The organism is Actinocorallia longicatena (assembly GCF_039534125.1).
Taxonomy (GTDB): Bacteria; Actinomycetota; Actinomycetes; order Streptosporangiales; family Streptosporangiaceae; genus Actinocorallia; species Actinocorallia longicatena.
In genome coordinates this window covers 1-43,370 of record NZ_BAAAUV010000041.1, presented here as the reverse complement: position 1 = coordinate 43,370, position 43,370 = coordinate 1, and the positions used below count along the sequence as shown (strand labels likewise).

Sequence of the window (43,370 nt, the reverse complement as noted above, 5' to 3'; positions counted from 1 at the left end):
CCGAGGAGGCCGAGGCGCTGGCCGCCCGGCTGGCGGCCCACCAGGGCGTCGACCCGGTGGTGCTGTTCGCGCTGGCCGCCCAGGCCCTCGCCGAGCACCTGCCCGAGGTCGGCCAGCTCACCATCACGCCCGACCTGGTCAGCCAGGCGCTCGCCCGGCTGGGCAGCTGATGGCGCTCACACCGCGCGTGGTGATCGTGCACCGGCGCACCGAGTACGACGAGCTGGTGGCCAGGCACGGCACCCGCCAGCAGGCCGCCTACTACCTCAGGAGCCGCGGCCGCGACCTCGGGGAGGTGCTCGCCCCGCACGAGGCCGTGGGACGGGCGCTGCGCGAGGTCGGGACGGCCGTCCCGGTGGAGTGGCGGCGGGGGAACGTCGAGCGCGGCGACCTCGACCGCTTCCTTTTCGCCCCCGACGACCTGGTCGTCGCGGTCGGCCAGGACGGCCTGGTCGCCAACGTCGCCAAGTACCTGGACGGCCAGCCCGTGATCGGGATCAACCCCGATCCGGCCCGCAACCCCGGTGTCCTGGTCCCGCACGCCGCCGGAGGGGCCGCCGCGCTCCTCCAGGCGGCGGCGCGCGGCGGCGTGGACTGCGAGGAGCGGGTCATGGTGACGGCCACCGCCGACGACGGCCGCTCCCTGACCGCGCTCAACGAGATCTACTTCGGCAGCCCCACCCACCAGTCGGCCCGCTACCGGCTGGAGTCCCCGGTCACCGAGCGCCAGTCGTCCTCGGGCGTCCTGGTCGGGACGGGCACCGGCGCGACCGGCTGGTGCCGCTCGGCCTGGCTGGAGCGCCGCAGCGGCCTCGACCTGCCCGGCCCCACCGAGCGGCGCCTCACCTGGTTCGTCCGCGAGGCCTGGCCCTCGCCGGCCACCGGCGCCACCAGCACCGAGGGCGTCCTGACCCCCGGCACCCCCCTGACGCTCACCTGCGAGACCGACGGCCTCGTCGCCTTCGGGGACGGCGTGGAGTCCGACCGCCTCACCCTGTCCTGGGGTCAGCGCCTGACCGTCGACCTCGCCGCCCGCTCCCTCCGCCTGGTCCGTCCCTAGGCGCGGAGCAGGAGGTGGGGCAGGATCAGGGTGTCGACGAGGTGCTCGGCGACGGCCGGATCGGGGGCGGGGTCGCGGATCATCGCCCGGTAGGTCATGAGAGCCGGGAGGACCGAGAAGACGAGCCGCGGATCGGCGTCCGGGCGCATCTCGCCGCGGAGCATCGCCCGGCCGAAGATCTTCCTGGCGATCTCGGTGCGCGGGAGCACGATCCGCTCGCGGAAGACCTGGTTCAGCTCCTCGTCCAGCGGCAGCCGCGACATGAGGGCGACGAGCAGATCGCCGTGCAGGGCGAACTCGGTCGCCATGTGGATCGTCACCTCGAGCAGCTCCAGCCGCAGCCCGCGATCGCCGGGATCCTCGGGATTGACCAGGATGCCGTGCGCCAGCGCGTCGACCAGCAGATCCGCCGGACGCGGCCAGCGGCAGCGCAGCTCGTCCTCGCGCGCCCCGCTCAGCTCCGCGACGTGCTCATGGGTGAAGCGGGGGAACGCCTGGTCCCTGAAGACGCGCAGCGCCGCCGCGTAGATCTCCCCGGCCCCCGGATCCGAGAGTGTGGTTTCCGTCAGCGACATTCCACCGCCTTCCGATCAGCCCCCGTACGACATGGTGATGTGACTCACACGCTCTGAACGCGATGCACAGTGTCGCAGGAGGTTGCCGGAAAGTCAGCTTTCTGTGGAGATTGTTAACTTTTCAACTTCTCATCCTGGACGTCCAGGGGCGGCGCGGCCCCGGGCCCGTCTCCGGTGGGCCGCCCTGACCAGCCGGAACGTGCAGTACATCAGGAACAGCATGAAGATCAGCCCGAGGACCGGGGCGATGATCGCGACCACACTGAGTCCCAGGGAGAAGAAGTCCTCGGCGGTCGACAGGACGGGGGCGGCCGTGCCGAGGGTCCCGGCGTTGGCGACGGGCCGGACGGTCACCTTGGTCGTGTGCACCGCCAGGGCCGTGCCGATGCCCAGCACCCAGCCGATCCACGGCTGCTCGGCCAGCAGCGTCGTCCCCGTCCCCACGGCGGCGTCCAGGTCCCCCGCCGCGGTGCTGGCGACCATGACCGCACCGCCCGCCGCGGGACGGATCAAAGTCATGACCAGGTCGTTGGCGCTGTCGATCACGGGGACCTTGTCGAGCACGAACTCGGCCGCGCACAGCACGGCGACGATCGTCAGGGCCCAGCCGCCCGACATCCACGCGAACTGTGAGGGCAGCTCGACCAGATCGCTGTAGCGGGCCAGCAGGCCGACCACGAGGATCGGGATGTAGGCGTTCAGGCCCGCCGCCGAGGCCAGGCCGAGTCCCGTCAGGAATGCGAACATCTCTCTCCCGTGCCGTCCTTCTTCTCGAGCCGGATGATTCCCGGCTTGGAGCCATGAGAAAGCCGGATGGTTCCCTCCTTGAGCCCATGAGAACCTGGGTAGGTCTTTCCGGGGGGCTGAGATGGGGATCTTGACGAGGATCGGGCCGCGGGGTGCTCTGGCGATCGGGATGATCGCCGCCATCGTGGTCGTGACGGTGCCGCTGCTGGCCTCCGGCGGTGTGCGCTGCAGGACCTTCGACGTCGACTGCCCGCGGACCGCCTCGGCCGTCCCGGAGCCGGGGCGGACCCGGATCCGGCTGACCGCGGAGGAGGCGGCCGTCCAGGGCTCCTACGCGGCCCTCGGCGACTCCTACTCCTCCGGCGAGGGCGCCTACGTGCTGGCCGCCGACCTTGATCCCCGCAACCGCTGTCACCGCACGTCCCAGTCCTACGTCCACACCGTCGAGCGGACCTTCGTCTTCCCCGGCGGCACCCGGTTCTGGGCCTGCTCCGGAGCGCGGGTCGAGCACCTGCTGAAGGGCAAGGCGGGCGAGCCGCCGCAGATCGACCGGGCCGACGCGGGCACGAGCCTGGTCACCCTCAGCATCGGCGGCAACGACCTGGGCTTCACCCGGGTGCTGGCCGGCTGCATCGTCCGGCTGCCGTGGTCGCCCTCCTGCGAGCACCAGGACGTCGAGCTGGCGGCCAGGAAGCCCGCGCTGCGCGTCGCGCTGACGGGAGTGGTCGCCCGGCTGGTGGAGAGGGCGCCGAAGGCCAGGATCATCCTGCTCGGCTACCCGCGCCTGTTCGCCGAGGAGCGCGGAGAGTCCCTCGACAACCTCAGCATCACCGACCAGCGCTGGCTCAACAGCAAGGGCAGCGAGCTGAACGAGCTGATCAGGGAGGTCGCCCAGCGCGCCGACGAGGGGATCGTCGCGGCCGGCGGCGCGGGCAGCGTCGAGTTCATCGACCTGTACAGCGCGTTCACCGGCCACGAGGTCGGCAGCGGGGTGCCGTTCGTCAACGGCCTCGACGTCGACCTCAAGGCCCTCAAGGTCGAGATCAGGAGCTACCACCCGACGGCCGTGGGCTACGCGGCTCTGGCGGAGAACGTCGTCCGCCAGATCCGCAGGGGCCCCGACCGCGACCTCAACCAGTGGAAGTAGCCGGGGTTCGAAACCGGTCCTAGCCGGCGCCGGTGATCGCGGTCAGCCGGTCGACGGCGTCGGCGAACTCCTCGACCATGTCGTAGACGACCTGCTTGGCGGGCTTCACGGTCCGCATGAGGCCGACGCACTGCCCGACGAAGTAGTTGACCAGCTCCGCCGCGCCGGGATTGCCGTTCTCCGCGGCCTTGGACAGGTGCCGCATCGCCCCCTCGGCGACGATCATCTGCAGCGGCATCGGGAGCGCGCCGGGGCTGCCGGGCCCCTCCCACTCCTCGGTCCACGCCGAGACGAGCTGCCGGGCGGGCTTGCCGGTCCGTGACCTGGACCGGATCGTGTCGGTCGCCGAGGCCTCCAGGAGCTTGCGCTTGACGGTCGGCAGCGTCTCGGCCTCCTCGGTGGTCAGCCACACCGACCCGCACCACACCCCGGACGCCCCGAGCGTCAGGGCGGCCGCGATCTGCCGTCCGGTGGCGATCCCGCCCGCCGCCAGCACGGGCACCGGCGCGACCGCGTCGACGACCTCGGGCACCAGCACCATCGTGGAGATCTCGCCGGTGTGCCCGCCGGCCTCGCCGCCCTGCGCGACGATGAGGTCGACGCCCGCGGCGACCTGGCGCCGCGCGTGCTCCACGGTCCCGACCAGCGCCGCCACCGGGACGCCCGCCGCCTTGGCCTTCTCGACCATCAGCGGCGGGGGAGTGCCCAGCGCGCTGGCGATCAGCCGGATCGGGTGGGACAGCGAGACGTCGATCAGCTCCACCGCCCCGGAGCCGGTCACCGACCGCGCCCCGCCGGCCGCGGCCTTCTCGGCGCCCGCGCCGCCGAAGTCCGGCACCGGGACCCCGTACTTCTCGAACAGGGCGAGCAGGAAGTCCCAGTGCTCCTTCGGGATCGCCGCGAGGGGGTTGCCGCCCCGCTCCGCCGATCCGTCGATCTTCGCGGGGACCAGGACGTCGACCCCGTAGGGCCGCCCGCCGACCTCCCGGTCGATCCACCGCAGCTCCTCCTCGAGCCGTTCCGGGGAGTAGGCCACCGCGCCGAGGACGCCGAAGCCGCCCGCGTTGGTGACGGCCGCGACGACGTCCCGGCAGTGGCTGAAGGCGAACAGGGGGAATTCGGCGCCGACCAGATCGCAGACCTCGGTTCTCATCCCCCGAAACTACCGAATGAGATTCGGTGTCAGCTAGAGGGGGCGGAAGACCAGATGGGGCTCGCCCGCCTCGGCGTGGACGAAGCCGGCACGGAGCGGCAGGTTCTCCCGCGGCCGGTCCACCTGGTCGAGCGCGGCGTGCAGCCAGGGTCCCTCGGCGAGCTCCACCAGGGCGATGTGGGCGGGCTCGCCGCCGTCCCTGCGGTGCACCTTCGACCAGGAGACGAGCAGCGCGCGGCCCTCGGCCTCGGCCCAGTCCAGGTCCTCGCCGCCGCACTCGGCGCACACCGTCGCGTCGGGAGCGTGCCAGTGCCGGCACTCCGCACAGCGCCGGATCATCAGGACGTCGCGCCGCGCCCCGTCGAAGAACGGGTCGGTGCGGCCGTCGCGCAGGATGGTCATGAGCCTTCCTTCCGGTGCGGGCTGAGGATCAGGGTGCTGTGGTGGTCGAGGAGCCCGCCGTTGCCGCTGACGAGCACGACGTCGTTGCGCGGCGCCTGCCGCTCCCCGCCCTGCCCGCGGGCCTGGATGACGGCCTCCGACAGGGGCGTCATGCCCCACATGTAGTAGCCGGACAGCTGGCCGCCGCCGGTGTTGGTCGGCAGCGACCCGCCCGGGCCGAGCGCCCCGGACGCCGCGAACGCCCCGCCCTCGCCCTTGGCGCAGAAGCCGTAGTCCTCGAGCGAGATGAGGGTCGTGAAGGTGTAGCAGTCGTACAGCTCGCAGACGTCCACGTCGGCGACGGTGACCCCGGCCATCTTCATCGCGGTCGGCCCGGAGACCGCGGCGCCGGTGCTCAGCCCGAACTCGCTGCCGCGCTCGCGCCGGTGCCCGGGGTGGCCCTGCCCCCAGCCGAGCACGTGGACGGCCGGCTGGGCGAGGTCGCCCGCGCGGTCGGAGCCGGTGACGATCACCGCGATCGCCCCGTTGGAGACCAGGCAGCAGTCGAGCAGGTGCAGCGGCTCGACGACCCAGCGCGAGGCCTGGTGGTCGTCGAGCGTGATCGGCTCGCGCATCTGGGCGAGGGGGTTCATGGTCGCCCACGCGCGCGTCGCCACAGCGATCGCGCCGAGCTGCTCGCTGGTCGTCCCGTAGCGGGCCATGTGCCGCTGGGTGGCGAGCGCGTAGTAGGCGTTGACGCTCCGGAACCCCAGGGAGGCGTTCATCCCGCCGTATCCGTAGTAGTCCCGCGACGACTTGTCGTAGGCCGATCCCGACGACTGCTTCGGCTTCAACGGGGCGTCGGCGAAGACGCAGGCCACGGTGGTGGCGGCGCCGCTCAGCACCGTCTGGGCCGCGTAGGCGACCATCGCCCCCGCGGTCGCCCCGTAGGAGTTCACCTGAGAAAGGAGACGAAGATCACGTAGTCCGAGGACGTCGGCGAGCTCGATGCCCGGAGAGCCCCCCATGCCATGGCTGACGAGCAGCCCGTCGAGATCTTCCAGGGCCAGTCCCGCGTCAGCGGCGGCCAGCCTGACGGCGTCAGCGGCCAGCCTGCGGGGACTCCGCCCGTAGACCTTTCCCAGCTCGGTCATGCCGAGCCCGGCGATGGCAGCACCCATCACTCACCTCCCGAATCGCGTTCTAATCTACCGAACCGAATTCGGAATGATCTCTTTGGGGGAGGGGTGGACACCTTCCGTAGAAGATGTGCTACCTTGTGCATTGGTCGTAGCTGTACTTTCGCCTGATCGAGTGTTCGATGCCCGCGGAGTCACTCAGCGGGCGTTTTTCTTTTGGGAGTAAAGAATGGCGTCGACCCGGGCTCGCACAGTGCGGGTCCGCAGGTATACACCAGGAGTGCAGTATGGCGCAGGGCACCGTCAAGTGGTTCAACGGTGAGAAGGGCTTCGGCTTCATCTCTCAGGATGAGGGCGGCCCCGACGTGTTCGTCCACTTCAGTGCCATCCAGGGTTCCGGCTACCGGAACCTGGAGGAGGCCCAGCGGGTGGAGTTCGACATCACCCAGGGTCCGAAGGGCCCGCAGGCTGAGAACGTCCGCGGTCTCTAAGACGATCGAGGCCTCGGCCTCCTCGGCTTAACCCAAAAGAACGTCGCGAAGCCCCCGCAGTGATCCGTCACTGCGGGGGCTTTGTCGTTCCCTGAGCGGTCGTTCGCTGAGCGGTCGTTCCCCGCGGTCGTGCCCGTCTCAGGTCCTGAACGGGCCCGTCACGCAGTAGGTGATCCCCCCGCTGGACGACCCCGACGTCCCGCGCTGCGAGGAGAAGTAGAGCCGGTTCCCCGCCGGGCTGAAGGCGGGCCCGGTGATCTCCGACGAGCTCTGCCCGGTGATCCGCAGGAACACCGAGATCTTGTCGTCCGGAGTGATCATGCAGATCTCCATGTTGCCCCCGTCCTCGGCGACGTAGAGGTCCCCGGAACTCGACCCGGTGATGTTGTCGACGCCCGTCAGGGGGGCGGGCCCGGGGCTGACCAGGCCGTCGTCGTAGGCCAGCTCGAACGTGCTCGTGAGCAGGTTGAACTGCCACACCCGGTTGTCGCCCTTGGTCGTGATCCAGACGGTGTCGTTCTGGTTGTGGCAGCCCTCGCCGCCGTTGAAGGACTTCGAGCCGGACACCTGGCTGCGGGTCGCGGTGGGGGAGCCGTCGGGGTCCGGGACGTTCGCCCAGCTGAAGGACCCCGACGTGCCCGACCCGGCGACCAGGACCTGGAGCGTCCCGGCCGACAGGTTCCCCCACGTGGTGGGGACGAAGCGGTAGAACCGGCCGTTCGTCTCGTCCTCGGTCAGGTAGACGACCTGGCGGACCGGATCGGCCGCGGCCGCCTCGTGCTTGAACCGCCCCATCGCCGGACGCGCGACGGCCGTCCCGCCGAACGGGTAGGTCTCCCACACGCGGCCCGTGCTCGTCTCCTCGCAGGACAGCCAGGTGTTCCACGGCGTCTTGCCGCCCGCGCAGTTCGAGCTGGTCCCCGACAGGATCCGGGACGCCGCGGTGACCGTCCCGGCGGAGTTGAACCTCAGCATCGACGCCCCGCCGCCGGACCCGGAGATCTCGGAGTTGGAGACGTAGATCCAGCCGGTGCCGTCGGCGTAGCAGGCCCCGCCGTCCGGGGCGCCGTGCCAGGTGTAGGACGTCCCGGGCACCACCTGGCTCGAGCGGGCGACGACCTGGCTGGTGAATCCGGACGGCAGCTGGAGGCCGTTGGCGTCGGCGCCCAGCAGCGCCCCGTAGGGGCTCACGGCGTTCTGGGCGGGCGCGGCGTGGGCACCCTGCCACCAGCTGGCGGAGAAGGCGGTGGTTCCCGCGGTGAGCGCGCTCATGCGCAGGAAGTTCCGGCGTTCCATCGGGAGGGGGTCTCCTTCGGTTCGGGGGCGGTACGCCTCCTACCTCTCCACCGATGGGACCCGGCAGGCCGACTCCGGGCCAACAGCGGGTGACGGGTGGGTTGCCGGGTGCTTCCACCCGGGACCCACCCGCCGGGGCCGCCTCAGGTCCGGTCGGCGAACCGGTCGGTGGCCGTGATCAGCCGGTGCAGGATGCCGGGCTCGTCGAAGGCGTGGCCGGCGTCGTCGACGATGTGGAACTCGGCCTCGGGCCAGGCGCGGTGCAGGTCCCAGGCCGTCGCGGCCGGGGTGCAGACGTCGTAGCGGCCCTGGACGATCACCGTCGGGATGTGCCGGATCCGGTCGATGTTGTCGAGGATCCACTCCTCGGAGGAGAAGAAGCCGCCGTGCAGGAAGTAGTGGTTCTCGATCCGCGCGAAGGCCACCGCGTAGTCGGGTTCGGCGAAGTGGTCCACCAGGCCCTTGTTCGGCAGCAGGGTGATCGTCGAGCCCTCCCAGGTCGCCCACGCCTGCGCGGCCGGCAGCCGGACGGCCGGATCGGGATCGTTGAGGCGCCCGGCGAAGGCGGCGATCAGCTCCTCCCGCTCGTCCTCGGGGATCGGCGCGACGTAGTTCTCCCACAGGTCGGGGAACATCAGCGAGGCGCCGCCCTCGTAGAACCAGGCCAGCTCGAACGGCCGGAGCATGAAGATGCCCCGGACGACCAGCTCCGAGGTCCGCTCCGGATGGGTGATCGCGTACGCGAGGGCCAGGCAGCTGCCCCAGGAGCCGCCGTAGACCTGCCACGCGCCGATCCCGAGGAGCTCCCGGAGCCGCTCCATGTCGGCGATCAGGTTCCAGGTGGTGTTCTCCTCGAGGGAGACGTCCGGATCGGAGGCGTGGGGCAGGCTCCGGCCGCAGTTACGCTGGTCGAACAGCACGATCCGGTAGGCGGAGGGATCGAACTGCCTGCGGTGATCCGGGCCACATCCGGCCCCCGGTCCGCCGTGTACCATCACGACGGGCTTTCCTTCCGGATTGCCGCAGACCTCCCAGTAGATCTGGTTGCCGTCACCCACCTCGAGCAGGCCGGATTCGTAGGGTTCGATCGGCGGATACAGACTGCGTAGCTCCATGTTCTGACATTCTGTCAGCACCGGAGAGCAGCGAGATACCGAGATCGCCTTGTGGGACGGGGGAGACATACCCCCATGTCGGCAATAGAGTTTTCCCATAACGACGTCGTGATTAACCCATCTGGAGTCCTTACCGTGAGTGACCTCAACGGATCAGGCGGCCAGCGCACCGCATCAACCGGTGGCTTGTCTTGGTCGCCTTCGCCCGCCCAGTCGCCCCGGGAGCTCCTCAACAACCACGCCCAGAACAACCACGCCCAGCAGCCCGTCCAGGGGGGCGGCGGCCAGACGCCGCCCGACGGGCGCACGCTGCCGGGCTGGGACCTGGTCGAGAAGCTCAAGCAGATGGCCGAGCTGCTCGGCGAGGCGCTGTCGGTGGGCGAGCGGCGCATCAGCGACGTCCAGAGCGAGGCCGCCCAGCAGCTCGCCAACGTCCAGGCCGACAAGGAGAAGTCCCAGCGGGACGCCGCCACCGCCTGGACCGAGGTCAACAGGTCCCGTTCCCGCGCGGAGACCGCCGAGCGCCGGGTCGCGGAGACCGAGCAGGCCATGCGCCAGCTCGTCACCCAGCACGACACGATGCAGAACGCCCGCGACGACGCCCTGCGCTCGGTCGAGGACGCCAACGGCCAGCGCCGCCAGGCCGAGGAGCGGATCGCCGAGCTGGCCCGCACCGTCGACGCCGTCCGCACCGAGCTGAACTCCGTCCGCGCGGCCCTCACCGACGCCGAGAACACCTCCCAGGCGCTCCAGGTCGCCGCCGGCAACGCCGCCAAGGAGGCCGAGGACGCCCGCCGTCAGGCAGACGACGCCTCCCGCCGCGCCTCCGACGCCTCCCGCCAGGCCGACGACTCCCGCCGCCGCGCCGACCAGGCCGACGGCGAGCGCCAGCAGGCCCTGGAAGCCGCTCAGGCGGCCATGGACCAGGCGAAGGTCGCCGAGCTGGCCCGCGAGAGCGCCGCCCAGGACAAGGCCCGTGCGGAGTCCGAGGCGACCCTGGCGCGCTCCCGCACCGAGCAGCTGACCCGGGAGCGCGACGGGGCGATGGCCGCCGTCCGCCAGATCGCCGGTGAGCGCGACGCCGCCCTGGAGAAGGTCAAGGAGCGCGACGCCTGGGTCGACCAGCTCGCCGAGGCCGTCACCGAGCAGCGCGCCCAGCTCGGCGCCCTCTCCCACGAGCGCGACGCCGCCCGCGACGCCGCGGAGCAGGCCCGCAACCTCATAGACGAACTCACCCGCCAGCTCCGTGTGATCATGCCGTCGTCCCCGCTGCACAACCACGCCGCCCTCTCCGAGGCGGGCATGAACGGCGTCACCCTCAACGACCGCAACGGCTTCCCGGGCTAGGAATTCCCCCGTGGCGGGGGGTAGAACAACCGTTTGACCTGCGCGGACGGAGCCCCCGGACGCGAAACGTCCGAGGTCGCTGATAGGCTGGGATCCCGTGGACAGGGCGGTTACAGCCGCCGTTGCACGACCACGGGAGACCTCACTTGCCATCGGCAAACACAGCTCGCACCACCAAGCACCTCTTCGTCACCGGCGGTGTCGCCTCCAGCCTCGGCAAGGGACTGACGGCCTCCAGCCTGGGACGCCTGCTCACACTGCGTGGGCTCAGGGTCACGATGCAGAAGCTCGACCCTTACCTGAACGTCGATCCCGGCACGATGAACCCGTTCCAGCACGGTGAGGTGTTCGTCACCAACGACGGCGCGGAGACCGATCTGGACATCGGTCATTACGAGCGGTTCCTCGACACCGACCTGCACGGCAGTGCGAACGTCACGACCGGTCAGGTCTACTCGAACGTGATCGCCAAGGAGCGGCGCGGTGAGTACCTGGGTGACACCGTCCAGGTCATCCCGCACATCACGAACGAGATCAAGGACCGCATCCGCGGCATGGCGGGCCCCGACGTCGACGTCGTGATCACCGAGGTCGGCGGAACGGTCGGCGACATCGAGTCGCTGCCGTTCCTGGAGTCGGTCCGCCAGATCCGCCACGAGGTCGGCCGCGACAACGTCTTCTTCCTGCACGTGTCGCTGCTGCCCTACATCGGCCCGTCCGGTGAGCTGAAGACCAAGCCGACCCAGCACTCGGTCGCCGCCCTGCGCAGCATCGGCATCCAGCCGGACGCCATCGTCCTGCGCTCGGACCGCCCGGTCTCGCAGTCGATCAAGCACAAGATCAGCCTGATGTGCGACGTGGACCGCGAGGCCGTCGTGTCCTGCGTCGACGCGCCCAGCATCTACGACATCCCCAAGGTCCTGCACTCCGAGGGCCTGGACGCCTACGTGGTCCGCCGCCTGGGCCTGCCCTTCCGCGACGTGGACTGGGGCGAGTGGGACACCCTGCTGCGCCGCGTCCACCAGCCGGCGGCCGAGGTCAGCATCGCCCTGGTCGGCAAGTACATCGACCTTCCGGACGCCTACCTGTCGGTGACCGAGGCCCTGCGGCACGGCGGCTTCGGCAACGACGCCAAGGTCAAGATCAAATGGGTCAAGTCCGACGACTGCCAGACCCCCGAGGGCGCCGGCGCCCACCTGGGCGACGTCGACGGCATCCTGATCCCGGGCGGCTTCGGCGTGCGCGGCATCGAGGGAAAGCTCGGCGCCATCCGGTACGCCAGGGAGAACCGGATCCCGACCCTGGGCATCTGCCTCGGCCTCCAGTGCATGGTCATCGAGGCGGCGCGCAACCTCGCCGGGATCCCCGACGCGGGCAGCACCGAGTTCGACGAGAAGACCGAGCACCCGGTGATCTCGACCATGGCCGACCAGCTCGACGTGGTCTCCGGCGAGCGCGACCTGGGCGGCACCATGCGCCTCGGCATGTACCCGGCCGATCTCGCCGAGGGCTCCATCGTGCGCGAGCTCTATGGCGCGGCGAAGGTCGAGGAGCGTCACCGGCACCGCTTCGAGGTGAACAACTCCTACCGCGAGGACATCGAGAAGACCGGCCTGGTGTTCTCCGGCCTCTCGCCCGACGGGCGCCTGGTCGAGTACGTCGAGCTGCCGCGCGACGTCCACCCGTTCTTCGTCGCGACCCAGGCCCACCCGGAGTTCCGTTCGCGGCCGACCCGCGCGCACCCGCTTTTCGCGGGATTGATCGCCGCGGCGCTGAAGCGTCGGGGATAATCTCAGTATGGAGATAACTGACGTTCCCGAGTCGTGGCAGGTCGTCGGCACACGGCAGCATTTCAAGGGGCGGATCGTCACGGTCGGCTCCGATGACGTGCTGATGCCGAAGGGCGACGGGCTCGAGGCCGTCAACCGGGAGTACATCGGGCATCCCGGCGCCGTGGGCGCCATCGCCCTGGACGACGCGGGCAGGGTCCTGCTGATCAGGCAGTACCGGCATCCGGTGAAGCACCTCCTGTGGGAGGTGCCCGCCGGGCTCCGGGACGTCGCGGGGGAGCCCCTGTGGCGCACGGCCGAGCGCGAGCTGCTCGAGGAGGCCGGGTACCGGGCCGCCACCTGGCACACGCTGGCCGACACCTTCCAGTCGCCCGGCATCAGCGACGAGCGGGTGCGGGTCTTCCTCGCCCGTGACCTCGAGGCCGTCCCCGAGGAGGAGATCGACTTCGAGCGCCAGCACGAGGAGGCCGACATGCCCCTCGCGTGGGTCCCGCTGGAGGAGGCCGTCGCGAAGGTCCTTTCCGGTGACGTCCACAACGCGCTGGCGGTGACCGCGATCCTCGCCGTGTCCGCAGCTCAGGGCACCGGATTCAAACACCTGCGCGACAAGGACGCGCCCGAGGCCTGATTTCCGGCATGATGGGCCGCGTCATGAGCGCGACCACCATTCCGGCGGGGCTGGAAGCAGCCGTCCGTGCCTACCTCGGGCATCTGGCGGTAGAACGCGGCCTCGCGGCGAACACGCTCAGCTCCTACCGGCGCGATCTGGTGCGGTACCTGGAGTTCCTGGCGGGACGCGGCCTCGGTGACCTGGGCGACGTCCGGGAGCCGGACGTCGCGGAGTTCCTGGCCGTCCTGCGCGAGGGCGGCGGCGACCGGCCGCCGCTCTCGGCCGGCTCCGCGGCCCGCGCCGTGGTCGCCGTGCGGGGCCTGCACCGTTTCGCCGTCCGCGAGGGCATCGCACCGCTCGACCCCTCGCGCGAGGTCAAGCCGCCCGCCCCGCCCCGCCGCCTGCCCAAGGCGATCTCCCTGGCGGACGTGGAGCGCCTCCTGGACGCCTCCGGGGACGACTCGGCCCGCGGCATGCGCGACCGGGCCCTGCTGGAGCTGCTGTACGGCTGCGGCGCGCGCATCTCCGAAGCGGTCGGCCTCGACCTGGACGACGTCGACCTCGACGGCGGCTTCGTCCGGGTCTCCGGCAAGGGCAGCAAGGTCAGGGTCGTGCCGATCGGCGGATTCGCCGGCCGCGCCCTGGACGCCTACCTGGTGCGGGCGCGGCCCGAACTGGTCAGGGCCGGGCGCGGCGTGCCCGCCCTGTTCCTGAACGCCCGCGGCGGGCGGCTGTCGCGCCAGGGCGCCTGGATGGTCCTGGGCGCGGCGGCGGAGAAGGCCCGCCTCACCGACGTCTCCCCGCACACCCTGCGGCACTCCTTCGCGACGCACCTGCTGGAGCGGGGTGCGGACGTCAGGGTGGTGCAGGAGCTGCTCGGGCACGCCTCGGTGACGACGACCCAGGTCTACACGCTCGTGACGGTCCAGTTGCTGCGCGAGGTCTACGCGACGGCGCATCCGCGGGCGAACGGATGAGACGAGCCGGAAGAGATGAGCGGATGGAAGGCCTACGGCGCGTTGTGTTGCCGCTTCGTGCCCGTGCGTCCTAGAGTCCCTCATCAGGCGGTGCTTCCAGGCCGTCGGGGAGGTTCGAACTGATGCCAGACGCAGGTGCGGAGAGCGTGCTCTCGGCCGCGATCGCGACGGATCCGAGCAAGTCGCTCGGCCCGACCAGGCGACCCGTTCCCCATTTCCCGGACCCGGAGCCGCTCCTCGAGCACGGCCCTGCCCGGATTGTGGCGATTTGTAATCAGAAGGGCGGGGTCGGTAAGACCACGACCACCATCAACCTGGGTGCGGCCCTCGCCGAGCAGGGCCGCAAGGTGCTGCTGGTCGACTTCGACCCCCAGGGCGCGCTGTCGGTCGGCCTCGGCCAGGGCGACCCGCGCCAGCTGGACGTCACCGTCCACAACATGCTGCTGGAGAACGACACCGACTGGGAGGACATCCTCCTGGAGACCTCGGTCGAAGGCATGGACCTGCTCCCCAGCAACATCGACCTCTCCGGCGCCGAGGTGCAGCTCGTCCACGAGGTGGGCCGCGAGTACATCCTCGCCGGCAAGCTCAAGGGCGCGATCGAGTACTACGACTACATCATGATCGACTGCCAGCCGTCCCTCGGCCTGCTGACGATCAACGCGCTGGCCGCGGCCCAGGGGGTCCTGGTCCCGCTGGAGTGCGAGTACTTCGCGATGCGCGGTGTCGCCCTGCTGATGGAGACCATCGAGAAGGTCCAGCAGCGGATCAACCCCACGCTGGTCATCGACGGCTTCCTCGGCACCATGTACGACTCGCGCACCCTGCACACCCGCGAGGTGCTCCAGCGGATCGTCCAGGCGTTCGGCGACAAGGTCTTCCACACCGTGATCAACCGTACGGTCCGGTTCCCCGACGCGACCGTCATGGGCGAGCCGATCACGACCTTCGACCCGTCCTCGATGGGTGCCAACCACTACCGCGAGCTGGCCAAGGAAGTCATCCAGCGCTGGCAGCTCCTCGCGTAAATGGGCGTCTCCACTACGGTGGGAGGCGTGACCGAGACAGAGCAGCAGGAGGGCGAGCCGCAGGGCTTCCAGGTCCACCTGGACGCCTTCGAAGGCCCGTTCGACCTGCTCCTCGGCCTGATCGCCAAGCACAAGCTGGACATCACCGAGGTGAGCCTGCACAAGGTCACCGACGACTTCATCGCCTTCATCCGCGCCCAGGGCCCCGAGTGGGACCTCGACCAGGCGTCGAACTTCCTGCTGATCGCGGCGACCCTGCTGGACCTCAAGGCCGCCCGGCTGCTGCCGTCCGGCGAGGTGGACGACGAGGACGACCTCGCCCTGCTGGAGGCCCGCGACCTGCTGTTCGCCCGGCTCCTCCAGTACCGGGCCTACAAGGAGGTCTCCAAGTACTTCTCCGGCCTCATGGCGGGGGAGGCCCACCGGTACCCGCGCATGGTGCCCATGGAGCCGAAGTTCGCCAATCTCCTGCCCGAGGTGCTCCTGGGGCTGGGGCCCGAGCAGTTCGCCCAGCTCGCGTCGCGTGTCTTCCAGCCGAAGCCCGCCCCGCCGGGAGTTTCGGTCGAGCACATGTACACGCCTTTGGCCTCGATCGAGGAGCAGGGCGCTATCCTCGTAGAGAGGTTGCGGCACCTGCGGAAAGCCACTTTCCGGGCGCTCACCTCCGACTGCGCGGGCACGTATGAGATCGTCGCCCGGTTCCTGGCCCTTCTGACGCTCTACCGCGAGCAGGCCGTGTCCTTCGACCAGATCGAACCTCTGGGCGAACTGCACGTGGCCTGGACCGGCACCGAAGAGGGCGACGTCAGGATCGCGGACGAGTTCGAGGGCACCCCGCCGCCACCCGAAGAGGAACAGATCTCCAGTGACTGACGACATGCCGCCGATCAAGGCCGCCCTCGAGGCGATCCTGCTCGTGGTGGACGAGCCGGTCGCCGAGATCACCCTGGCGCAGCTGCTCGAGCACCCCACCGCCGAGGTCCACGCCGCCCTGCGGGAACTGGCCGCGGAATACCGTGACCAGGGCCGGGGGTTCGAACTGAGGGAGATCGCGGGAGGCTGGCGCTACTACACGGCCGAGCACTGCGCGCCCGTCGTCGAACGGTTCGTCACCGACGGGCAGCAGACCCGGCTGACCCAGGCCGCCCTGGAGACGCTCTCGGTGATCGCCTACCGGCAGCCCGTGTCCCGGGCGCGGGTGTCGGCGATCCGCGGCGTCAACAGCGACGGCGTCATGCGCACGCTGACCCTGCGCGGCCTGATCCAGGAGGCCGGACAGGACCCGGAATCCCAGGCCACGCTGTACCGCACCACCGGCTACTTCCTGGAGAGGCTGGGGCTGAACTCGCTGGACGAGCTGCCCGAACTGGCCCCCTACCTGCCGGACGAGATCTCGGACATTGAGGAAATTCACGGATGACCACGCAAGAAGAGCAGGGCGTACGGCTGCAGAAGGTGCTGGCCGATGCCGGGATCGGCTCCCGGCGCGCCTGCGAGCAGATCATCGCGGCCGGGCGGGTCAAGGTGAACGGCAGGACCGTCAGCTGGTTCGGTGAGCGGGTCGACCCGAAGGCCGACGAGATCTCCGTCGACGGCCGCAAGGTCGAGACCTGGCAGGACCTCAAGTACTACGCGCTGAACAAGCCGCTGAACGTCGAGTCCACGATGGCCAAGGGCTCCGGCACCCGGACCCTGATCGAGTTCGTCGAGGACCTGACGGTCCGGGTATTCCACGTCGGCCGCCTCGACACCGACACCGAGGGCCTGATCCTCCTCACCAACGACGGTGAGCTGGCCCACCGGCTCACCCACCCCTCGTTCGGCGTCACCAAGACCTACCTGGCCAACGTCCCGGGCCCGATCCCGCGCGACTTCGGCAAGCGGCTGCGCGGCGTCGTCCTCGAGGACGGCCCCGTGAAGATCGACAACTTCAAGCTGATCGACCAGGAGGGCCGCAGGGCCCTGGTCGAGGTCACCCTGCACGAGGGCCGCAAGCACATCGTGCGCCGGCTGCTCAAGGACGCGGGCTTCCCGGTCCGCTCGCTGGTCAGGACCGCTTTCGGCCCGATCCAGCTCGGCCGTCTCAAGTCGGGCAGCAGCCGCGGCCTGACCGAGAAGGAGGTCGCTGAGCTCTACAAGGCCGTCGGCCTGTAGTTTTCCCTTTCGCGATCATTGGACGATTTCTGGAGGTAGGGGACGTGGCTGTGCGCGCACTTCGGGGGGCCACCCAGGTCGAGGCCGACGACCGGGACGAGATCCTGGCGGCGACCGCCGAACTGATCACGGAGGTGATGCGGCGCAACTCGCTCACCACCGACGACGTGATCAGCGTGATCTTCACGGCGACCCCCGACCTCACCTCCGAGTTCCCGGCGCTGGCGGCCCGCAAGCTCGGCTTCAGCGAGGTTCCGCTGATCTGCGCCTGCGAGCTGGACGTCCCGCACGCCCTGCCCCGGGTGATCCGCCTCATGGCCCACATCGAGACCGACCGGCCGCGCTCGGAGATGAACCACGTCTACCTGCGCGGCGCCACGGCACTCCGGCTCGACATCGCGCAGTAAAGACCCCCGATAAGGTTCTCCACTATGAAGATCCAGCGTGTGGTGGTGGTCGGGACCGGCCTCATCGGCACCTCGGTCGCCCTCGCCGTGCGCGAGAAGGGGGCGGAGGTGTTCCTTTCGGACCGGGACCCCGCCTCCCTCGCGATGGCCGTCGAGCTCGGCGCGGGGACGCCCCTGCCGCGGCGGCTGGACCGGCCCGCCGACCTCGCGGTGATCGCCGTTCCGCCCGCCGCGGTCGCCGCGGCGCTCAAGGACCTGCAGAAGCGCGGCGTCGCCCGGTTCTACACCGACGTGGCCAGCGTGAAGGCCAGGCCCGTCCTGGACGCCCTCAAGCTCGGCTGCGACCTGGCCACCTACGTTCCCGGCCACCCCCTGGCCGGCCGGGAGCGCTCGGGCCCCGCCGCCGCCCGCGGCGACCTGTTCCTGGGCCGTCCCTGGGCCCTGTGCCCGACGGAGGCGGCCTCGGGCGCCGCCATCGAGGCCGTCACCGCGCTGGCCGAGGCCTGCGGAGCCGAGATCCTCACCGTGGACCCGGTCGAGCACGACCGCGCCGTCGCGCTCGTCTCGCACGGCCCGCACGTGGTCTCCGCCGCCATGGCCGCCCGGCTCGGTGACGGCACCGAGACCGCGCTGGGCCTGGCCGGGCAGGGGGTGCGGGACGTCACCCGGATCGCCGCGAGCGACCCGGACCTGTGGATCGGCATCCTGACCGCCAACGCCGAGCCCGTCGCCGCGGTCCTCGACGCCGTCGCGGGTGATCTCGCCCTCGCCGCCGCCATGCTCCGCGCCGCCCACGGGGCCGACGCGGACGTCGCCGAGGTGATCATGCAGAAGGTCGGCGACCTGCTGAGCCGGGGCAACCAGGGCGTCGCCCGGATCCCCGGCAAGCACGGCGGCGGCCCCTCGCACTACGCCATCGTCTCGGTGCTGGTCCCCGACTCACCCGGCGAGCTGTCCCGGCTGTTCCACGCCGTGGGCGAGGCCGGGGTCAACATCGAGGACCTCTCGATCGAGCACTCGCCCGGCCTGCCTCTCGGTGTGGCCGAGCTGTCCGTCAAGCCCGAGGCCGCCGAGGCCCTGGCCGCAGAACTACGCGACCGGGGCTGGTCCGTCCCGGTGAGGAGCGAATCTTGATCATCGCCATGGACGGCCCCTCCGGGTCGGGCAAATCCAGCGCGGCCAAGGGCGTCGCCCGGACTCTCGGGTACCGTTATCTGGACACCGGCGCCATGTACCGGGCCTTCACCTGGTGGATGCTCGAACGGGGCGTCGATGTCGAGGACGCTGCGGCAGTGGCGTCGCGGGCCGGCCAGGTGATCGTCGAGATCTCCACCGACCCCGACGCGCCGGGCATCAGGGTGGACGGCACCGACGTCTCGGAGCCGATCCGCACACGGGAGGTCACCGGGGCGGTCAGCGCCGTCAGCCGGGTGCCCGAGGTGCGGGCGCGTCTCCTCGTACTCCAGCGTGAGATCATGGAGGACGGGGGCATCGTGGCGGAGGGCCGGGACATCGGCACCGTCGTGGCGCCGGACGCTCCGCTCAAGGTCTTCCTCACCGCCAGCGAGGAGGCGAGGGCCCTGCGCCGCGCCAAGGAGATCGGCACCGTCTCGGTCGAGACGACGCTGGCCGACCAGGCACGACGGGACAGGCTGGACTCGACCCGCGCCACAGCGCCCATGACCAAGGCCGACGACGCCGTGGAGATCGACTCGAGCGAGCTGGGACTCGACGAGGTGATCGAGGCGATCGTGCGGCTCGCAAAGGAGCGCGGCATCTGACCACGGACGATTCACGTCCGCGGCGGCTGCCGGTACGCCCCACGGACAAAGGATCCATCCGTGACCGAAAGTGAATACCCCTCCAGCTTCGCGGAGCAGGAGGAGTTCGAGACCTACGACCCGGACGCGGTCGACTTCGACTCCCTCGAGTACCTCGAGGAGGACGAGGCCTTCGCGCCGGCGCCGAAGCTGCCCGTCGTGGCGGTCGTCGGCCGTCCCAACGTCGGCAAGTCGACGCTCGTCAACCGGATCATCGGCCGCCGCGAGGCCGTGGTCGAGGACGTCCCCGGCGTCACGCGCGACCGGGTGTCCTACATCGCCTCGTGGAACGGCCGGAACTTCACGGTCGTCGACACCGGCGGCTGGCTGCCGGACTCGCGCGGCCTGGCCGCCGCCATCGCCGAGCAGGCGCAGCTCGCGGTCGAGCTCGCCGACGTCGTGCTGTTCGTGGTCGACGCCACGGTCGGCATCACCGACGTCGACGAGGCCGTCGTGGAGATCCTCCGCCGGGCCAAGAAGCCCGTGGTCCTGGCCGCCAACAAGGTCGACGACCAGAAGGCCGAGCTCGAGGCCGCCGCGCTGTGGGGCCTCGGCATCGGTGAGCCGATGCCCGTCTCGGCCCTGCACGGCCGCACCTCCGGCGACCTGCTCGACCGGATCCTCGAGGCGATGCCGGAGGAGGCGCCGCGCGAGACCATCGGCGAGGCCCCCGGCGGGCCGCGCCGGGTCGCCCTGATGGGCCGCCCGAACGTCGGCAAGTCCAGCCTGCTGAACAAGCTGGCGGGGGAGAAGCGGGCCGTGGTCGACTCGGTCGCGGGCACCACCCGCGACCCGATCGACGAGATGATCGAGCTGGGCGGCAAGACCTGGCGCTTCATCGACACCGCGGGCATCCGCAAGCGCCACAAGGAGAACCAGGGCGCGGACTTCTACGCGATCCTGCGGACCCAGTCGGCGCTGGAGCGGGCCGAGGTGGCGGTGATCCTGGTGGACGCCAGCGATCCGCTCGCCGAGCAGGACATCCGGATCGTCAACAACGTGATCGAGGCGGGCCGCGCCGTCGTCCTGGCCTACAACAAGTGGGACCTGGTCGACGAGGAGCGCCGGTTCTACCTGGACCGCGAGATCGAGCGCCAGCTGGTCCTGGCCCGGTGGGCGCCGCGCGTCAACATCTCGGCGAAGACCGGCCGGCACATGGAGAAGCTCGTCCCGGCCATCGAGACGGCCCTGGAGAGCTGGGGGCACCGCGTGCCGACCGGCAAGCTCAACCAGTTCTTCACCGACCTGGTCTCCTCGCACCCGCACCCGATCCGGGGCGGCAAGCAGCCGCGCGTGCTGTTCGCCACCCAGGCGGCGACCCGCCCGCCGCGGTTCGTGCTGTTCACCAGCGGTTTCCTCGAGCCCGGCTACCGCCGGTTCATCGAGCGCCGCATCCGTGAGGAGTTCGGATTCGAGGGGTCGCCGATCTCGGTGACCATGAAGATCCGGGAGAAGCGCAAGGACCGGAACAAGCGCCGCTGATGACCTGCGGGGGAGCTCCGCGGAGCGTGTGCGCTTGACAGCCGGAAGTCTGGTAGTCTGGGTGTTCGACCGGCCTGGAGCGCATCGCTTCGGGCACGCAAGCGGAGGCCATCTCCCACCTGGCTGACCACCACGTACCGGATCCGTCCGGAACAGGGTCGGCGGGTCCGGTCGACACTCGGTTCGAGTGTCACTTCCCTGGCGGGCTCAGCCCGCCGGGGTGACCGATTTTGGCCTCGCATGCGCGTCATGCGGGGCTTTCCTGTTTTTCAGGGGCCGGGTAGGACAGGTCGAAGGATACGTAAGGCCCAGGGAGGTCCCATCAGCGCCGAACAGCGTTTCACCGAACCGCGCATCAACGACCGCATTCGCGTGCCGGAAGTCCGGCTGGTCGGGCCCAACGGCGAGCAGGTCGGCATCGTCCCGATCGCCAAGGCTCTCGACCTTGCCCGTGAGTCCGACCTCGACCTGGTCGAAGTCGCGCCCACCGCGCGGCCTCCCGTGGCCAAGCTCATGGACTACGGCAAGTTCAAGTACGAGTCCGCGATGAAGGCGCGTGAGGCGCGGCGCAACCAGGCGCACACGATCATCAAGGAGATCAAGCTCCGCCCGAAGATCGACCCGCACGACTACGAGACCAAGAAGGGTCACGTCGTCCGGTTCCTCAAGGGCGGGGACAAGGTCAAGGTGACGATCATGTTCCGTGGACGCGAGCAGTCCCGTCCGGAGCTGGGCTACCGGCTCCTGCAGCGGCTCGCGGCGGACGTCGACGACCTCGGTTTCGTCGAGTCGAACCCGAAGCAGGACGGCCGGAACATGATCATGGTGATCGGGCCGCACAAGAAGAAGGCCGAGGCCAAGGCCGAACAGGCCGAGGCGCGCGCCGCCCGCGGCCGTGGTGCCGACGGCGACGAGCTGCCCGCCGAGGACGAACTTCCGGCCGGCGATCTTCCCTCCGCGGAAGCCGCCGCCGAGGAGCCGCAGGCCGAAAAGCCCGCGGCCGAGTGAGACCCGCCTGAACCCCGGGTCCCGCTCGCAGAGCAGAACCCGGGGTTCAGAGATGTACGCACCTGTTACTGATCAAGGCGTGCATTCGCATGCACGTCCGATCAGTCACGCCTCCCGCACCCCGCGGGACTTAAAACGAGGGAGACGGCCACCATGCCGAAGACCAAGACCCACTCGGGCGCCAAGAAGCGCTTCAAGCTGACCGGCTCCGGCAAGCTGGTGCGCCGCAGGGCGAACAAGAACCACCTGCTCGAGCACAAGGCGTCCAAGCGCACCCGCCGCCTCGACGGCAACGCGCTCGTCTCGGCCGCCGACACCCCCAAGATCAAGAAGCTGCTGCGCAAGTAGCGCTCCGCTCCAGACTTTTCATATTTCGACCGGCTCACCCGCGTATCGGGTCGAGCCCCCACGAAGGAGAACACACGTGGCACGCGTGAAGCGGGCGGTCAACGCCGCCAAGAAGCGTCGGGTCGTCCTGGAGCGTGCGAGCGGCTACCGCGGCCAGCGGTCGCGCCTGTACCGCAAGGCCAAGGAGCAGCAGCTCCACTCCATGACGTACGCCTTCCGTGACCGGAAGGACCGCAAGGGCCAGTTCCGTCGCCTGTGGATCCAGCGCATCAACGCCGCGGTCCGGGCGAACGGCCTGACCTACAACCGTTTCATCCAGGGTCTGAAGATCGCCGAGATCGAGGTCGACCGCCGCATGCTCGCCGAGCTCGCGGTCAACGACGAGGCCGCCTTCGCCGCCCTCGTCCAGGTCGCCAAGTCGGCCCTCCCGGCCGAGGCCTAGGATCAGTCGCATGGCGAGTCTTGAGTTGACGTCGATCCGGTCACCACGGGTGAAATCGGCTCGCAGGCTCGCCAAACGCGCCTTCCGCCAGCAGGACCGGCGCTTTCTCGCCGAGGGTCCGCAGGCGGTCCGTGAGGCCCTGGCCCTGGATCAGGGCCTCGCGGAGCTGTACTTCACGGCGGAGGCCGGCACCCGGCACGCCGAGCTGATCGAGCAGGCCGAGGCCGCCGGGATCCCCGCGATGCGGGTGTCCGGCGAGGTCATGGCCGAGCTCGCGCAGACCGTCACCCCGCAGGGGCTGCTCGCGGTCTGCACCTTCCTGGACGTCACGCTGGACGCCGCGCTCTCCCGCGCTCCCAGGCTCGTGACGGTCCTCTCCCACGTGCGCGACCCGGGCAACGCCGGGACGGTCCTGCGCGCCTCCGACGCCGCCGGAGCCGACTCCGTCATCTTCACGGACGCCTCCGTCGACCCCTACAACGGCAAGTGCGTGCGCGCCTCCGCCGGCAGCCTCTTCCACCTCCCGGTGGTCATCGGGCCCCGCTACGACACGCTCATCCCCGCGCTGAAGGCGCGGGGCCTCACGGTCCTGGCCGCCGACGGCATCGGGAAGCACACCCTCGACGACCTGGCGGACGACGGAAGCCTCGCCCGCCCGACGGCCTGGGTCTTCGGCAACGAGGCCTGGGGCCTTCCCGAAGAGGTCAGGGCACTGGCCGACGAGGTCGTCCGGGTGCCGATCCACGGAAAGGCCGAAAGCCTGAACCTTGCGACCGCCGCGGCCGTGTGTCTCTATGCGTCGGCCCGCGCCCAGCGGGTCAAGTAGAGGTTTACCGCACTGTAAGAAGCGCGGGGTTGTCACCAGTTGATGACCGTCTCCGGACGTGCCGCGCCACCTTGGCCGCCTTCGGGTGCTGCCAAGATGACCATGAAGGCCCGTGTCACCCGCCTCCGGCGGGGCGGGCCGAGTCACCGTCGACGAGAGGGAGTACATGCTCCGCCGCACGAGGTCCGAGCCCATGCGCTCAGGGGCCGTCAGGTGCCACCAGGCACCCGAGGACCGCCAGCTGCGCGTCGAGCTCTCGGGCTTGCACGGTGAAACCGCAGTGGTGACCGTGGCCGGGGAGATCGATCTCCGGTCCGCACTGGTCCTCCGCGATCACTTGACCGCCGTCACCGAGGCGGGTTTCGGCTCGATCGTCATCGACTTCGAGTACGTCCTTTTCTGTGATGCCTCGGGTCTCAACGCCCTCGTGGCCCTGGCCAACAAGGTCCGTGCCCAAGGGGGCGGGGTCTGGCTCGCAGGGGTCCGCCCCGCACAGCGGCGGCTCTTCCAGATCACCGGCCTGGACCGGCGTTTCCCGCTCTGCGACCGGGTCGAGGACGCCGTCGCCCTGGCGCGGCTCAGGCCGTCGGGGATCTAGCGTCCCGCGGCCGTGTTCCGGCCGGTATCTCAGATGCCTGCCGAGAGTCTGAAATCCCTTGTCCGTAAGGGGTTTCGCGCTCCCAAGACCCCCCTTGTGAAGGCTAGGCTCTGAGGTGTCAGGGCTCTGGGGAGGAGACCGCGGTTGGGTGCGGAGAGGTCGATGACGGGCACGCCCGTGCCGTCGCCCCGCCCTGCCCTCGCGGATCCGGCCGCCGCCGACGAGCTCCCCGACGGGCTGCTCGTCGCCGACGAGCACGGCCGGATCGTGGTCTTCAACCGGATGGCCGAGAAGATCACCGGGATGGCCAGGGGGCAGGCGCTCGGCCGGCAGGCGCCGGTGGTGCTGCCGCTGACCGGAACCGACGGATCCGACTGGTGGAAGACCCTCGATCCCTATCGCGGGCTGAACACCAGGACCCGGCATCCCGAGCAGACCGTCCAGCTCGCCGACGGGCGCGAGGTGCTCGTCACGGCCGTCTACCGCAGGGACTCCCATCGGCGGGTGGAGCGGCTCAGCCTCGGCCTCCGGGACGCCGGCCAGCGGGCCAGGCTGGAGCGCCAGCGGGCCGACCTGGTCTCGACCGTCGCCCACGAGCTGCGCTCCCCGCTGACGAGCGTCAAGGGGTTCACGGCCACGCTGCTGGCCAAGTGGCACCGCTTCAACGACGACCAGAAGCTGGTCATGCTGGAGACCGTCAACGCCGACGCCGACCGGGTCACCCGGCTGATCACCGAGCTGCTGGACGTCTCGCGGATCGAGGCCGGGCGGCTGGAGATGCACCGCCAGGTCGTCGACCTCTCCGCCGCCGCCCGGAAGATCATCGCCGGCCGGGTCGCCGCGGGCGACGCCGCCACCCGCTTCCGCCTGGACGTCCGGGGCGGGCTCCCCGAACTGTGGCTCGATCCCGACAAGATCAGCCAGATCCTGGGCAACCTGGTGGAAAACGCCGTGCGGCACGGCGCTGGTACTGTCACCATCGTGGTGGAACCGGATACCGGGAAGGAGGGCGCCGTCGTGTCAGTGCGGGACGAGGGCGAAGGCATCCCTCCCGAGGCCGCCCAGCGGGTCTTCAGGCAGTTCTGGCGGCGTGATCGCCGCGCGGGCACAGGCCTGGGCCTCTACATCGTGAAGGGCCTCGTCGAGGCGCACGGCGGCACCATCGGCGTGCAGCGCGCCCCCGGCGGCGGCGCGGAGTTCCGATTTACCGTGCCCGCCGGGGCCCCCGACTTCGCCTGAGCGCGAACTTTCAGCAAACGGGACCGCGTGCGGGCTCTCCTCGTTCCAGCCCCGGTGGGGCGTCCCACTAAACTCGGCGGGTGATCCCGCTCAGGAGCCGTTGAACCCATGTCTGCACCCAACAAGTCGTACGACCCGGTGGAGGTCGCCGTGCTGAAGCCCGAGGAACTCGACCGGTTCCGGGACGAGGCCCTCGCCGCGATCACCGCGGCCGCCTCGCTCGACGAGCTGAAGGAGGTCCGGCTCGCCCACGCGGGGGACCGGTCGCCGCTGGCCCTCGCCAACCGCGAGATCGGGGCCCTGCCGCCGCACGCCAAGGCCGACGCCGGCAAGCGCATCGGCGCCGCCCGCGGCGCCGTCGGCCAGGCGCTGAAGGCCCGGCAGGAACGGCTCGAGGCCGAGCGCGACGAGCGCGTCCTGGTGGAGGAGACGGTCGACGTCACCCTGCCGTGGGACCGCGCCCCGCTCGGCGCCCGCCACCCGCTGACCACGATGGCCGAGCGGATGGCCGACGTGTTCGTCTCGATGGGCTTCGAGATCGCCGAGGGCCCCGAGATCGAGGCCGAGTGGTTCAACTTCGACGCCCTCAACTTCCCGCCCGACCACCCGGCGCGGGAGATGCAGGACACCTTCTTCGTGGAGTCCGAGGACTCCGGCATGGTGATGCGCACGCACACCTCGCCGGTCCAGGTCCGGGCGCTGCTCTCGCGTGAGCTGCCCGTCTACGTCGTCGCCCCCGGCAAGACCTTCAGGACCGACGAGCTGGACGCCACCCACAGCCCGGTCTTCCACCAGCTCGAGGGCCTGGCCATCGACGAGGGCCTGACGATGGCCGACCTCAAGGGCGCGATCGCGGCCTTCGTGAACGGCCTGTTCGGCGACCCGCTGCCCGTCCGGCTGCGCCCGTCGTACTTCCCCTTCACCGAGCCGTCGGCCGAGGTCGACATGCAGTGCTTCGTGTGCAGGGGCGCGTCCGTCGGCGATCCCGCCGCGCCGTGCCGCACCTGCTCGTCCGAGGGCTGGATCGAGATCGGCGGCTGCGGCATGGTCAACCCGCGGGTGCTCGTCGCCGCGGGCGTCGACCCGGAACGCTACAGCGGCTGGGCCTTCGGCCTCGGCGTCGAGCGGACCCTGATGTTCCGCCACGGTGTCGAGGACATGCACGACATGGTCGAGGGTGACGTCCGGTTCACCCTCCCGTTCGGGATGGAGATCTGATGCGGGCCCCGCTTTCGTGGCTGCGTGAGTACGCGGCGCTGCCCGCCGAGGTGACCGGCCGTGAGCTGGCCGCCAGGCTCATCGCGGCCGGCCTGGAGGTCGAGACGGTCGAGACGTCCGACATCACCGGCCCGATCGTCACCGGCAAGGTCCTCACCATCGAGGAGCTCACCGAGTTCAAGAAGCCGATCCGCTGGTGCACGGTCGACGTCGGCAACGCCGAGCCGCAGAACCTCATCTGCGGCGCCAGGAACTTCGCCGTCGGCGACACCGTCGTCGTGGTCATGCCCGGCGCGGTGCTGCCCGGCGGCTTCGCCGTGGGCGCCCGCAAGACCTACGGCAAGCTGTCCGAGGGCATGATCTGCTCGCTGCGCGAGCTCGGCGTCGGCGACGACCACGACGGCATCCTGATCCTCCCCGAGGAGACCGGGGTCGGCGTGGACGCCATCGAGCTGCTGGGCCTGCGCGACGACGTCCTCGACATCGCCGTCACCCCCGACCGCGGCTACGCGCTGTCGATCCGGGGCGTGGCCCGCGAGGCCGCCACCGCCTACGGCGTCGCCTTCACCGACCCCGCCGACGTGCCGCTCGACGGCGACGAGGGCGCGGGGGAGTCCTACCCGGCCTCCATCGGCGACCCGTCGGCCTGCGACCGGTTCGTGCTGCGCCGGGTGCGCGGCTTCGACCCCTCGCGCACGTCGCCGCTGTGGATGCAGGCCCGCCTGCACCGCGCGGGGATGCGCCCGGTGTCGCTGGCCGTCGACATCACCAACTACCTGATGCTCGAGCTCGGCCAGCCGCTGCACGCCTTCGACGCGGCCAAGCTGACCGGCCCGATCGTCGTGCGCAGGGCCGCGGCGGGGGAGAAGCTGGAGACGCTCGACCACGTCACCCGCACCCTCGACCCGAACGACGTGCTCATCACCGACGCCTCGGGCCCGATCTCGATGGCCGGGACCATGGGCGGGCTGAACACCGAGATCGACGACGCCTCGACCGACCTCGTGATCGAGGCCGCGCACTTCGAGGCGATCGGCGTCGCGAAGATGGTCCGGCGGCACAAGCTGCACTCCGAGGCGTCCTACCGGTTCGCCCGCGGCGTCGACCGCGAGCTGCCGCTGCGGGCGTCCCTGCGGGCGGCCCGGCTGCTGGCCGAGCTGGGCGGCGCGGAGATCGTCCCGGGGGTCACGCACGCCGAGGCGCCGGCCGAGACGGTGACGATCACGATCCCGGTCGCCCACCCCTCGCGGGTGTCGGGCGTGGAGTACCCGCGGGAGACGGTCGTCCACCGGCTGGAGCAGGTCGGCTGCACGGTCACCGGAACCGACCCGATCACGGTCGTCCCGGCGCCGTGGCGTCCGGACCTGACCGACCCGAACGACCTCGCCGAGGAGGTCATCCGGCTCGAGGGGTTCGACCGGATCCCCGAGCGGGCCCCGCGCCCGTCGGCGGGCCGCGGCCTGACCCCGGTCCAGCGGCTGCGCCGCAGGGTCGGCCGGATCCTCGCCGCGACGGGCCACACCGAGGTCCTCAGCTACCCGTTCGTGTCGGCGAAGGACTGGGACGCCCTCCAGCTCCCCGCCGACGACGCCCGCCGCACCGCCCTGCGGCTGGCGAACCCGCTGTCGGAGGACGAGCCGCTGCTGCGCACGACGCTGCTGCCGAACCTCTTCCGCACGGCCGTCCGCAACCTGGGCCGCGGCCAGGCCGATCTGGCGGTGTTCGAGCTCGGCACGGTCTTCCGGCCGGAGCCGAACGCGGGCAAGGTCCCGGCCTACGGCGTCGACGCGGCGCCCACGGCCGAGCAGCTCGCGGCGATCGAGGCAGCGCTCCCGCACCAGCCGGAGCGCGTCGCGGTCCTGCTGGCGGGCCGCGCCGAGCCGTCGGGCTGGTGGGGCGGGGGCCGGGCCCACGGCTGGCAGGACGCCGTCGAGGCCGCCCGGCTGATCGTCCGCGAGGCCGGAGCCGAGCTGCGCGTCGTCCAGGACCAGCACGCTCCCTGGCACCCCGGCAGGTGCGCCGCCCTCTACGTGGGCGGCACCCTGGTCGGTCACGCCGGTGAGCTGCACCCGCGCGTGGTGGCGGCCTACGGCCTGCCGGCCCGGGCGTGCGCGCTGGAGCTGGAGCTGTCCCGCCTGGACGCCTCGCACGTCCCGACCTCGTCCCATGTCTCGACCTACCCGGTGGCGACCCAGGACGTGGCTCTGATCGTCGCCGAGACGGTCCCGGCCGCCGAGGTCGAGTCGGCGCTCCGCGAGGGCGCGGGAGAGCTCCTGGAGTCGCTGCGGCTGTTCGACGTCTACACCGGGGACCAGGCGGGCGCGGGCAACAAGTCGCTCGCCTTCGCCCTGCGCTTCCGGGCGGCCGACCGCACCCTCAAGTCCGAGGAGGTCACGGCGGCGCGCGACGCCGCGGTGGCCGAGGCGGCGTCCCGCACGGGGGCGGCCCTGCGCGGCTGAACCGGCGCTCACGACAGGAGCCCGTCTCCCCTCGGGGAGGCGGGCTCCTTCCGTTGCGGGCGGGCCGTCAGCCGGAGGGCTTGAGGGCGTAGTCGTCGGCGGGATCGGTGCGGGTGAGCAGCCACGGGCCCTTGGTGAAGGCCTCGCCCTGGACGGTCTTGGCCCGGGTGGCGTTCACGTCGTAGATCAGGGACTTGGCCGAGGCGGCGCGGCTGGAGTAGACGATCAGGTCGTCGCCCGCGGTCAGGAAGGAGTGCCCGGAGCCGCCGGCGGCGGGAAGCCTCTTGCCGAGGGTGCGCCGGGCCCAGGTGGAGGTGTCGAAGACGGTGAGGGCGCTGCCGTGGGCGATGCTGAAGGTGCCCTTGCCCGCGGCGTACATCACGTCGTCGCCCGCCAGCAGGCCGGCCGGGACGTCATGGGTCTCCCCGGCGCCGGTCTCGACGTGCAGGCGGCTCAGCTCGCCGGTCGGGGCCCCGCCGGCGCCCGTCGCCAGGACGTAGGCGTAGGGGTAGGCGAAGCCCGCGGCGTAGCCCTCGGCGAGCTGCCGGGGGGCGGCGTCGCAGCCCTTGGCCGACCAGACGGTGCCGGCGTCGTCGGTCCACACGGCGTAGGCGCCGTCGGCGTGGTAGCCGTGGTCCTCGTCCAGGCCGCCGCCGAGCGAGATGGTCGTGCCGTCGCCGTCCTGGCACAGGACCTCGACGCCGGAGCCGGTCTCCTCCGCCCAGACGGTCAGGGCGTCGCCGCCGGAGGCCCCGGTGAGCCCCTCGGACCTGGTGACGGGGACGGGCGCGGCCAGCAGGTCGTTGAGGTCGGCGCGCCACAGGGTGCCGTCGCTGTCGGAGCCGGTGCGGCCCTCGCCGAGCACGGCGCCGTCGGAGGCCACGCCGAAGGCCGACAGGACCATCCCGCCGGGCAGGGTGCCGCCGGCGGTCCCGGCCTTGACGGGCGGCTTCGTGCGGGTCCTGGGCGGGTTCCCGGCCTTGCCGGTGCCCTCCTTCTCGTTCTCCGCGGTCGGGCGCTGGGCGGTCGCGGCCAGCGGGGCGGGTTCGGGGGAGTCGTGTCCGGGCTCGCCCGCGCCGCCCAGCAGGACGGGGGCGGCGACGACCGCGACGGCCACCAGGGACGCGCCCGCGGCCGACTGGAGGGCTCTGCGTCTGCGCCGCCGGGTCGTGACCGTGCGTCTCACGTCGCCGAGGATGCGATCGCGTGCTTCGGGGGAGGGGGCCGCTTCGTCGAGAGCGCGCAGCCTTCCGGCGACGAGCCGCTCAAGATCTTCCACGTCGGTCCTCCTGAAGAGCCGGTTCCTGGGGGAGCATGTTGGCGCGGAGCTTGGCCATCGCACGCGACGCCTGGCTCTTGACGGTGCCCTTGGAGCAGCCGAGCACCTGCGCCGTCTCCTCTTCGCTCAATTGTTCGAAATAGCGGAGGACGAGCACCGCCCGCATCCGCCGGGGAAGTGAGGCGAGGGCCGCGTCCAGCCCGTCCATCTCGGTGATCCGGCCGAGCTCGGGATCCTCCGCGGCGTTCTCGGGAACGTCCTCGACGAGGTGCTCGAGCTTGGGTCTGCGCCACTTGTTGGCCATGATGCGGGCCATCGTGGTGCGCACGTAGCCCTCCGGATCGTCCTTGCGCCTGACCCGGTTCCAGGCCACCCCCGTACGGGTCAGCGCCTCCTGGACCAGGTCTTCGGCGTCGTGCTGGTTGCCTGTGAGGACGTAGGCGTAGCGGTAGAGGGCGGTGAACCGGTTGGCCACGAACTCCTCGAACGGATCGTCCGACTCGCCGCGCCGCATTTACGTACCTCCCCTCCTAGGACACCCATCTTGACCGAAAGGTTGCACTGGTCGTCCCGAATCCTCCCATGTCCAGAGTCTGAGAAGATTCGAGAACTGTGTTGAATACTCATCCATGAGGTTGCATAATCATCAACACAACGACGAAGGGGAGACCCATGGGAATCCGGGCTGCGGTGGCCGGGGCCAGTGGATACGCGGGCGGCGAACTCCTGCGCATCCTGGCCGGTCACCCGGGGTTCGAGATCGGAACGCTGACCGCGGGGAGCAACGCGGGCAGCGCGCTCGGGGCGCTCCAGCCCCACCTGCGATCCCTGGCCACGCGCGTCCTGACCGAGACCACCCCGGAAACTCTTGCGGGCCACGACGTGGTCTTCCTGGCCCTTCCGCACGGCGCCTCGGGGCCGCTGGCCGCCCAGCTCGGCGACGACGTCCTGGTCGTCGACTGCGGCGCCGACTTCCGGCTGAGGGACGCCGCCGACTGGGAGCACTTCTACGGCTCTCCCCACGCGGGGACCTGGCCCTACGGGCTGCCCGAGCTGCCGGGCCAGCGGGAGGTCCTGGCCGGGACGAAGCGCATCGCCGTGCCCGGCTGCTATCCGACCGTCTCGACCCTCGCGCTCGTCCCGGCCTACGCCGCCGGGATCGCGGGGAACGACATCGTGATCGTCGCGGCCTCGGGCACCTCGGGAGCGGGGAAGGCGGCCAAGGTCAGCCTGCTGGGCAGCGAGGTCATGGGGGCGGTGTCGGCCTACGGGGTCGGCGGTGTCCACCGGCACACACCGGAGATCGTCCAGAACCTGTCCGCCGTCGCGGGGGAGCCGGTCACCGTCTCCTTCACCCCGACGCTGGCGCCCATGAGCCGGGGCATCCTGGCCACCTGCACCGTCAAGGCCGAGCCCGGCCTCACCGCCGACGGGCTGCGCCGGGTCTACGAGGACGCCTACGCCGACGAGCCGTTCGTCGACCTGCTGCCGGAGGGGCAGTGGCCGTCCACGGCGATGACCCTCGGCGCGAACACCGCCCTCCTCCAGGTCGCCCTGGACGAGCGCGCGGGCCGCATCGTGGTCGTCGCCGCCATCGACAACCTCACCAAGGGCACCGCGGGCGGAGCGATCCAGTCCACGAACATCGCCCTCGGCCTGGCCGAGGAGCTGGGCCTGTCCACCCTCGCCGTCGCTCCCTGACCACCCCTCATTCCTTAAGGAACCGACGACATGAGCGTCACCGCACCACTCGGCTTCCGGGCCGCAGGCATCGCCGCAGGAATCAAGGAGAACGGCAACCGCGACCTGGCCCTGGTCGTCAACGAGGGGCCCTCGCGCGCCGCCGCCGCGGTCTTCACCGCCAACCGGGTCAAGGCGGCGCCGGTCCGCTGGACCGAGCAGGTCATCACCGGCGGGCGTCTCAAGGCCGTCGTGCTGAACTCCGGCGGAGCCAACGCCTGCACCGGCTCCCCGGGCTTCCAGGACACCCACGCCACCGCCGAGAAGGTCGCCGAGGTCCTGGCGGACTCGGCGGGCGAGATCGCGGTCTGCTCGACCGGCCTGATCGGCCTGCGCCTGCCGATGGAGCCGCTGCTGGCGGGCATCGACACCGCCGCGGCCGAGCTCAGCAGGGACGGCGGGCTGGCCGCCGCCGACGCCATCCGCACCACCGACTCCGTCGCCAAGATCTCCTTCCGGCGCGGTGAGGGCGGCTACATGATCGGCGGGATGGCCAAGGGCGCGGGCATGCTCGCACCCTCCCTCGCCACGATGCTCGTGGTGATCACCACCGACGCCGACCTCGACGCCGCCGCCCTCGACAGGGCGCTGCGGGCCGCCACGAGCGTCTCCTTCGACCGGCTCGACGCCGACGGCTGCATGTCGACCAACGACACCGTGATCCTCATGGCGTCCGGCGCCACCGGGATCACCCCGGCCGAGCAGGAGTTCACCACCGTGCTCACCGAGGTCTGCAACGACCTCACCCGGCAGCTTCTCGTCGACGCCGAGGGGGCGTCCAAGGCGATCACGATCGAGGTCGTGGGCGCGGCGAGCGTGCGCGACGCGGTCGTCGTCGGCAAGTCCATCGCCCGCAACAACCTGCTGAAGTGCGCGCTGCACGGCGAGGACCCGAACTGGGGCCGGGTGCTGTCGGCCGTCGGCACCACCGACGCGGTCTTCGACGCCGACTCCCTGAACGTCGCGATCAACGGGATCTGGGTCTGCCGGGGCGGCTCGAACGGCGAGGACCGCTCGAAGGTCGACCTGCGGCCCCGCGACATCGCGATCACCGTGGACCTCGCGGCGGGCAACCACTCCGCGACGGTCTGGACCACCGACCTCACCGCCGAGTACGTCCACGAGAACTCGGCGTACAGCTCGTGAACCGGCGCGAGGCGCGGGACAAGGCCGCCGTCCTGATCGAGGCGCTGCCCTGGCTGGAGCGGTTCAAGGGCAAGACCGTCGTGATCAAGTACGGCGGCAACGCGATGACCGAGGAGTCCCTGCGGGAGGCCTTCGCCAGCGACGTGGTCTTCCTGCGGCTGGCCGGGCTGCGTCCCGTGGTCGTGCACGGCGGCGGACCGCAGATCAGCAGGGCGCTGGAGATGTTCGGGATCGAGTCCCACTTCACCGGCGGGCTGCGCGTCACCACGCCCGAGGCGATGAAGGTCGTCCGGATGGTGCTGACCGGCGAGGTCAACCCGGAGATCGTCGGCCTGATCAACGCGCACGGCCCCTACGCCGTCGGGATGTCCGGCGAGGACGCCCACATGTTCACCGCGGAGAAGACGACCGTGGTCGTCGACGGCGTCCCGGTCGACATCGGCCAGGTCGGCGAGATCGTCAAGGTCGAGTCCGGCGCCGTGCAGAGCCTCCTGGACGACGGCCGGATCCCGGTCGTCTCCTCGGTGGCGCGCGGCGAGGACGGGTCGGTCTTCAACGTCAACGCCGACACCGCGGCGGCCGCCCTGGCCGCGGCCCTGAACGCGGAGAAGCTGATCGTCCTCACCGACGTCGAGGGCCTGTACGCCGACTGGCCCGACAGCGACGAGGTGATCCGCTCGCTGACCGCGGACGAGCTGGAGGCGATGCTGCCGGAACTGGCCTCGGGCATGGTCCCGAAGATGGGCGCCTGCCTGCACGCCGTGAGCAACGGGGTGCCGCAGGCGCACGTCCTGGACGGCCGGATCCCGCACTCGCTGCTGCTGGAGATCTTCACGGATGAGGGAATCGGAACGATGGTGGTGCCGTCATGAGCTCGAAGTCGCTGCAGGCCCGTTACGAGGCCGCTTTCATGCCGAACTACGGCGTGCCGCCGACCGTCCTGGTCTCCGGTGAGGGCTGTGTGGTCAGGGACGCCGACGGCGAGTCCTACCTCGACCTCATCGGCGGCATCGCCGTCACCTCGCTGGGCCACGGCCACCGCGGCCTGACCGCCGCGATCGCCGAGCAGGCCGGCTCGATCGCCCACACCTCGAACCTGTTCGTCAACGAGCCCGAGATCGAGCTGGCCGAGGAGCTGCTGTCGCTGCTCGGCGGCGACGCCCGGGTGTTCCTGTCCAACAGCGGCACCGAGGCCAACGAGTGCGCGCTGAAGATGGCGATCAAGTTCGGCAAGCAGCACGGCAGGACCTACTTCGTGGCCGCGGAGAACGGCTTCCACGGCCGGTCGATGGGCGCCCTGTCGCTGACCGGCAAGGCCGCGATCAGGGAGCCGTTCGGGCCGTTCGCCGCGGACGTCCGGTTCGTTCCGTTCGGGGACGCCGAGGCGCTGCGCGCTGCCGTGGGGCCGGAGTGCGCCGCGGTGTTCCTCGAGCCGACCCAGGGCGAGGGCGGCGTCGTCCCCGCGCCCGAGGGCTACTTCAAGGCCGTCCGGGAGATCTGCACGGACGCGGGGGCGCTGCTCGTCCTGGACGAGATCCAGTCGGCGATCGGCCGATCCGGTGCGTGGTTCGCCCACCAGCTCGAGGACATCAGGCCCGACATCCTCACCCTGGCCAAGGGCCTCGGCGGCGGGCTGCCGATCGGCGCGTGCGTCGGCTTCGGCTCCGCCGCGACCATCTTCGCCAAGGGCGACCACGGCTCGACGTTCGGCGGGAACCCCGTCTCGGCCGCGGCCGCGCTGTGCGTGCTGAAGACCATCGCCTCCGACGGCCTCCTCGGGCACGCCCGGACGCTCGGGGAGCAGTGGGCGGCCGAGCTCGCGGCCGTCGGGCATCCGCTGCTGCTCGGCGTGCGCGGCCGTGGCCTGTGGATCGGCCTCGTCCTCGACGGCGCCCACGCGGGGGCCGTCCAGGAGGCCGCCAAGGCCGCCGGGTTCCTCGTCAACGCCGTCCAGCCGGACGTCGTCAGGCTCGCCCCGCCCCTGATCATCACGGCCGAGCAGGCGCGGTCGTTCACCGCGGCCCTGCCCGGCATCCTCGACTCCGCCTCCCCCCAGGAGTAGTCCCATGACACGCCATTTCCTGAGAGACGACGACCTTTCCCCGGCCGAGCAGGCCGAGGTGCTGGCCCTCGCCGCCGAGATGAAGAAGGACCGCTTCGCGCACAAGCCGCTGGCCGGCCCGCGGAGCGTGGCGATCCTGTTCGACAAGCCGTCGACCCGGACCCGGGTGTCGTTCATGGCGGGCGTCGCCGACCTCGGCGGAAACCCGCTGGTCATCGACTCCCAGACCAGCCAGCTCGGCCGCGGCGAGACCATCGCCGACACCGCGAAGGTGCTGGAGCGGATCTGCTCGGCGATCGTCTGGCGGACCTTCGGGCAGTCCCGGATCGAGGAGATGGCCGGGGCGTCGTCGGTGCCGGTCGTCAACGCGCTGACCGACGAGTTCCACCCCTGCCAGATCCTCGCCGACCTGCAGACCGTCATCGAGGCGAAGGGCCGTCTGACCGGCGTCACGCTGGCCTACTTCGGCGACGGCGCCAACAACATGGCCCACTCCTACCTGCTCGGAGGGGCGACCGCGGGGATGCACGTCAGGATCGCCGCGCCCGAAGGGCACACACCGTCGCCGGATGTGTGGCACCGTGCGGAGGAGATCTCCAAGGCGACCGGCGGGTCGATCGAGGTGACCACCGACGCGCGGGAGGCCGCCGTGGGCGCGGACGTCCTCGCCACCGACACGTGGTCCTCCATGGGCCAGGACGCCAAGGACACCGCGATCTACGAGCCCTACGCCGTCACCGAGGACCTCGTCGCCCTGGCGAAGGCCGACGTGTCGGTGCTGCACTGCCTCCCGGCCTACCGGGACAAGGAGATCGCCGCCTCGGTGCTCGACGGGCCGCACAGCGTGGTCTGGGACGAGGCCGAGAACCGGCTTCACGCACAGAAGGCACTGCTGACCTGGCTGCTGGAGAGATAGAGACGATGACGACCCCGATGACCAAGGCCGCACGGCAGGCGCGGGTGCTGGAGCTGCTGGAACGGCACCCGGTGCACTCGCAGGGCGAACTCGCCAAGCTGCTCGCCGACTCCGGCATGGAGGTCGGCCAGGCGACCCTGTCGCGCGACCTGGTCGAGATCGGGGCGGTCCGGCTGCGGACCGACGAGGGGACGCTGGTCTACGCCGTGCCCGGCGAGGGCGGCGAACGCATCAAGAAGGCGAAGACCGGGTCGACGGAGAGCTTCTCCGGCCGGCTCGTCCGGCTGGCCCAGGAACTGCTGGTCTCGGCGGAGGCCTCGGCCAACCTGGTGATCGTCCGGACGCCGCCGGGCGCCGCGCAATACCTGGCCTCGGCCATCGACCACGCCGAGTGGCCCTCCATCCTCGGGACGGTCGCGGGCGACGACTCGATCCTCGTCATCTCACGCGACCCCGTCGGCGGCGAGGCCGTCGCGGCCCAGCTCCTCCGGCTGACGGAGCGACGAGGCTAGGGCTCCCCGGAGCCCCGGGCCCCTGCATGCACGAACATTCGAAGAACTGAGGAGAAGACCAATGAGCGAGCGCGTTGTCCTGGCGTACTCGGGCGGGCTCGACACGTCGGTGGCGATCCCGTTCCTCGCCGACCGGATGGGAGCCGAGGTCGTCGCCGTGGCCGTGGACTGCGGCCAGGGTGGCGAGGACATGAACGAGATCCGGCAGCGGGCGCTGGACTGCGGCGCGGTCGAGGCCGTCGTCGTGGACGCCAAGGAGGAGTTCGCCCGGGACTTCTGCTTCCCCGCGATCCGCGCCAACGCCCTCTACATGGACCGCTACCCGCTGGTCTCCGCGCTGTCCCGGCCGCTGATCGTCAAGCATCTCGCCGCGGCCGCCGCGACCTTCGGCGGGACGGTCGTCTCGCACGGCTGCACCGGCAAGGGCAACGACCAGGTGCGGTTCGAGGCGGGCCTGGCCGCACTCAACCCGGAGCTGAAGGTCGTCGCACCGGCCCGTGACTACGCCTGGACCCGCGACAAGGCCATCGCCTTCGCGGAGGAGAAGGGCCTGCCGATCGAGGTGTCGGACAAGAACCCCTACTCGATCGACCAGAACCTGTGGGGCCGCGCCGTCGAGACGGGCTTCCTCGAGGACATCTGGAACGCCCCGATCGAGGACCTGTACTCCTACACCGCCGATCCCTCGGTGGCGCGGGAGGCCGACGAGCTGGTCATCGGCTTCGAGGCCGGGGTCCCGGTCGCGATCGACGGGCGGGCCCTGACCCCGTTCCAGATCATCGACGAGCTGAACCGGCGGGCGGGCGCCCAGGGCGTCGGCCGCCTCGACATGGTCGAGGACCGCCTCGTCGGCATCAAGTCCCGCGAGGTGTACGAGGCTCCGGCCGCGATCGCCCTGCTGGCGGCGCACCAGGAGCTCGAGAACGTGACGATCGAGCGCGACCTCGCCCGGTTCAAGCGCCAGGTCGACCAGCGGTGGGGTGAGCTCGTCTACGACGGCCTGTGGTTCTCGCCGCTCAAGCACGCCCTCGACGCCTTCATCGACGACGCCCAGAAGCACGTCTCGGGTGACGTCCGGCTGACGCTGCACGGAGGGCGCGCCGTCGTCACCGGACGGCGCTCCGGCACGTCCCTGTACGACTACGATCTGGCGACGTACGACACCGGCGACACCTTCGACCAGAGCCTCGCCAAGGGCTTCGTCGAGCTGTGGTCGCTGCCGTCGAAGATCGCGGCTGTCCGCGACCGCAGGGCCTGAAGCAGGACCTGGTTATCCACAGGGCCCGGGGCGGTGAAGAGCCCCGGCGCTGTACAACTGATGTGTGACGACGAGTAAGGAAGCACTGTGAGCAAGGCACCGACCCGGCTGTGGGGCGGACGGTTCGAAGGCGGCCCGTCCGACGCGCTGGCGCGCCTGTCCGTGAGCGTCCAGTTCGACTGGCGGCTCGCGCCGTACGACATCGCGGGTTCGCGCGCGCACGCCCGCGTGCTGAGCCGGGCCGGCCTGCTGTCCGAGGACGAGCTGGCCAAGATGATCGCCGCACTCGACGACCTCGAGCAGGCGTGCGCGTCGGGCGAGTTCCGGCCGACCGTGGCCGACGAGGACGTGCACACCGCGCTGGAGCGCGGCCTGCTGGAGCGGCTCGGCTCGCTGGGCGGCAAGCTCCGCGCGGGCCGTTCGCGCAACGACCAGGTCGCCACCGATCTGCGGCTCTACCTGCGCGACCACGTCCGGCGGATCGTGTCGCGGCTCGTCGAGCTCCAGGCGGCGCTGATCGGCCAGGCTGAGGCCAACATGGGCGTGGCCTGCCCCGGCATGACCCACCTCCAGCACGCCCAGCCGGTGCTCTTCTCCCACCAGCTGCTCGCGCACGTCCACGCCATCTCCCGCGACATCGACCGGTTCCGCGACTGGGACAAGCGCGCCGCGATCTCCCCGCTCGGCTCGGGTGCCCTCGCGGGCTCCTCCCTGCCGCTCGACCCGCAGGCCGTCGCGCAGGAACTCGGCTTCACCGCGGCGGCGGCCAACTCGATGGACGCCGTCTCCGACCGCGACTTCGTCGCCGAGTTCCTCTTCGCCGCGGCGCTGGCGGGCGTGCACCTGTCGCGCATCGGCGAGGAGATCTGCCTGTGGGCGTCGCAGGAGTTCCGCTGGATCGAGATGGACGACACCTACGCCACGGGTTCGTCGATCATGCCCCAGAAGAAGAACCCCGATGTCGCCGAGCTGGCGCGCGGTAAGGCGGGCCGCCTCATCGGCAGCCTGGTCGGCCTGCTGACCACCCTCAAGGGCCTGCCGCTCACCTACAACCGCGACCTCCAGGAGGACAAGGAGGGGGCCTTCGACGCCGTCGAGACCCTGCTGCTCGTCCTGCCCGCGGTCTCCGGCCTGATCGCCACCATGCGCGTCAACACCGCGCGCCTGGAGGAGCTGGCCCCGCAGGGCTTCGCCCTGGCGACCGACCTGGCCGAGCTCCTGGTCCGCCGCGGCGTGGTCTTCCGCGACGCCCACGAGGTCGTCGGCCATCTCGTCGTCTGGTGCCAGGTCAACGACAAGGACTTCGGCGACCTCACCGACGACGAGCTCGCCAAGGTCTCCCCGCACCTGACCCCGGACGTCCGCGAGGTCCTGAACGTGCCCGGCGCGATCGCCTCCCGCAAGGCGCACGGCGGCACCGCCCCCGAGCGCGTCCAGGAGCAGATCGACGACCTGCGCGCCTTCGGCGACTCCGCCGCGGCGTGGGCCAGCGACTACTAGAGACCTTTTCCGGCCCGCTCCCCGCCGCACCGGTGGGGGCGGGCCTTTCCCATGCTCTGGGGCCGTGAATTCCCTTTGACGGGGGAGCGGCGGGCGGGGAGGGTGGGCGGCATGGACGTCGTCGCGCAGTGGGTGCGCACCTCGTGGACCAAGCGGTCGCGCGGGGGCGGGGGAGCCGCCCTGCGCAACGCCGTGCCGGAGGCGTTCGGCCTGCCGGAAGGGGCGGCCGGTCCCTGCGTCCACGAGGTGACGATGGACGAGCACGACGGGTTCGCGCCGCGCTCGACGCTGCGGGACGGCCCGCCCCCGCGGGTCGATCTCCGGGAGGAGGACGGGCTGCTGCGGGTGACGCTGACGCCCGACCCGTGGGGCCATCCGGTGCGGCGACGGCGGCCGCCCGCGCTCCGGCTGCCTCCGGGGGAGTGGGTCCGCTGGCGGATCAACCACCGGTCGGCGCCCGGCTGCTGTGGCGACGAGTGGACCTACCACCAGGAGGTCCTCAACCTCGCTTACGGCCGCGCGGACGCCGGTCCCTTCCTCGGCGTCCCCGCACGCCAGGTCGACGAGCGCGTCCACCTGTTCTGAACGGTCCCGAGCGGTCCGGCCGCGGGCGGTCCGGTCAGGTGCGGTCCGGTCAAGTGCGGTCCGGTCATGTGCGGGGTGGTCAGCGCAGCCGCACGTAGGAGCGTCCGGGGTCGTGGGGGAGCGCGGGCAGGCCGTCGACCACGAGGCCGGCGCGTTCCGCGGTGCGGTCGGCGGCGTAGTGACGGTCCTCCGCCGCCATCCACGAACGCCAGAAGCCCAGGGCCTCGGGGCCGTCGCGGTCGAGGCCCCGGCGCAGCCGCTCGTCCCGGCCGGTCTCGATCCAGATCGCGAGGGTCAGCCGCCCGGCGACCACCCGCCGGGCCGAGGAGACCCCCTCGACGACCACGCATGGGACGACCGGCACGTCGTGCCATTCGGCGAGTTCTCCCCGCTCCCAGTCATGGCGCTGGAATCGTCCGGGCCGCCCGTTCCCCAGCGGTGCGAGCACCTGCGCCTCGAACCGGTCCCACCAGCCGAGCGGATCCTCCGCCGAGGCGAAGTCGTCGGTGTGCACCAGTGGGGCCCCGCCCAGCGCGGACGCCAGCCGCCCGGCGAAGGTGCTCTTCCCCGCCCCACCGGGCCCGTCGACCGCGACCAGCCGCACGGGCCCGCACCGCGCGGGGCCCGACAGCACCCGCGCCGCCAGCGCGGAGAAGTCCTCCACCATCGCGTCTCCTTTCTTGTCAGGACCATCCTGACGCCTTACCGTGTCAGGCGAACCCTGACGCCTGGAGGCGACGATGACGTCCGTCCCGCACTGCTCGTTCTGCGGCAAGCCCGCGACCGACGTCGGCAGGCTGGTCGCCGGCCCCGGCGTCTACATCTGCGACCAGTGCGTCGACCTCGCCGCCCAGATCATCGAGGAGCACCGCGGCCGCCCGGCCGAGGCGCGCTTCCCCTCCTGGGAGGGCATGTCCGACGAGGAGATGCTCTCCCACCTCCCGCGGGCGAGCGATGTCTCCGCCCAGGTCGAGGCCGACCTCCGCTCCTGGATCCGGGAGCTGCGCCGCCGTGAGGTCACCTGGATCCGCATCGGCCAGGCCCTCGGCATCACCCGCCAGTCCGCCTGGGAACGCTTCTCCACCGAGGACTGACCCCGCGTCCCCGCGGGCGGATACCCTCGGCCGGGGCATGGATCATCCGGGGGAGGGGTCACAGGTGCCGCTGGAGCGGGAGTTCTTCGACCGGGACGTCGTGACCGTCGCGCGGGAGCTGCTGGGATGCGTCTTCGCCCGGCGGAGCGCCGACGGGGACGTCGCGGTGCGGCTGACCGAGGTCGAGGCCTACGCGGGGGAGCGCGATCCGGCCTCGCACTGCTACCGGGGGCTGACCCCGCGGAACGCCGTCATGTTCGGTGAGCCGGGCCACGCCTACGTCTACTTCACCTACGGGATGCACTTCTGCGTCAACCTCGTCTGCGGGCCGCCGGGAACCCCGTCGGCCGTCCTGCTCAGGGCGGGAGAGATCGTCGAGGGGCTGGAGACGGCGTCCGCGCGGCGCCCCCGGTCGCCGGTCCGCGATCTGGCCCGCGGACCCGCCCGGCTCTGCCAGGCCCTGGGGATCCGGCGCGAGCAGAACGGGCTCGACGTCTGCGCCGACGGGGAGCTGACGATCACCGCGGGCGCTTCCGTCGCCCCGGATCTGGTGCTCGCCGGGCCGAGGACCGGGGTGTCCACCGCGAAGGAGACGCCCTGGCGGTTCTGGATCTCGGGAGAGGCGAGCGTGTCGCCCTACCGCGCGCACGTCCCGAGGCGTTAAGGATTACCGTTCGGGCCTGCTCATCGGGCAGGCTTAGGACCACAACGCACCGACTCGACTAGGGACGACCGTGACGCACATCGTGGACGATCTGCAGTGGCGTGGCCTGCTGGCCCAGACCACCGACGAGGGAGAGCTGCGCTCGGCCCTCTCGGCCGGTCCCGTCACGTATTACTGCGGCTTCGACCCGACGGCGCCCAGCCTGCACGTCGGCAACCTCGTCCAGATCCTGACCATGCGACGCCTCCAGCTCGCGGGCCACAAGCCCCTCGCCCTGGTAGGCGGAGCGACAGGCCTCATCGGCGACCCCAGCGGCAGGTCCGCCGAACGCTCGCTGAACTCGACCGAGGTCGTCGCGGGCTGGGTGAAGCGCATCCAGGAGCAGGTGTCGAGATTCCTGTCCTTCGAGGGCGAGAACGCCGCCCGGATGGTCAACAACCTCGACTGGACCGGCCCGATGTCGGTGATCGACTTCCTGCGGGACATCGGCAAGCACTTCCCCGTCAACAAGATGCTGGCCAAGGAGGTGGTGGCGTCCAGGCTCGAGGCGGGCCTGTCGTTCACCGAGTTCTCCTACCAGCTTCTCCAGGGCATGGACTTCCTCGAGCTGCACCGCCGCTACGGCTGCGTGCTGCAGAGCGGGGGCAGCGACCAGTGGGGCAACCTGACCGCCGGGACGGACCTCATCCGCCGGGTCACCGGGAACCACGTCCACGTGATCTCCACCCCACTGCTCACCAAGCCCGACGGCACCAAGTACGGCAAGACGGCCGGCGGGGCGATCTGGCTCGACCCCGAACTGACCTCGCCCTACGCGTTCTTCCAGTACTGGATCAACGTCGAGGACTCGGAGGTCGGCAAGCTGCTGCGGACCTTCAGCTTCCGGTCCCGCGAGGAGATCGAGGAGCTGGAGAAGCGGTCGGCGGACAGCCCCGCCGCCAGGATCGGCCAGCGCGCGCTGGCCGAGGAGCTGACGACCCTCGTCCACGGGGCGGGGGAGACCGAGAACGTGATCGCCGCGTCCCGCGCGCTGTTCGGCCAGGGCGGCCTCGAGGCGCTGGACGAGCGGACCCTCGCCTCCGCGCTGGCCGAGGCGCCGCAGGCCACGGTCCCGGCCGGTGACCTGCCCTCGGTGGCGGACCTTCTGGTGCAGTCCGGGCTGTGCAAGAGCAAGTCCGAGGCACGCAGGACCATCGCCCAGGGCGGGGCGTACGTGAACAACGCGAAGGTCGAGTCGGAGGACGCCGTGCCGGCCGCCGCTGACCTGCTGCACGGACGGTTCCTCGTGCTGCGGCGCGGAAAGCGCAATATCGGCAGCGTGATCGCGGGCTGACCTGCGCATTCTCCTGTCCTTCGGGCCCGCCCGGACTTCGGTCCCGGCGGGCCCGCGGTATTTCCGCGGCAAAAACACGGGAGATCCACGTCACAAATGAGTTTGATCCGCGTGCTCCAGGGCACCGTGAACGGCGTACAAAGGCCGCCTGAACAGGGGATTCACGCTCCGCGTCCCTGATTTGACGATGTTCGGGGCCGGTCGTAATGTTCTCTCTGTCGCCAGGGAGCGGGACGCGAAAGCGGCCGGCCGGGCAGACGAAATCCCACTCACCCCTCCGGGTAACGTCATCGGGTCAGACCGGTGCCGACGGACTGGTAAGTTGGGAACACACCGCGAGGGAAACGCCTGAAAGGGCCGGAACTTCACGGGCTCGTTTCTTGAGAACTCAACAGCGTGCTAAAAGTCAGTGCCAAAATAATGG

Annotated in this window: 45 protein-coding genes; 35 read left to right on the top strand and 10 right to left on the bottom strand. The window is 71.0% G+C overall.

Annotated elements, in window-relative coordinates; translation table 11 throughout:
* Positions 1 to 169 precede the first annotated feature (169 nt).
* Positions 170 to 1,060 carry a diacylglycerol kinase catalytic domain-containing protein gene (locus ABD785_RS38490; protein WP_344838996.1) on the top strand — a complete coding sequence of 297 codons (891 nt, stop codon included), beginning with the start codon at positions 170 to 172 and terminating at the stop codon, positions 1,058 to 1,060.
* On the opposite strand, the gene ABD785_RS38485 is transcribed toward ABD785_RS38490, so the two are convergent.
* Together ABD785_RS38485 and ABD785_RS38480 are read right to left on the bottom strand one after the other, a co-directional pair.
* The gene (locus tag ABD785_RS38485; protein ID WP_344838993.1) at positions 1,057 to 1,635 is read right to left on the bottom strand and encodes a TetR-like C-terminal domain-containing protein; all 579 of its coding nucleotides are present in this window, start codon (positions 1,633 to 1,635) and stop codon (positions 1,057 to 1,059) included. The two genes, ABD785_RS38490 and ABD785_RS38485, sit on opposite strands and share 4 nt — an antisense overlap.
* A 129-nt stretch (positions 1,636 to 1,764) precedes the next feature.
* Positions 1,765 to 2,382 (bottom strand): DUF4126 domain-containing protein, encoded by a 618-nt coding sequence (locus ABD785_RS38480; protein WP_344838991.1) that lies wholly within the window; start codon positions 2,380 to 2,382, stop codon positions 1,765 to 1,767.
* A gap of 121 nt (positions 2,383 to 2,503) precedes the next feature.
* Here ABD785_RS38480 and ABD785_RS38475 point away from each other — a divergent pair, with 121 nt between their 5' ends.
* The gene (locus tag ABD785_RS38475; protein WP_344838988.1) at positions 2,504 to 3,529 is read left to right on the top strand and encodes an SGNH/GDSL hydrolase family protein; all 1,026 of its coding nucleotides are present in this window, start codon (positions 2,504 to 2,506) and stop codon (positions 3,527 to 3,529) included.
* 19 nt (positions 3,530 to 3,548) lie between these two features.
* Here ABD785_RS38475 and ABD785_RS38470 read toward each other — a convergent pair whose 3' ends face one another.
* The 3 genes from ABD785_RS38470 to ABD785_RS38460 are packed head-to-tail and all read right to left on the bottom strand — an operon-like array spanning position 3,549 to position 6,244.
* Complete coding sequence (locus ABD785_RS38470) at positions 3,549 to 4,682, bottom strand: NAD(P)H-dependent flavin oxidoreductase (RefSeq protein WP_344838986.1); 1,134 nt, start codon at positions 4,680 to 4,682, stop codon at positions 3,549 to 3,551.
* Positions 4,683 to 4,715: 33 nt separating this feature from the next.
* Positions 4,716 to 5,084 carry a Zn-ribbon domain-containing OB-fold protein gene (locus ABD785_RS38465; protein ID WP_344838984.1) on the bottom strand — a complete coding sequence of 123 codons (369 nt, stop codon included), beginning with the start codon at positions 5,082 to 5,084 and terminating at the stop codon, positions 4,716 to 4,718.
* Positions 5,081 to 6,244 carry a thiolase family protein gene (locus ABD785_RS38460; protein ID WP_344838980.1) on the bottom strand — a complete coding sequence of 388 codons (1,164 nt, stop codon included), beginning with the start codon at positions 6,242 to 6,244 and terminating at the stop codon, positions 5,081 to 5,083. Before ABD785_RS38460 ends, ABD785_RS38465 begins: the two co-directional genes overlap by 4 nt.
* 245 nt (positions 6,245 to 6,489) lie before the next feature.
* Here ABD785_RS38460 and ABD785_RS38455 point away from each other — a divergent pair, with 245 nt between their 5' ends.
* A complete protein-coding gene (locus ABD785_RS38455; protein WP_344838978.1) occupies positions 6,490 to 6,693 on the top strand; it encodes a cold-shock protein in 204 nt (67 codons plus the stop codon).
* A gap of 138 nt (positions 6,694 to 6,831) precedes the next feature.
* Here the strand turns inward: ABD785_RS38455 and ABD785_RS38450 are convergent, their stop codons facing one another.
* Entirely contained in the window at positions 6,832 to 7,989 is a 1,158-nt protein-coding gene (locus tag ABD785_RS38450) for an alkaline phosphatase PhoX (RefSeq protein ID WP_344838975.1), read from the bottom strand.
* A gap of 143 nt (positions 7,990 to 8,132) precedes the next feature.
* Positions 8,133 to 9,104 carry a prolyl aminopeptidase gene (gene pip / locus ABD785_RS38445; protein ID WP_344838972.1) on the bottom strand — a complete coding sequence of 324 codons (972 nt, stop codon included), beginning with the start codon at positions 9,102 to 9,104 and terminating at the stop codon, positions 8,133 to 8,135.
* Positions 9,105 to 9,290: 186 nt separating this feature from the next.
* On the opposite strand from pip, the gene ABD785_RS38440 reads away from it, so the two are divergent.
* The 20 genes from ABD785_RS38440 to pheT all read left to right on the top strand — a co-directional run bounded on the left by ABD785_RS38440 (position 9,291) and on the right by pheT (position 28,857).
* Positions 9,291 to 10,451, top strand: a complete 1,161-nt coding sequence (locus ABD785_RS38440; protein WP_344838969.1) for a coiled-coil domain-containing protein — start codon at positions 9,291 to 9,293, stop codon at positions 10,449 to 10,451.
* 146 nt (positions 10,452 to 10,597) lie between these two features.
* Complete coding sequence (pyrG, locus tag ABD785_RS38435; protein WP_344838965.1) at positions 10,598 to 12,241, top strand: CTP synthase; 1,644 nt, start codon at positions 10,598 to 10,600, stop codon at positions 12,239 to 12,241.
* Positions 12,242 to 12,248: 7 nt separating this feature from the next.
* The gene (locus ABD785_RS38430) at positions 12,249 to 12,869 is read left to right on the top strand and encodes an NUDIX domain-containing protein (protein ID WP_344838962.1); all 621 of its coding nucleotides are present in this window, start codon (positions 12,249 to 12,251) and stop codon (positions 12,867 to 12,869) included.
* Between the two features lie 23 nt (positions 12,870 to 12,892).
* Complete coding sequence (locus tag ABD785_RS38425) at positions 12,893 to 13,828, top strand: site-specific tyrosine recombinase XerD (protein ID WP_344838959.1); 936 nt, start codon at positions 12,893 to 12,895, stop codon at positions 13,826 to 13,828.
* A gap of 122 nt (positions 13,829 to 13,950) precedes the next feature.
* The gene (locus tag ABD785_RS38420) at positions 13,951 to 14,856 is read left to right on the top strand and encodes a ParA family protein (protein ID WP_344838957.1); all 906 of its coding nucleotides are present in this window, start codon (positions 13,951 to 13,953) and stop codon (positions 14,854 to 14,856) included.
* Positions 14,857 to 15,729, top strand: coding sequence for a segregation and condensation protein A (locus ABD785_RS38415; protein ID WP_425547869.1), 873 nt, complete (start codon positions 14,857 to 14,859; stop codon positions 15,727 to 15,729).
* Between the two features lie 4 nt (positions 15,730 to 15,733).
* Positions 15,734 to 16,276: an SMC-Scp complex subunit ScpB gene (gene scpB / locus ABD785_RS38410; protein WP_344839002.1), complete on the top strand. Its 543-nt coding sequence runs from the start codon at positions 15,734 to 15,736 to the stop codon at positions 16,274 to 16,276.
* On the top strand, positions 16,273 to 17,010 hold the full coding sequence (locus ABD785_RS38405) for a pseudouridine synthase (protein WP_344838951.1): 738 nt from the start codon (positions 16,273 to 16,275) through the stop codon (positions 17,008 to 17,010). Before scpB ends, ABD785_RS38405 begins: the two co-directional genes overlap by 4 nt.
* Positions 17,011 to 17,054: 44 nt before the next feature.
* Positions 17,055 to 17,417, top strand: coding sequence for a chorismate mutase (aroH, locus tag ABD785_RS38400; protein WP_344838948.1), 363 nt, complete (start codon positions 17,055 to 17,057; stop codon positions 17,415 to 17,417).
* Between the two features lie 24 nt (positions 17,418 to 17,441).
* A complete protein-coding gene (locus ABD785_RS38395; RefSeq protein WP_344838945.1) occupies positions 17,442 to 18,551 on the top strand; it encodes a prephenate dehydrogenase in 1,110 nt (369 codons plus the stop codon).
* An 8-nt stretch (positions 18,552 to 18,559) separates the two neighbouring features.
* Positions 18,560 to 19,198 (top strand): (d)CMP kinase, encoded by a 639-nt coding sequence (cmk, locus tag ABD785_RS38390; protein ID WP_344839000.1) that lies wholly within the window; start codon positions 18,560 to 18,562, stop codon positions 19,196 to 19,198.
* Between the two features lie 60 nt (positions 19,199 to 19,258).
* On the top strand, positions 19,259 to 20,719 hold the full coding sequence (gene der / locus ABD785_RS38385) for a ribosome biogenesis GTPase Der (protein WP_344838942.1): 1,461 nt from the start codon (positions 19,259 to 19,261) through the stop codon (positions 20,717 to 20,719).
* Between the two features lie 297 nt (positions 20,720 to 21,016).
* On the top strand, positions 21,017 to 21,727 hold the full coding sequence (infC, locus tag ABD785_RS38380) for a translation initiation factor IF-3 (RefSeq protein ID WP_344838998.1): 711 nt from the start codon (positions 21,017 to 21,019) through the stop codon (positions 21,725 to 21,727).
* A gap of 153 nt (positions 21,728 to 21,880) precedes the next feature.
* Positions 21,881 to 22,075 carry a 50S ribosomal protein L35 gene (gene rpmI, locus ABD785_RS38375; protein ID WP_344838939.1) on the top strand — a complete coding sequence of 65 codons (195 nt, stop codon included), beginning with the start codon at positions 21,881 to 21,883 and terminating at the stop codon, positions 22,073 to 22,075.
* A 76-nt stretch (positions 22,076 to 22,151) separates the two neighbouring features.
* On the top strand, positions 22,152 to 22,517 hold the full coding sequence (gene rplT, locus ABD785_RS38370; protein WP_344838936.1) for a 50S ribosomal protein L20: 366 nt from the start codon (positions 22,152 to 22,154) through the stop codon (positions 22,515 to 22,517).
* Between the two features lie 10 nt (positions 22,518 to 22,527).
* A complete protein-coding gene (locus tag ABD785_RS38365) occupies positions 22,528 to 23,343 on the top strand; it encodes a TrmH family RNA methyltransferase (protein ID WP_344838934.1) in 816 nt (271 codons plus the stop codon).
* Positions 23,344 to 23,455: 112 nt separating this feature from the next.
* On the top strand, positions 23,456 to 23,941 hold the full coding sequence (locus ABD785_RS38360) for an STAS domain-containing protein (protein WP_344838931.1): 486 nt from the start codon (positions 23,456 to 23,458) through the stop codon (positions 23,939 to 23,941).
* Between the two features lie 162 nt (positions 23,942 to 24,103).
* A complete protein-coding gene (locus ABD785_RS38355) occupies positions 24,104 to 25,180 on the top strand; it encodes a sensor histidine kinase (RefSeq protein ID WP_344838928.1) in 1,077 nt (358 codons plus the stop codon).
* 108 nt (positions 25,181 to 25,288) lie between these two features.
* A complete protein-coding gene (gene pheS, locus ABD785_RS38350) occupies positions 25,289 to 26,398 on the top strand; it encodes a phenylalanine--tRNA ligase subunit alpha (RefSeq protein ID WP_344838925.1) in 1,110 nt (369 codons plus the stop codon).
* On the top strand, positions 26,398 to 28,857 hold the full coding sequence (gene pheT, locus ABD785_RS38345; protein ID WP_344838921.1) for a phenylalanine--tRNA ligase subunit beta: 2,460 nt from the start codon (positions 26,398 to 26,400) through the stop codon (positions 28,855 to 28,857). Before pheS ends, pheT begins: the two co-directional genes overlap by 1 nt.
* Before the next feature lie 67 nt (positions 28,858 to 28,924).
* Here the strand turns inward: pheT and ABD785_RS38340 are convergent, their stop codons facing one another.
* Together ABD785_RS38340 and ABD785_RS38335 are read right to left on the bottom strand one after the other, a co-directional pair.
* The gene (locus tag ABD785_RS38340; RefSeq protein ID WP_344838919.1) at positions 28,925 to 30,136 is read right to left on the bottom strand and encodes a hypothetical protein; all 1,212 of its coding nucleotides are present in this window, start codon (positions 30,134 to 30,136) and stop codon (positions 28,925 to 28,927) included.
* Entirely contained in the window at positions 30,123 to 30,650 is a 528-nt protein-coding gene (locus ABD785_RS38335) for a SigE family RNA polymerase sigma factor (protein ID WP_344838916.1), read from the bottom strand. Before ABD785_RS38335 ends, ABD785_RS38340 begins: the two co-directional genes overlap by 14 nt.
* A 158-nt stretch (positions 30,651 to 30,808) precedes the next feature.
* Here ABD785_RS38335 and argC point away from each other — a divergent pair, with 158 nt between their 5' ends.
* From argC to ABD785_RS38290, 9 genes are all read left to right on the top strand, one after another.
* Positions 30,809 to 31,837, top strand: a complete 1,029-nt coding sequence (gene argC / locus ABD785_RS38330; protein WP_344838913.1) for an N-acetyl-gamma-glutamyl-phosphate reductase — start codon at positions 30,809 to 30,811, stop codon at positions 31,835 to 31,837.
* Between the two features lie 30 nt (positions 31,838 to 31,867).
* Complete coding sequence (gene argJ, locus ABD785_RS38325; RefSeq protein WP_344838910.1) at positions 31,868 to 33,022, top strand: bifunctional glutamate N-acetyltransferase/amino-acid acetyltransferase ArgJ; 1,155 nt, start codon at positions 31,868 to 31,870, stop codon at positions 33,020 to 33,022.
* On the top strand, positions 33,019 to 33,894 hold the full coding sequence (gene argB, locus ABD785_RS38320) for an acetylglutamate kinase (protein ID WP_344838907.1): 876 nt from the start codon (positions 33,019 to 33,021) through the stop codon (positions 33,892 to 33,894). The genes argJ and argB overlap by 4 nt, the downstream gene beginning before the upstream one ends.
* Positions 33,891 to 35,084: an acetylornithine transaminase gene (locus ABD785_RS38315; protein ID WP_344838904.1), complete on the top strand. Its 1,194-nt coding sequence runs from the start codon at positions 33,891 to 33,893 to the stop codon at positions 35,082 to 35,084. Before argB ends, ABD785_RS38315 begins: the two co-directional genes overlap by 4 nt.
* Before the next feature lie 4 nt (positions 35,085 to 35,088).
* Positions 35,089 to 36,000, top strand: a complete 912-nt coding sequence (argF, locus tag ABD785_RS38310) for an ornithine carbamoyltransferase (RefSeq protein WP_344838901.1) — start codon at positions 35,089 to 35,091, stop codon at positions 35,998 to 36,000.
* A gap of 5 nt (positions 36,001 to 36,005) precedes the next feature.
* On the top strand, positions 36,006 to 36,512 hold the full coding sequence (locus tag ABD785_RS38305; RefSeq protein ID WP_344838898.1) for an arginine repressor: 507 nt from the start codon (positions 36,006 to 36,008) through the stop codon (positions 36,510 to 36,512).
* Positions 36,513 to 36,573: 61 nt separating this feature from the next.
* Positions 36,574 to 37,770 (top strand): argininosuccinate synthase, encoded by a 1,197-nt coding sequence (locus ABD785_RS38300; RefSeq protein ID WP_344838895.1) that lies wholly within the window; start codon positions 36,574 to 36,576, stop codon positions 37,768 to 37,770.
* A gap of 87 nt (positions 37,771 to 37,857) precedes the next feature.
* Positions 37,858 to 39,270: an argininosuccinate lyase gene (argH, locus tag ABD785_RS38295; protein WP_344838892.1), complete on the top strand. Its 1,413-nt coding sequence runs from the start codon at positions 37,858 to 37,860 to the stop codon at positions 39,268 to 39,270.
* Between the two features lie 111 nt (positions 39,271 to 39,381).
* Positions 39,382 to 39,855, top strand: coding sequence for a hypothetical protein (locus tag ABD785_RS38290; protein WP_344838889.1), 474 nt, complete (start codon positions 39,382 to 39,384; stop codon positions 39,853 to 39,855).
* Between the two features lie 79 nt (positions 39,856 to 39,934).
* On the opposite strand, the gene ABD785_RS38285 is transcribed toward ABD785_RS38290, so the two are convergent.
* Positions 39,935 to 40,522: a uridine kinase family protein gene (locus tag ABD785_RS38285; protein WP_344838886.1), complete on the bottom strand. Its 588-nt coding sequence runs from the start codon at positions 40,520 to 40,522 to the stop codon at positions 39,935 to 39,937.
* 73 nt (positions 40,523 to 40,595) lie between these two features.
* On the opposite strand from ABD785_RS38285, the gene ABD785_RS41415 reads away from it, so the two are divergent.
* The 3 genes from ABD785_RS41415 to tyrS all read left to right on the top strand — a co-directional run bounded on the left by ABD785_RS41415 (position 40,596) and on the right by tyrS (position 42,946).
* The gene (locus tag ABD785_RS41415; protein WP_425547868.1) at positions 40,596 to 40,949 is read left to right on the top strand and encodes a ClpX C4-type zinc finger protein; all 354 of its coding nucleotides are present in this window, start codon (positions 40,596 to 40,598) and stop codon (positions 40,947 to 40,949) included.
* 37 nt (positions 40,950 to 40,986) lie between these two features.
* Positions 40,987 to 41,613, top strand: a complete 627-nt coding sequence (locus ABD785_RS38275; RefSeq protein WP_344838883.1) for a DNA-3-methyladenine glycosylase — start codon at positions 40,987 to 40,989, stop codon at positions 41,611 to 41,613.
* Positions 41,614 to 41,683: 70 nt separating this feature from the next.
* Positions 41,684 to 42,946, top strand: coding sequence for a tyrosine--tRNA ligase (gene tyrS / locus ABD785_RS38270; protein ID WP_344838880.1), 1,263 nt, complete (start codon positions 41,684 to 41,686; stop codon positions 42,944 to 42,946).
* The last annotated feature ends 424 nt before the right edge of the window (positions 42,947 to 43,370 follow it).

Coding starts and splice junctions, on each gene's coding strand:
- ABD785_RS38490 (WP_344838996.1), top strand. CDS start 170: ATGGCGCTCACACCGCGCGTGGTGATCGTGCACCGGCGCACCGAGTAC.
- ABD785_RS38485 (WP_344838993.1), bottom strand. CDS start 1,635: ATGTCGCTGACGGAAACCACACTCTCGGATCCGGGGGCCGGGGAGATC.
- ABD785_RS38480 (WP_344838991.1), bottom strand. CDS start 2,382: ATGTTCGCATTCCTGACGGGACTCGGCCTGGCCTCGGCGGCGGGCCTG.
- ABD785_RS38475 (WP_344838988.1), top strand. CDS start 2,504: ATGGGGATCTTGACGAGGATCGGGCCGCGGGGTGCTCTGGCGATCGGG.
- ABD785_RS38470 (WP_344838986.1), bottom strand. CDS start 4,682: ATGAGAACCGAGGTCTGCGATCTGGTCGGCGCCGAATTCCCCCTGTTC.
- ABD785_RS38465 (WP_344838984.1), bottom strand. CDS start 5,084: ATGACCATCCTGCGCGACGGCCGCACCGACCCGTTCTTCGACGGGGCG.
- ABD785_RS38460 (WP_344838980.1), bottom strand. CDS start 6,244: ATGGGTGCTGCCATCGCCGGGCTCGGCATGACCGAGCTGGGAAAGGTC.
- ABD785_RS38455 (WP_344838978.1), top strand. CDS start 6,490: ATGGCGCAGGGCACCGTCAAGTGGTTCAACGGTGAGAAGGGCTTCGGC.
- ABD785_RS38450 (WP_344838975.1), bottom strand. CDS start 7,989: ATGGAACGCCGGAACTTCCTGCGCATGAGCGCGCTCACCGCGGGAACC.
- pip (WP_344838972.1), bottom strand. CDS start 9,104: ATGGAGCTACGCAGTCTGTATCCGCCGATCGAACCCTACGAATCCGGC.
- ABD785_RS38430 (WP_344838962.1), top strand. CDS start 12,249: ATGGAGATAACTGACGTTCCCGAGTCGTGGCAGGTCGTCGGCACACGG.
- ABD785_RS38425 (WP_344838959.1), top strand. CDS start 12,893: ATGAGCGCGACCACCATTCCGGCGGGGCTGGAAGCAGCCGTCCGTGCC.
- ABD785_RS38420 (WP_344838957.1), top strand. CDS start 13,951: ATGCCAGACGCAGGTGCGGAGAGCGTGCTCTCGGCCGCGATCGCGACG.
- ABD785_RS38415 (WP_425547869.1), top strand. CDS start 14,857: ATGGGCGTCTCCACTACGGTGGGAGGCGTGACCGAGACAGAGCAGCAG.
- scpB (WP_344839002.1), top strand. CDS start 15,734: ATGCCGCCGATCAAGGCCGCCCTCGAGGCGATCCTGCTCGTGGTGGAC.
- ABD785_RS38405 (WP_344838951.1), top strand. CDS start 16,273: ATGACCACGCAAGAAGAGCAGGGCGTACGGCTGCAGAAGGTGCTGGCC.
- ABD785_RS38395 (WP_344838945.1), top strand. CDS start 17,442: ATGAAGATCCAGCGTGTGGTGGTGGTCGGGACCGGCCTCATCGGCACC.
- cmk (WP_344839000.1), top strand. CDS start 18,560: ATGGACGGCCCCTCCGGGTCGGGCAAATCCAGCGCGGCCAAGGGCGTC.
- rpmI (WP_344838939.1), top strand. CDS start 21,881: ATGCCGAAGACCAAGACCCACTCGGGCGCCAAGAAGCGCTTCAAGCTG.
- ABD785_RS38365 (WP_344838934.1), top strand. CDS start 22,528: ATGGCGAGTCTTGAGTTGACGTCGATCCGGTCACCACGGGTGAAATCG.
- ABD785_RS38355 (WP_344838928.1), top strand. CDS start 24,104: ATGACGGGCACGCCCGTGCCGTCGCCCCGCCCTGCCCTCGCGGATCCG.
- pheS (WP_344838925.1), top strand. CDS start 25,289: ATGTCTGCACCCAACAAGTCGTACGACCCGGTGGAGGTCGCCGTGCTG.
- pheT (WP_344838921.1), top strand. CDS start 26,398: ATGCGGGCCCCGCTTTCGTGGCTGCGTGAGTACGCGGCGCTGCCCGCC.
- ABD785_RS38335 (WP_344838916.1), bottom strand. CDS start 30,650: ATGCGGCGCGGCGAGTCGGACGATCCGTTCGAGGAGTTCGTGGCCAAC.
- argC (WP_344838913.1), top strand. CDS start 30,809: ATGGGAATCCGGGCTGCGGTGGCCGGGGCCAGTGGATACGCGGGCGGC.
- argJ (WP_344838910.1), top strand. CDS start 31,868: ATGAGCGTCACCGCACCACTCGGCTTCCGGGCCGCAGGCATCGCCGCA.
- ABD785_RS38315 (WP_344838904.1), top strand. CDS start 33,891: ATGAGCTCGAAGTCGCTGCAGGCCCGTTACGAGGCCGCTTTCATGCCG.
- argF (WP_344838901.1), top strand. CDS start 35,089: ATGACACGCCATTTCCTGAGAGACGACGACCTTTCCCCGGCCGAGCAG.
- ABD785_RS38305 (WP_344838898.1), top strand. CDS start 36,006: ATGACGACCCCGATGACCAAGGCCGCACGGCAGGCGCGGGTGCTGGAG.
- ABD785_RS38300 (WP_344838895.1), top strand. CDS start 36,574: ATGAGCGAGCGCGTTGTCCTGGCGTACTCGGGCGGGCTCGACACGTCG.
- ABD785_RS38290 (WP_344838889.1), top strand. CDS start 39,382: ATGGACGTCGTCGCGCAGTGGGTGCGCACCTCGTGGACCAAGCGGTCG.
- ABD785_RS38285 (WP_344838886.1), bottom strand. CDS start 40,522: ATGGTGGAGGACTTCTCCGCGCTGGCGGCGCGGGTGCTGTCGGGCCCC.
- ABD785_RS41415 (WP_425547868.1), top strand. CDS start 40,596: ATGACGTCCGTCCCGCACTGCTCGTTCTGCGGCAAGCCCGCGACCGAC.
- ABD785_RS38275 (WP_344838883.1), top strand. CDS start 40,987: ATGGATCATCCGGGGGAGGGGTCACAGGTGCCGCTGGAGCGGGAGTTC.